Source organism: Erwinia sp. AnSW2-5 (assembly GCF_045107195.1).
Taxonomy (GTDB): domain Bacteria; phylum Pseudomonadota; class Gammaproteobacteria; order Enterobacterales; family Enterobacteriaceae; genus Erwinia.
In genome coordinates this window covers 1-57,671 of record NZ_JBJGXA010000039.1, presented here as the reverse complement: position 1 = coordinate 57,671, position 57,671 = coordinate 1, and the positions used below count along the sequence as shown (strand labels likewise).

Below are 57,671 nucleotides of genomic sequence, written 5' to 3'. Positions count from 1 at the left end.
GGCGTGGGGAAAACCACGCTGCTGAAATGCCTGATGGGGCTGATCCCGGCGAAATCCGGCAGCATCAGCTGGCAGGGGCAAGCGATCAACCACCGCAAACCGCACCAGCGGGTGCAGGCCGGGATCGCCTATGTGCCGCAGGGCCGGGAGATCTTCCCGCGTCTGACGGTAGAGGAAAACTTGCTGATGGGGCTGGCGCGCTTTTCGGGCAGCCAGGCCACGCAGGTACCGGAGGAGATCTGGCAGCTCTTTCCGGTGCTGTGGCAGATGAAACAACGGCGCGGCGGCGATCTGTCCGGGGGCCAGCAGCAGCAGCTGGCCATCGGCCGTGCGCTGGCCTGTAAACCGCAGCTGCTGATCCTCGATGAACCGACGGAAGGGATCCAGCCCTCGGTGATCAAAGAGATTGGGGCAGTGATCCGCCAGCTGGCCGCACGCGGGGATATGGCGATCCTGCTGGTTGAACAGTTTTACGATTTCGCTGCCGGGCTGGCCGATCATTATCTGGTGATGTCGCGGGGAGAAATTATCCAGCGTGGGCGCGGTGACGTGATGGAAGCGGAAGGGGTGCGCGGACTGGTGACGATCTGATCCTGCGGCAGGCCAGGCATGCCTGCGCCGGGGTTTGCAGCACTATCCTATTGAAGGTAAACTGCAAATCAGGTAAAAAGCAGCAGGCAATCGTTTTCGTTCACCCTCACTTCTCTCCGCGATAATGGAAAAAAACTCATGGAAACCCGGCGCGATGAGCGTATCAATAAGCTGGCCCAGGCGCTGAAACGCACCGATAAAATCCATCTGAAAGAAGCGGCTCACCTGCTTGGGGTGTCTGAGATGACCATTCGTCGCGATCTGAGCAACGGGCCGGGCGTGGTGGTTCTGCTGGGGGGATATATTGTCAGCGATCCGATGCGTCATCAGAACCACTATTTTGTTTCCGATCAGCAGGAGCAGAATGTGGATCGCAAACGCCTGCTGGGGCAGCGTGCCGCTGCATTGATCCAGCCGGAAGAGACGGTCTATTTCGATTGTGGCACCACGGTGCCGTGGATCATTGATGCCATCGACGAAGATCTGCCGTTTACCGCCGTCTGCTGCGCCATGAACACCTTTCTCGCCCTGAAAGAAAAAACCGCCTGCCGGGTGATCCTGTGCGGCGGCGAATTCCACCCGGATAACGCCATCTTCACCCCCCTCGGCCCGCAGTCAGTGATGGACAGCCTGTGCCCGGATAAAGCCTTTATTTCTGCCGCAGGCATCGATATCCGCCAGGGTGCCAGCTGTTACAACCTGAGTGAATTACCGATGAAGCATCTGGCATTACAGCGTGCGCGTGCGCGGCTGCTGGTGGCAGACAGCAGCAAATTTGGCAAAGTGCTGCCTGCACGCATCGCCGACCTCAGCGCCTTCGACGGCCTGATCAGCGATGCTGCACCCGCGCAGGATATGGGTATTGAGGTGATTGTTCCGTAACCGATGGGCCTGGTGCAAATCATCGGCACGGGGCGACCGGAAAAAATGGTCGCCCCCTACAGTAGGGGCGGACCTTCTTTTTCGGTCCGCCCGCAGACGATCACCAGCGGTTCAAAATCGCTTCACCATCACGCAAACGCCGCAGGTTCTCACACACGCCCGCCACATTGCCCTCCAGTGAAATATCCGTCACGCCGCCAATATGCGGTGTGGCAATCACATTGTGGCGGAACAGCACATCCTGCGGGTCGGGCGGCTCCTGCCAGAACACATCCAGCCCGGCACCGGCCAGTGGCCCATTTTCCAGCGCCGCCAGCAGCGCCGGTTTCTCAATCAGACCGCCGCGCCCAAGGTTAATCAGGAAGCTGCCCGGCTTCATCTTCGCCAGCGCGGGTTCATCGATAATATGATGCGTTTCCGCGTTGTCCGGTAAACTCAGCACCACAAAATCGGCCTCGCGCAGCAGGTGCGGCAAACGCTCCATGCCGCCCACCCAGTCCAGACGATGCTGGCGGGCAAAGTCATCCGAGGCCTGGCGTTTCACGCCAATCATACGCATATCAAACGCGGCCAGCCGCTGTGCCAGCGCTTTACCGATACCGCCCAGCCCCACCAGCCCGACCGTCTTACCCTTCAGCCCCATACCGACGGGCAGGCCCAGTTGACGGGTCGCCAGCATCTGCGGCACGTCACTGACCTTACGCGCCAGGCCGATCATCATCCAGATCCCCAGCTCCGCCACGGAGTCGGCATTGCCGGAGCGGTCTGATGGCACATTGGCCACGGTGATACCGCGCGCACGCGCCGTCTCAATATCCACGCCCTCCAGCCCGGCACCCGCCTGTTGGATCAGCTTCAGGCGGTCGGCCGTCTGTAACAGGCTTTGACTGACCTTCGCCATACCGGGGATCAGCGCATCAAAGCCCGCCAGGCTCTCTGCCGCATGCCCGGCAGAGGCAACAAATTCGACATCGGGGAGTCTCTGACGGAACTGCTGGATCATCCCACCCCAGGCATTTTCTTCCGCCGCTATCAGAACTTTCATCGATATCTCCATCATTTATAAGGCAAAAAATGAGCTTAGACGGCTACGGTTATAAATCAAACAGAAATCAGGCCGATCCGCTGATATCGGGATAATCCTCTGCGTTCTGGCTGTGAATAAGGGGGGAAACCAGCTAAACTCCGCTATCTGAGTGGGCACCCTTATGCCCCTGCTAATTAAGAGGCTCAAACTAACGTGGCTCAATTCGTTTATAGCATGCATCGCGTCGGCAAAGTCGTTCCGCCGAAGCGCCATATTTTGAAAAATATCTCCCTCAGCTTCTTCCCTGGCGCCAAAATCGGCGTACTGGGTCTGAACGGGGCAGGTAAATCTACGCTGCTGCGCATCATGGCGGGCATCGATAAAGATATCGAAGGGGAAGCGCGTCCGCAGCCAGGCCTGAAAATTGGCTATCTGGAGCAGGAACCGAAGCTGAACCTGGAACACACCGTCCGTGAGTCGGTAGAAGAAGCCGTTTCCGAAGTCGTCAACGCGCTGAAAGGCCTTGACGAGGTGTACGCCAAGTACGCAGAGCCGGATGCCGACTTCGACAAACTGGCCGCGCAACAAGGCCGGTTTGAAGAAATTATCCAGGCGCACGATGGCCACAACCTGAACACCCAGCTGGAACGTGCCGCTGATGCGCTGCGTCTGCCGGACTGGGATGCGAAGATTGGCAATCTGTCCGGGGGTGAACGCCGCCGCGTCGCGCTGTGCCGCCTGCTGCTGGAAAAACCAGACATGCTGCTGCTCGACGAACCAACCAACCACCTGGATGCAGAATCCGTGGCCTGGCTGGAACGCTTCCTGCACGACTTCGAAGGGACCGTTGTGGCGATTACGCACGACCGTTACTTCCTTGATAACGTGGCCGGTTGGATCCTGGAGCTGGACCGTGGTGAAGGTATTCCGTGGGAAGGTAACTACTCTTCCTGGCTGGAGCAGAAAGATGCGCGTCTGGCGCAGGAGGCCTCTTCTGAAGCCGCTCGTCGTAAATCGATTGAGAAAGAGCTGGAGTGGGTACGCAAAGGCGCTAAAGGCCAGCAGTCTAAAGGTAAGGCACGTCTGAACCGCTTTGAAGAGCTGAACAACGCCGAATACCAGAAGCGTAACGAGACCAACGAACTGTTTATTCCACCTGGCGCACGCCTGGGCGATAAAGTGGTTGAGGTCAACAACCTGAGCAAGTCTTACGGTGACCGTCTGCTGATTGACGATCTCTCCTTCTCCGTTCCGAAGGGTGCGATTGTCGGCATCATCGGTCCAAACGGCGCGGGTAAATCGACCCTGTTCCGTATGATGTCCGGTCAGGAACAGCCTGATTCCGGCAGCATCGTACTGGGTGAAACCGTCAAGCTGGCGTCTGTGGATCAGTTCCGTGACAGCATGGATGGTTCTAAAACCGTGTGGGAAGAAGTCTCTGGCGGTCAGGACATCATGCGTATCGGCAACACCGAGATGCCAAGCCGTGCTTACGTTGGCCGCTTTAACTTTAAAGGGGTTGATCAGGGCAAACGCGTTGGTGAGCTGTCCGGTGGTGAACGCGGTCGTCTGCATCTGGCGAAACTGTTACAGGTTGGCGGCAACATGCTGCTGCTGGATGAACCAACCAACGACCTGGACATCGAAACCCTGCGCGCACTGGAGAACGCCCTGCTGGAGTTCCCTGGCTGTGCGATGGTGATCTCGCATGACCGCTGGTTCCTGGACCGTATTGCCACCCACATTCTGGACTACCAGGATGAAGGCAAGATCGCGTTCTTTGAAGGTAACTTTACCGAATACGAAGAGTACAAGAAACGTACGCTGGGTGCGGAAGCACTTGAGCCAAAACGTATTAAGTACAAGCGTATGATCAAGTAAGCGACCTGACTTACGGGGCGACCGGAAAAGAAGGTCGCCCCCTACAGAATGCGAACACCTGACGCGTAGGGGCTGACCCTCTGTTTCGGTCAGCCCGTCGGGTGCAAATCTGTGACACGGGACGACCGGAAAAAAGGGTCGCCCCCTACGTATAGAATTCCCTAAACACCGGTGACTGCATCGCGAAATCAATAAACCGTGACAGCGCAGGCGAGTTCAGCTTCCGGCTTGGGTACACCAGCCACAGCTCATTCCCCTCCACTTCCCAGTCCGGTAACACCTGCACCAGATCGCCCTGCGACAACACCTCTTCGGTCAAAAAACGTGGCAATAGCGTAATCCCTGCCCTGCCCAGCGCACACTCACGCGCATACACCAGATTATCGGTCATATGCGTCGGCGGCAGCAGCCAGCGGTAATACTCTTCATCGCGTTTCAGTACCCACTCCGTCCAGGCGCGGTGCGCAATACAACGGTGAGCGGAGAGCTGGCCGGGATGGGTCAGCGGCGGCAACGAGGCCAGATAGTCCGGGGAGGCCACCAGCAGGCGCTGGCAGTAGCCAATGCGGCGACCAATCAGCGATGAATCCTGCGGCCTGCCGGTACGCAGCGCCACATCGAAACCGTCCTGCACCAGATCGCGGATTTCATCGGACACCGACACATCCAGCGTCACATCCGGGTATTGCTGCTGAAACGCCGTATTGAAACGCGCAAGCAGCGTAGCGCCAATACCGGCAGGTGAAGTGATGCGCAGCCGCCCGCTGGGATTATCGCGCAGTCGCTCAATCGCTATGCCAGCACGTTCACTGGCCTGCAGCATTTCCTGGCAGTGCACCAGATAACGCTCGCCCGCAAAGGTCAGGTTAAGCTGACGCGTGGTACGGTTAATCAGCCGCAGCCCCAGCGCCTGCTCCAGCTGGCTGACGCGCTGACTGACGCTGGATTTCGGTAAGCCCGCACGCTTCGCCGCCGCAGTAAAGCTGCCGCACTCGGCCACCAGCGCAAACAGCGCCATATCCTGCAACTGCTTAAACATGATTGTTCACCTCAAACGAACACTGCGTGCGCCATTGTCCATCTTATCATTCGTTTGCTGATTACCTACACTGAGAGACAATTATTCAGGAGAAAAGCGATGACCCTCAAAGCAATTGCCATCAACCCGGAACACCCGCAGCAGTTTATTGAAATCCAGCAACCGCAGCCGACGCCAGGTGAATATGATCTGCTGGTCGAGGTCAAAGCCGCATCGGTCAACCCGGTGGATACCAAAGTCCATAAAGGCGCACAGAAAAATGGCCTGCAACACCCTCGCGTGCTCGGCTGGGATGCCAGCGGTATCGTGCTGGCCACAGGCAGCAAGGTCAGTGGTTTTCAAGCGGGCGATGAAGTCTATTACGCGGGTGACATTACCCGCCCCGGCAGCAACGCCAGCCAGCAGCTGGTTGATGCGCGTATCACCGGGCACAAGCCGCGCTCGCTCGATTGGGCGCAGGCTGCAGCGATTCCACTGACCGCGCTTACCGCATGGGAAGGCTTGTTCGACCGCCTGCAGCTTGACCGCGCCGCAGAAGGTAAAACGCTGCTGATCGTCGGCGGTGCCGGTGGCGTCGGTTCGCTCGCCATTCCCTTTGCCAGGCTGCACAGCAAGGTGAAAGTGATCGCCACCGCCTCGCGCCCGGACTCGGTGCAGTGGTGCAAGGATCGCGGTGCCGACCTGGTGATCGACTACCGTGATATGGCAGGCGAACTGGCGAAGCACGACATCAAGCAGGTGGACTATATCTTCTGCCTGAACGATACCGATGGCCACTGGGAAGCGATGAGCCAGCTGATTGCGCCGCAGGGACATATCTGTACCATCGTGGAAAACGAGAAGCCGTTAAGCATGGATCAGCTGAAGCTGAAAAGCGCCGCGCTGCACTTTGAGTTTATGTACACGCGCAGCATGTTCACCACCCCGGATATCGCCCGTCAGGGGGAGATCCTCGACGCCACTGCAAAACTGCTGGATGAGGGGAAAGTCACCACCTCGCTGAGCCAGACCCTGCAAGGCTTAAGCGTCGACACGCTGACCGCGGCCCATAAGCTGGTGCTGGAAGGGCATATGCGCGGCAAGGTTGTGATGGTCTATTAATCCTCACGGGCGGACCTTATTTGGTTCGCCCATGAAACATCCCGCGCTAATATCTTTTTTTATTTTACCCTCCTGGCATTTCCTTTTCTTTAATCTTGACATGGTTGCTGGTTATTCTATGGTTCAACGGTAATTCAGCCCCGTAAGTTTCATATTTAATACTTCATGCATTTTTTCTGTAATTAAAAAAAGACGAGGGATCGTTATGCGGAAAATAAAGCACCTGTTACTGACATTTTTCCTCAGCAGCGGCGTTCAGGGCGCCAACGCCCCACCCCATCTGCACTGGCAGAGTGCGGATGGCCAACAAGGTATTGATATTGGCGGGGCGCTGCGTGCCAATTATCGCTATGAAGACTGGAACACCAGCCGCAACCGCCGCCAGCCCCATTTGCGCTTTGATACTTTTCGCATCGATACCAGCGGCCATGCAGATAATTTCTTTTTCGATTCTGGGTTCTGGTTTCAGGACCAGCGCAAATATGCTATTGACCGCGCTTATATTGGCTACCATTTTAATCCCGACCAGCAGATTCAGATCGGCGCGCCGGAGAAACCTTTTGGTCTGGCCCCCTATCCGCAGTTTGGCTGGTCATACGATATTCCTTTTTATCTCGGCTTTGCGGTGAACAGCGGGCTCGGTGCTAAATATCGCTACCGGGCGAATAACTGGACGTTTGAGGCGGCTTACTTTCCTAAAATGCTTCCTGAGGGGGTACGCTATGCGCCGGACGTGGGCTATTACGGCGAGCTGAAAGGCACGACGTATGGCCCGCACCACCTGCAGCTGAATGAGAAGCGCGACCAGCTGAACCTGCGGCTGGCGCGCGAGTTTGACAGCGGCAGCTGGCACAGCGAAGTGGGCGGCTCGCTGGCGGCCTCGCGCCTGTATAACCACCGCAGCGGCGATAACGGCTCATTCTGGTCGAGCGGGCTGCACGCCAGGCTGAACAACGGTCCGTGGCAGCTCAGCACCCAGGCGATACGCTATGCTTACGCGGCGAAGAACCCCGCTGGCGCTGATAAAGATACCATCCTGATGGGAACCAACGGGCTGTCGCCTGCCTATCTTATTCCGGCTAAAGCCACCACTGCGGCGCTGAATATCGCGCGCGATGTTGACGTCGACCTTGGCCCAATCAGCAAACTGCGCTTTTATGATGATTACAGCGTGCTGTGGAAAGACAAAGGCAGCTGGGATGACTCGCAGATGAACACGCTGGGGATGCAGCTGTTTGCGCTGCCGGTGATGTTCTGGCTGGATTTAACCTGGGCAAAAAACGCCAACCCCTGGGGCGGGGCGCTTAACGCCACCGGCTGGAACAGCACCCAGTCCCCCGGCAGCGGTAAGTGGTATTTCCGCAGCAACGTCAATATTGGCTACTATTTCTGATCGCCCAGCATCTCTTTCACCAGCTCGACGCAGCGCAGGAAGCGCTCGTCGTAGTTGTCCTGCTCAACGTGAACATAGTTGATGTTATTCTCGCCGAGCATGGCGATCAGCAGTGACTGGAACTCTTTGCGATCTACCGAGCTGCCCAGACTGCGCAGCCCATCGGCGACCCACGGCACATTGTTTTCCACCAGGATCACCAGGTCGAAGCGATACTCGTCGATCAGCGCCTGAACAAACGGGTGCTCACGCCCTTCATACTTTTTACAGAACGCCTGCGTTGTGACGAAATCGGTGTCGATAAACGCCACTTTATTGGCATATTTCACCGCAAAATCGATGTACTGCGCCTGACCGAGGGCAATCTTATCGTAGTCCGAATACTGCAACGCCATCTCATCACCGCCCAGATGCGAGAAAACGTAATCGCGACCAAACTCCCAGGCACTGGTGGTATTGAAGATATTCGCCAGCTTATTGACCAGCGTGGATTTCCCACTCGACTCACCGCCGAGGATCGCCACGGTGCGCACGAAGAAGGGCTTCACTTCGGTGGGAATATATTCCCAGTAGCGGAACGGATCCTGGCGGATCTGCCCACCGCTAATGTTCATAAAGGAGCGTTTCGGATCGATAACAATGGTTTCAACGCCCAGATGGGTGCTGAACTGCTCGGCATCCCCCTCTTCGCTGGTGTAGATACAGTTCGGCACAATGCCGTGATCGTCCATAAACGACTGTACGCCGTGGCTCCAGACGTCCCAGCCGTGCGGATAAGGCTCCATTCCCTCTTCGTTAAAAGAGTGAATGCGGATGTTTTTCTGGTATTTAAAGGTCTGAAGCAGCCAGCGCAGACGGTCGCTGACCGTTGGCTGCTGTGACATGGCGCTGGCTTCAAACAGCTGGCGATCGCGCGGCTCATCGTAACCCATGATGATATGCAACTCATCCACCTGGCTACAGGCGCGCTGGATCAGATAAATATGGCCGGTATGCAACGGGTAGAATTTACCAAACACCACGCCAATGGTTTTCTCACGACGCGGAAACTCCAGCCCGAGAAAGCGGTGCAGCGCCTCCAGCTTCTGTGCGCTGGGGCTTTTGATTTTCGCATTCAACAGCTGACTGAGGTAACCCTTGGTCATACCGCTGGCATCAGACACCTGCTGTAAGGTGCAACCCTGCTGGCGAATGGCGGTTTTAAGGTAGTCAAATGATGACATGGGCTAACTCCATTTATAGTTCGTCAAGTATAGACAACGCGTCAGCCAGCTTTTTCACACCGTACACTTTCATATTTTCCGGTGGTTTCTTTGGCACATTGGCCATCGGCACAATGGCGCGGCGGAAACCGTGTTTCGCCGCCTCCGAAATGCGCTCCTGACCGCTTGGCACCGGGCGGATTTCGCCTGCCAGCCCGACTTCACCAAACACCACCAGATCGTGCGGCAACGGGCGGTCACGCAGGCTGGAAACCATCGACAGCATCAGCGCCAGGTCGGCACTGGTTTCGGTGACTTTCACCCCGCCCACCACGTTGACGAACACATCCTGATCGGCCATTTGCAGGCCGCCGTGGCGATGCAGTACCGCCAACAGGATCGCCAGACGGTTCTGCTCCAGCCCCACCGCGACGCGCCGTGGATTGCCCATCATTGAGTGATCCACCAGCGCCTGAATCTCCACCAACAGTGGACGCGTTCCTTCCCACAGCACCATCACCGAACTGCCGGAGGTGACCTCGTCGCCACGGCTTAAGAAAATGGCCGACGGGTTGCTGACTTCGCGCAGCCCCTGCTCGGTCATGGCAAACACGCCCAGCTCATTCACCGCACCAAAGCGGTTTTTATGGCTGCGCAGCGTACGAAAACGGGAATCCGCATCGCCGTCCAGCAGCACCGAACAGTCAATACAGTGTTCCAGCACCTTCGGGCCTGCCAGCGAGCCGTCTTTCGTGACGTGGCCCACCATCACGATGGCGACACCTTTCGTTTTGGCGAAACGGGTCAGATAGGCAGCGGTCTCACGCACCTGTGCGACGCTGCCGGGAGATGACTGGATATCAGCCATATGCATCACCTGAATCGAGTCGATCACCATCAGTTTCGGCTGTTCCTGCTCGGCAATCAGGCAGATCTGCTCGATGCTGGTTTCCGACAACATATTCAGATTTTCGGTGGGTAATCCCAGACGATGGGCGCGCATAGCCACCTGTTGCAGCGACTCTTCCCCGGTGACATACAGGGTTTTCATCCCTTCTGACAGCTTGCACAGGGTTTGCAGCAACAGGGTACTTTTCCCCGCGCCGGGGCTGCCCCCGATCAGGATCGCACTGCCCGGCACCACGCCGCCGCCGAGCACCCGGTCAAACTCTTTAAACCCGGTGGAAAAGCGTGGCAGTTCGTCGAGGCTGATCTCCGACAGCTTCTGCACGCGGCTTGGCCCGGCGCTACCGGCGTAACCCGTCAGGCGCTCATTGCGCGCAACAACAGGCGACGCCGCCAGGCGCACCTCGGTAATCGTATTCCAGGCATGGCAGGCGCTACATTGGCCCTGCCAGCGAGGATAATCTGCGCCGCACTCGTTACAGACAAAGGCGCGCTTTACCGCTTTGGCCAAATCTACCCCTTAACGCTCTTCGTGGATCAGGCTGCCGCTGAGAATGCAGAACACGCCCATCAGGTCAGCATGACGAATAATCACTTCGGTCTGCTCGTTCACTTTCGGTTTGGCATGATAAGCGATGCCCAGCGCCGAGGCTTTGATCATCGGCAGATCGTTGGCACCATCGCCGACTGCGACCGTCTGCTCCGGGGCAATCTCAAACCGGGTAGCCAGCTTGCGCAGTGTATCTGCTTTATATTGTGCATCGACGATATCGCCCAGCACTTCGCCGGTCAGTTTGCCGTCGCGGATTTCCAGCACGTTGGCAGCAATCGCTGACAGGTGCAGCGTATCGCGCAGGTATTCAGCAAAATAGGTGAAACCACCGGAGGCAATCGCCACGTGCCAGCCCAACGCCTGCAGCTTAGCGACCAGCGAGGTCAGGCCCGGCATCAGCGGCAACTGGTCACGCACGGTTTTCAGAATGTTGGCATCGGCATCTTTCAGCGTGGCTACGCGCTGGCGCAGGCTGGCAGCGAAGTCCAGTTCGCCGCGCATGGCACGCTCGGTGACTTCCGCCACCAGCTCACCGCTGCCCGCCAGTTTGGCGATCTCGTCGATGCATTCGATTTCAATCGCCGTGGAGTCCATATCCATCACCAGCAGGCCTGGCGTTTTCAGATGGGGAATGCGCCCTAGCGGAGCCACATCCATGCCCGCATCGTGGGCCAGCTTCATCGCGCGCGGCGTCAGAGAACCGGCCAGGCGAACCACCTGATAATCCTCCACCACCCAGGCGCTGACGATCACCATCGCTGCGCCTAACTGGCGCTGATATTCCGTCAGTTGGGCCTTGTCGAGCTTACGCCCATACAGCAACCAGCCGGTACGGCCAGCACGGTAATCCAACGGCATCACTTCATCACCGCTCAAAGATAGAGGTAACCCCGGCCAGAGAGAGACTTCGGCAGGCAGGTCGCACCAGGTGAGGCTATTTGGCATCACAGCTCCTGTAAGGACTTATTGATCACTAGTTGCTCAACATAGTTCGTGTTGCAGGAAGGCGGCAAGCCCGCGAGTCCCCGGGAGCAGAGATAACTCTGTGACCGGGGCGAACGGGTGCAGCCAACGCACCTGCGGCGCGAAATAGGCAGAGCATTAAAACCACGCAAGAGGCTACCCTGTAAGCCCGCCTTCTGGCAACATAAAGCTAATGACCGGAAAGCGGTTCTTTCACCAGAATTGAAGGGTTGAGATGGCAAAAGCCAAACTGAAGTTTCGTCTTCACCGCACGGTGATCGTTCTGATTTGCCTGACACTGCTGGTGGTGCTGATGCAGGGCGCCTCGTGGTTCAGTCTTGGGCACCAGATGGCGCGCTCTGAACAGGTTGAAGAGCTGGCCCACACGCTGACGCGTCAGGTCGCCTGGACGCTGACGCCGCTGATGGACAATCCTGATGATAATCATCAAAAAATTATCGATTCGCTTGACCAGATGACCCATGAAAGCCGCATTCTTGACGCTTCGCTGTATGACAGCGAGGGAAGTTTGATTGCGCACAGCGGTGAAAGCATTAACGTACGGGACCGCCTGGCACTGGATGGTCAGCGGGCCGGTAGCTACTTTAACCATCAGATTGTCCAGCCGCTGACGAGCAAAGACAGCCCGCGCGGGTTCCTGCGCGTCACGCTGGATACCCATGTGCTGGTCACCGAAGCCAAGCAGGTGGATAACACCACCAATATTCTGCGCTTAATGATGATCCTGGCGCTGGCCATCGGCATTATTCTCTCCCGTACCTTACTGCGCGATCGCCGTACCCGCTGGCAACAGTCGCCATTCCTGCTCACCGCGAATAACCCGGTGAAAGAGGATGATGACGAGAGTGAGGCAGACGCTGAAACGGACGGTAGCCCTTCTGCTGCCGACACAGGAAATAACGCAACGGCGCCCTTACCCAACAGCAAATAAAGCGATTACGCTGAAATAGCTTTTCGTGTTCTGTACTCCTTTTCGCCTCAGTTGCATCGTAAGCACTCCCGAGCGCTTATGCGCTCTTGATGCCTGAAAACTAAGGAGTACAACGATGAAACGGAACTTTATTATCGTCGCGATCGCCACTGTGGGCCTGTGTTTTTCTGCTGCTACTTTTGCCGCAGATCAATCCGGGATCGCCGTTTATTCCACTCAAGGAGAGTTGAAATCCCGATCGTCAGATGGCCTGAATAATTACGGAAAAACATTTGAAGTGACGCTGAAAAATACCACAGCGAAAAATATCGACTTGCAGATGTTTTGCCTGAAAGGGTATTCGCATGATGGCCGGGAATTCCCGGTTGACCGTATTGACGATCGTCTGGCGCACGGGAAATTAAAACCTCAGGGCAAAGTCACAGGGCCGGTGATTTTCTCTGCCGCTGACGACAGTGTGTTTGATATCAACCAGGTAAAGATTACGGACAAATGTCATTAATGAAAGTCCGCTGCGTGGGGCATTTCGCGTGATGGTTTGACAGAAACGCGGATAAACGGGGGCGGGCTGAACGCCCGCCCCCGGAAGGACATTACTCTTTGTCGCCCAGCAACACAGACTCCAGCGCGATTTCAATCATCTCGCTAAACGTGGTCTGACGCTCTGCTGCGGTGGTCTGCTCATGGGTACGGATATGGTCAGACACGGTGCAGATGGTCAGCGCTTTGGCGCCAAACTCTGCTGCTACGCCATAAATACCGGCGGCTTCCATTTCCACACCCAGAATGCCGTACTTTTCCATCACGTCGAACATCTGTGGGTCCGGCGTATAGAACAGGTCGGCAGAGAAGATGTTGCCCACGCGCGCTTTCACACCCAGCGCTTTCGCTGCATCAACCGCGTTACGCACCATGTCAAAATCAGCAATAGCTGAGAAATCGTGATCTTTAAAACGCATGCGGTTCACTTTGGAATCGGTACAGGCACCCATACCAATCACCACGTCACGCAGTTTCACATCGGCACGCACGGCACCGCAGGATCCCACACGGATGATTTTCTTCACGCCGAATTCGGTGATCAGCTCTTTCGCATAGATAGAGCAAGACGGGATGCCCATACCGTGACCCATCACGGAGATCTTACGGCCTTTGTAAGTCCCGGTGTAGCCCAGCATACCGCGCACGTTGTTCACTTCCACAGCATCCTGCAGGAAGGTCTCAGCAATGTGTTTTGCACGCAGCGGATCGCCCGGCATCAGCACGACGTCAGCGAAATCACCCATCTCAGCGTTAATATGTGGCGTTGCCATGTTTCATCCTTATCTCAAAAAAGAGTGTTACTTCAACCTTCAGAATAACGACTTACCGTATTCCATCGGTGAAAGACCAAAATAGTGAGCGACCGTCTGACCGATATCGGCGAAGGTATCGCGATAACCGTAATCACCCGGTTTCACGCCCGGCCCGTAAATCAGCACAGGAATATGCTCGCGGGTATGTTCGGTACCCGGCCAGCTTGGATCGCAGCCGTGGTCAGCCGTGAGGATCAGGATATCACCCTCTTTCACCTGCGCCATCAGCTCCGGCAAGCGGCGGTCGAACAGCTCCAGCCCACCGGCATAGCCAGGGATGTCGCGGCGGTGCCCCCAGCTGGAGTCGAAATCAACAAAGTTAGTGAACACAATACTGTTGTCCGGCGCGGTTTTCATCTCCGCGACAGAGGCATCAAACAGGGCATCCAGGCCGGTCGCCTTCACCTTTTTGGTGATGCCAACATGCGCGTAGATATCCGCAATTTTACCCACGGAAATCACTTCACCGCCCTGTTCGTCCACCAGCTTTTTCAGCACCGTTGGCGCAGGCGGCTCTACCGCCAGGTCGTGACGGTTCCCGGTGCGCTCGAAGTTGCCAGCTTTGTCGCCAATAAACGGACGCGCAATCACGCGGCCAATATTGTAGCCACCTTCGGTGAGCGCTTCACGGGCAATCTCACAAAGTTCGTAAAGGCGATCAAGGCCGAAGGTCTCTTCGTGGCAGGCAATCTGGAACACAGAGTCAGCAGAGGTATAGAAAATCGGCTTGCCGGTTTTCATATGCTCTTCGCCCAACTGGTCGAGGATCACCGTGCCGGAAGAGTGACAGTTGCCGAGGTAGCCTGGCAGATTGGCTTTTTCCACCAGCAGATCAAGCAGCTCCTGCGGGAAACTATTTTCCAGATCGCTGAAGTAACCCCAGTCAAACAGCACCGGCACACCGGCGATTTCCCAGTGACCTGACGGCGTGTCTTTCCCGGAAGAGAGTTCGCTGGCGTAAGCGTAAGCGCCAATAATTTCGGCGTCTTTATCCAGCCCCGGCGGGAATTTACCGCTGGAAGCTTCCGCCGCCTTACCTAAACCCAGTGCCGTGAGGTTGGGCAGATGGAGTGGGCCTTTACGCCCTTTGTCTGCTTCACCCTTGAAGCACGCCTCGGCAATATGTCCGAGTGTATTCGAGCCTTTATCGCCAAACGTGTCGGCGTCTTTGCTGTACCCGATCCCAAAGGAATCAAGCACCATGATAAATGCACGTTTCATCCTGATCTCCTGCGCGATAGTCGCGATGAGCGTTAAAAAAATGCGATCAGAACAGAATACTCCTTCTCAGGATATTCTGCGATAAATAACTGGCGTTGGAGCCGGTGCGGCATCCCCGACGGCAACGGCGCGTTTTACCGCGCTGGCCGCTTCCTGCCAGCTGGCTTCATCAGACGCATGGATCACTGCCAGCGGACGCTGACCGTCCACCGCATCACCCAGTTGCGCCACATCGCTGAAACCGACACTGTAGTCAATGCTGTCGCTGGCACGACGCCGGCCACCGCCCATGGAGACGACCGCCATACCAAGTGCACGCGTGTCCATTGCGCTGACGATGCCAGGCCGGTCGGCATACACCGCTTTGCTCAGCATCGGCGCGGGCAGGTAGCTGTCCATCCGTTCAATAAAGTCTGTCGGCCCTTTCTGTGCGGCCACCATGCGGGCAAATATCTCCGCCGCACGGCCATTGTCCAGCACGGCCTGAAGCTTGCTGCGCGCGTCATCCGCTGAGGTTGCCAGGCCGCCGGAGAGCAGCATCTCGCTGCACAGCGCCATCGTCACTTCCAGCAGGCGCGGATTACGGTACACGCCGGTCAGGAACTGCACCGCTTCGCGCACTTCCAGCGCATTGCCCGCGCTGGACGCCAGCACCTGATTCATGTCCGTCAGCAGCGCGGTGGTCTTGCATCCTGCGCCATTCGCCACGCCAACAATCGCCTGCGCCAGTGCTTCGGATTTTTCAAAGGTCGGCATAAACGCACCGGAACCCACTTTCACATCCATCACCAGCGCATCCAGGCCTTCTGCCAGCTTTTTGGCGAGGATCGATGCTGTAATCAGCGGGATCGAATCCACCGTCGCGGTAATATCGCGTGTGGCATAGAAACGTTTGTCTGCCGGTGCCAGCGAGTTGGTCTGGCCGATGATCGCCACACCGACATCTTTAATGATCTGACGGAAACGATCGTCCTGCGGGAATATATCAAACCCAGGGATCGCCTCAAGCTTATCCAGCGTACCGCCCGTATGGCCGAGGCCACGACCCGAGATCATCGGCACATAGCCGCCGCAGGCCGCGACCATCGGTCCGAGCATCAGGGAGGTCACGTCGCCAACGCCCCCGGTGGAGTGCTTATCCACTACCGGGCCATTGAGATTCAGCGCTTTCCAGTTCAGCACCGAACCGGAGTCACGCATGGCCATCGTCAGCGCCACGCGTTCAGGCAACGACATATCATGGAAATAGATCGTCATTGCCAGCGCAGCAATTTGCCCTTCAGAGACCGTGTTATCACGCACACCATTGATAAAAAAGCGGATCTCTTCTTCGCTTAATGCCTGCCCATCACGTTTTTTTCGAATAATTTCTTGTGGCAGAAACACGGTCACCCCCAAAATAAAAGTTCACATTCCAAACAGGCGTTATTGGTGCAGCCAGTTTGGATTCGGCCAGCGCAGAGCAACCGCAGCGTACTTGAGTACGTGAGGAATGCGAGCACTGCCCGGATTCAAAATGGCAAACAAAATAGCCTGTTAGTATTTGCTGTCACTGGTTGCGCCAGAAAAACCTGCGGCATTCAGCAGACTGGCCAGCAGGCTGGATGCGCCAAAACGGAAATGGCGGGCATCGGCCCAGTCGCTGCCAAGAATGTCATCCGCCAGTTTCAGATACAGTGCCGCGTCATCGGCGGTGCGCACGCCACCGGCAGGTTTGAAGCCAACCTGCTGCTTCACGTCTTTTTCGGCGATAACACGCATCATGATTTCCGCAACGTCCGGGGTGGCGTTAACCGGCACTTTCCCCGTCGAGGTTTTAATAAAGTCAGCGCCCGCATCAATCGCAATTTCGGAGGCTTTACGGATCAGCGCTTCTTCTTTCAGCTCACCCGTTTCAATAATCACTTTTAACAACACGTTGGCGTCTGAACACGCCTTTTTACAGGCTTTTACCAGCTCAAAGCCGACCGTTTCATTACCCGCAATCAGTGCGCGGTACGGGAAGACCACGTCCACTTCATCCGCACCGTAGGCAATCGCCGCACGGGTTTCCGCCAGCGCAATATCAATATCATCGTTGCCGTGCGGGAAGTTGGTTACCGTGGCGATGCGAATATCCGGGGTCCCCTGCTCACGCAGCGTCTTGCGGGCAATCGGAATAAAACGCGGATAGATGCAGATGGCTGCCGTGTTACCGCCAGGGGATTTTGCCTGATGACATAACACGATCACTTTCGCGTCAGTATCGTCCTCATTCAGCGTGGTTAAATCCATCAGTTGCAGCGCACGCAGCGCCTGAGTTTTTACATCGGACATCATTCTCTCCAGACAGGTTTTGTGAGGGCGGGGTCGACATATTCACAACCCGCGACGCCCTGTAATGTTAAAATTATAACAGTCAGCATTAGACTATTTTGCGGGTGATTTCACAATAAAAGGATTCTTGTTTCATCATTATCGCAAGAAATTTGACATTGATCACACCGAACAAGGCGATGAAGGCCAGTAACGCCGATCACCGCGCCATAAAGAAATGTTATAATTATAACATTCCGTTTTTCGTCATGATTGGAAGATAGAAGATAAAAGTATAGTCAGCTCACACGCCAAACAGCGTGCGGGTGTTTTCTCGCAGAGTATCAGCAATATGTTGCGGGGATTCGGGTCTGAGTGCGCACAGCGTTTCCCAGACTTCCCTGACCCGCTCCGGGCGGTTGGGTTGCCCCTGAAATCCCTGTAATGGCATGTCAGGTGAGTCAGTTTCCAGCAGCAGCGAGGTCAGCGGCAGCCGGGAAAGCGTCTGGCGGGTTTTACTGGCGCGCTCATAGGTGATGGTGCCGCCCACGCCAATCGCATAACCCGCGCGGATAAACGCCAGCGCCTGCTGTTCGCTGCCCGCAAAACCATGAACCACACCGCAGCGCGGCAGCCTGGCACGGCGCAGGTGCATTGCCAGCTTGTCATGGGTGCGGCGTGAATGCAGGATCACCGGCAGGTCGTAATCACGCGCCAGGCGCAGCTGCGCCTCCAGCAGCGCCTGCTGTCGGTCGAACTGCGGATTGTCGATGTAGAGATCGAGACCCATTTCCCCAATCGCCACCAGCTTCGGGTGCCGCCGTTGCAGATGCTGCTCAAGCGCGTGCAGATCCTCAGGCTGATGTTCGGCAATGGCCATCGGATGCACGCCGAGCGCGGCGTAAACCGCATCATGTTGTTCAGCCAGCGCGATCACGCCGTCAAAGCGCGCAGCAGAAACGCCAACAGCAATAATGCGCTCCACGCCTGCGGCAGCGGCTTGTTGCAGGCTGGCCAGTTCATCACCGACAAACGGCGGAAAATCAAAATGGCAGTGGGTGTCTACAAAGCGCAGCGTCATGCCAGCGATCCTTTATCAAAATCTTCATCATTGCCCGGCAACGGTGCGGGCGTAATCCCCTGGCGATGCGGTGCATTGGCAACGCGCACCGTCGGCACTACCGGACGCCGGGTCAGACGGTTGCCATCGTTGAGCCACTGACCGAGCGTGGCAAGAAAATAACGCCCGCAACGACGGCCAAGGTGGTAATCCTGATTCAGCGACGTAATCCGGCTGCCGAGCGCGTTGCTGGCCAGCGGGCGCGGTGGGTAGATTTCAATAATGCGCAGCCGATCCGGCGGGTTGTCGATAAAGCGCTGGATCTCGCGATAGCTCTCTTCATGCACCTGCAAAATGTTGATCAGCGGTTGCAGCGCCCCCTCACTCAGCCAGCGTTCTACGCGTTTCAGCCACTGAGGAGTATAGGTCATCTGCGAAGGCACCGTGCGGATCACCACAATGGTTTCCGCGCCGCGCCGTGCGGCTTCGCGCACCGGAATGGCATCGCGGATGCCGCCATCAAGATAGCTGACGCCGGAGAGATCAACACCCGGCCGGTAAAAACCCGGAATGGCGCTGGAGGCTTTAATAATGTCATGCCAGGTATCAGCGGTTGGTGAAAAGTAATCCGGCGTGTAGTCGTCGCTGCGGCAGGCGCACATATAGAATTCCCGCCCGCTGGAGAATAGCTTCTCCCCGGCATCCACGGCCAGTGGAAATTCCTGACGGGTAATATCGATCAACCAGTCGAGATCGATCAAGTGCCCCCCACGGACAAAACGCAGCGGATCGAAGAACTGTTTACGGGTGGTGTAACGGGTGATGACGCGGCGAGCGTAGCCCGGCTGGGCGCAGACGAAGGCCGACAGATTTTGCGCACCGGCAGAGGTGCCGAGCATCAGATCAAAGGGATTAAAGCGAGCCTGCTGGAAGGCATCCAGCACACCGGCGGTAAAGATACCGCGCTGCCCACCGCCTTCACATACCAGGGCAAGTTTACCCGGCCGGAAGGGTGTTAACGCCAGTGGCTCAATATTGCCAAGGGTTATCGGAATGCGAGTGCCCAAGCCAGGTATCCTCTCATGTTAAAGAAAGCGAGGATACCTGTTCTCGGTCAGGTGCGTGAGGCGCTTATTGCTTAATCAGCGACTCAGGCAAAGGACTAAAATTTTTTACGTCCGGTAAAGAGGCTGACAAGGAAAATCACAATACCGACGAAAAACACAATCTTAGCCGCACCAGTAGCCGCACCAACTAAATTACCAAAGCCCAGGACTGCGGCAATCAGCGCAATGATCAGAAAAATAATACCCCATCGAAACATATGTCTCTCCTTACCAGTAGTGAAATCGAACTCATTTTTATCATTCACGTCTCCTGCCAGGCAGGATGGAATGTTTGTTCTTTGCAGGTGAATCTACTAACGGCCCCGGAAAACCAGGGCCGCTGGTTCATTACGATTTAACAGTCAAATCGTTTTTAACGCTCTTAACACCTTCAATCGCTTTGGCAATGCGTTCAGCCCGTTCAGACTGAGCCTGGGTTTTCACCACACCGGAAAGCTGTACGACACCATTGGTGGTTTCCACTTTCACATTGCGCGACGGAACGATGTCATCTGCTAATAGTTTAGCTTTAATTTCGCTGGTCGTTGCTGCGTCACCGGCATAACCGCTAACTGTCTGTTTTGTGCTGTCTTTTACGTGCAGTTTGTCGCTAACGGATTTCACGCCTTCCACTTTCTTCGCAGCGGCAACGGCCAGTTCAGCCTGCTCCTGCGAGGTCACGAAACCGTTTAACGTCACCACACCACTGTGCGTTTCAACGGAGATATCGGTACTTTTAATCGCATCGTTATCCACCAGCGCGGCTTTTACCTTGGCGGTAACGCCGCTGTCATCCATGTACCCACCGACTTTTTTCATAGAACTATCGATTTTCGAACCCGCGCTATCCGCAGTAGCCTCTGTTTTATTCATCAAAGTACCTTCTGCCAGAGCAGAACCACTTACCAGAGCAGAACCTACCACTAACGCCATCAGGGTTTTTGTCATCTTAGTCTTCATCATCGATTCGATCCTTTTGTCTTTTAGCACTCACAACGGTGAGCTTTTCAGTCACAAACGGCGTGACTGTAGTTGTCGGCAATTCGTGCTTTTGCCATTGAACGTTGCAGCCATCGCGCCGCGTATTTTTTCGTCCTGTAGACATGAATGTAGTCGGTAATGAGGACTTCACCGGGGATGATGGTTGATTTGATGGATAAAGCAGCAAAAAAGAGAGGTTTTAGGAGGAGTCTGTAACTTGTTATGCTGGGCGGACCGGGAAAAAGGTCCGCCCAGGCGGGATTAATGCTCGCGGGTTTTGCGGAACACCACGTCAGGATAACGTTCCTGGGTAATATTCAGGTTCACCATGGTCGGTGCGATATAAGTGAGGTTGTCACCGCCATCAAGCGCCAGGTTGACCTCATTCTTACGCTGGAATTCATCGAACTTCTTCGCATCACTGCACTCCACCCAGCGGGCGGTAGAGACGTTGATCGCTTCGTAGATCGCTTCCACGTTGTATTCGCTTTTCAGACGCGAAACCACCACATCGAACTGCAGCACACCCACCGCACCCACGATCAGATCGTTGTTGTGTACCGGGCGGAACACCTGCACGGCGCCCTCTTCTGACAGCTGTACCAGCCCTTTCAGCAGCTGTTTCTGCTTCAGCGGGTCGCGCAGACGAATACGGCGGAACAGTTCCGGGGCGAAGTTCGGAATACCGGTGAACTTCATGTTCTCACCCTGGGTAAAGGTGTCACCAATCTGGATGGTGCCGTGGTTATGCAGACCGATAATATCGCCCGGATACGCTTCTTCAACGTGCGAACGGTCACCGGCCATAAAGGTCAGCGCATCGGCAATCACCACATCTTTCCCGGTACGAACCTGACGCAGTTTCATGCCTTTTTCATATTTACCGGACACCACGCGCATAAAGGCCACGCGGTCACGGTGTTTCGGGTCCATGTTGGCCTGGATCTTAAACACAAAGCCGGTAAATTTCTCGTCGGTGGCGGTTACAGTGCGCACATCGGTGTTGCGCGGCATCGGTGATGGCGCCCACTCCACCAGCCCATCCAGCATATGGTCAACGCCGAAGTTACCCAGCGCCGTACCAAAGAATACCGGGCTGAGTTTACCCGCAAGGAAAGCATCGCGGTCGAACTCATGGGAAGCGCCCTGCACCAGCTCCAGCTCATCGCGCAGCTGCGCCGCCAGGTCTTCACCAATCGCCGCGTCAAGTTCCGGGTTATCCAGCCCTTTGACGATGCGCACTTCCTGAATGGTATGACCCTTACCGCTCTGATAGAGGTAGACTTCATTTTTGTACAGGTGGTAAACGCCCTTGAACAGTTTGCCGCAGCCGATGGGCCAGGTGATCGGCGCACAGGCGATTTTCAGCTCGCTCTCAACTTCGTCCATCACTTCCATCGGGTCGCGGATGTCACGGTCAAGTTTGTTCATAAACGTCAGGATTGGCGTATCGCGCAGACGCGTGACTTCCATCAGCTTACGGGTACGATCTTCAACGCCTTTCGCGGTGTCAATCACCATCAGACAGCAGTCAACCGCCGTCAGCGTACGATAGGTATCTTCGGAGAAGTCTTCGTGCCCTGGGGTATCCAGCAGGTTGACCAGGCTACCACGGTAAGGGAACTGCATCACCGAGGTGGTGATCGAGATCCCACGCTGTTTTTCCATCTCCATCCAGTCAGATTTTGCATGCTGGTTAGAGCCACGGCCTTTTACCGTACCGGCGGTCTGAATAGCCTGTCCGAACAGCAGCACTTTTTCAGTGATGGTGGTTTTACCCGCATCCGGGTGAGAAATGATGGCAAAAGTGCGGCGACGAGCCACCTCTTGCATAAACGGTGCATTTGACATGAAGCTTCTTCTGGTTTGGCGCTGTGCCAGTGCACGGCAGAGCGCGTGCGACGGTTTTCACAGCCGATTAATCAATAATGGTCGGCATTTTCGCCTATCCCGGCGTCATACACAATGACTGACCGGCGCTTATTCAACCGAAAGCGTGCCCGCTGGCTCAGCGTCCTTCAGCGTGGCCGATGCAATGCCGCCCGTTCGGCTTCGCACGCGGCCCGGCAGCAGCAGCCCTCAAGGTGATCGTTCACCAGCCCCAGCGCCTGCATCAGCGAGTATGTGGTCACCGGTCCCACCCACGTCCAGCCACGTTTTTTCAGGGCTTTCGACATCGCGATCGCTTCAGGTGAGGTGTTTTGCGTTTGCCAGTAATGCAGGTCAATGCGCTGTGGGCGATCGGCGGCTGTCGGTTCAAACTGCCAGAACCAGGCTGCCAGTGACCCGGCTTCGGTCACCAGTTTCTCTGCACAGCGGGCGTTGTTAATCGCGGAGAGGATCTTGGCGCGGTTGCGAACAATACTTTTATCGGCCATCAGTCGCGTCACATCCTGCTCGTCATACTGCGCCACGCGAGAGAAATCGAAGCCATCGAACGCACGGCGAAAGTTTTCGCGCTTGTGATAAATCATCTGCCACGACATGCCGGAGTGAAAACTCTCCAGACAGACTTTTTCAAACAGCAGGCGGTCGCTCACCACTGGCCTGCCCCACTCGTTGTCGTGATAGTCAGGCATTGCCGCCTGCCAGGCACAACAGCGCCGTCCATCCGGGGTGGTGATCAGCCCATCCAGCTCAGAATGCACGTTGTCGGATGTCGCCATTCTCCCTCACCTTTTGATAAAAAGTGCTCGTTGAGGATAAACCTGCGGTGACAGAGAATGCTATATGTGAGTCGCATTAACCTGCATGGTCCATACTTTCAGACCATCGCGATCCCGTTACCATGAGAAAGGACCATTACGGCTATGAGTAATAACGACTATCAGCCAGCAAAAGTCTGGAGCGAAAATAAAGGTCTGGGTGGCACCTGGGGCAGCATCAACCGTCCGACCGCTGGCGCACGTTCTGAAGCCAGCCTGCCCGTCGGGAAACACCCGTTGCAGCTCTACTCTATGGGCACGCCGAACGGCCAGAAAGTGACGATCCTGCTGGAAGAGTTGCTGGCGCTGAACGTGCAGGGCGCGGAGTATGACGCGCATCTGATCCGCATCGGTGAGAGTGAGCAGTTCACCTCGGGTTTTGTTGCGGTTAACCCGAATTCGAAAATCCCAGCGCTGCTCGATACCACCACGGTTCCGGGCACCCGCGTGTTTGAATCCGGTGCGATCCTGCTGTATCTGGCGGAGAAATTCGGGCATTTCCTGCCGAAGGAGGTAGCGGGACGTACCGAAGTGCTGAACTGGTTATTCTGGCTACAGGGCGCGGCGCCTTATCTGGGTGGCGGCTTCGGGCATTTCTACCACTATGCCCCGGTCAAAATTGAATACGCCATTGACCGCTTCACCATGGAGGCCAAGCGTCAGCTCGATCTGCTGGATAAGCAACTGGCGCAGCATCGCTACATTGCCGGAGACGAATACAGCATTGCTGATATCGCCATCTGGCCGTGGTATGGCGCGCTGGTGCAGGGTTTGATGTATGAAGCCGCCGAGTTTATTGATGCGGCCTCCTACAAAAACCTGGTGCGCTGGACCACCGAAGTAGCACAGCGCCCGGCCGTCAAACGCGGCCGCATCGTTAACCGCACCTGGGGCGCGCCGGAAGAGCAGTTGCCTGAACGTCACGACGCGTCAGATTTCGAGAAGCTGGGGCTGTAAAATAAACGGGCCGATCGAAAAAAATGATCGGCACCTACGTGTAGGCGCGGACCTTCTTTTCCGGTCCGCCCGTTAAACTAATTTATCCTGAAGTTCCTTCAGCGACGTCACCTGCCAGGTCGGGTTGATCCCTTCTGGTTGGGCGCGGCCGTCGGCATTCAGCCAGCAGGTCGCCAGGCCTGCATTAATCCCGCCCAGAATATCTGAATCCGGGTTATCCCCCACCATCAGCACCCGCTCACGCGGCGGATTGCCCATCTGGGTGAGCGCATAGTCAAAAATCGCCGGATGCGGTTTGGCATATCCCACCTGCTCAGAAATCACCAGCAGATCGAACACGCCCAGGAAGCCGGTACGTTCCAGACGCGCCTGTTGTAACGCGGTAAAACCATTGGTGATAATGCCCATTTTCACCCGGCCCTTCAGCGCATTCAGCAGGTCGACAGCACCGGCCAGCGGCGTACAAATCTCGGCCATTGCGCTCAAAAAGCCACTGTTCAGCTCCTGAGCGTTAACATCCAGCTTTGCGGCCCAGCTCTCGAAACGCTGATGCTGTAACTGCAAGGCGCTGATCGCCCCATTCTGGTAATCCACCCACAGCGGCTTATTAATCGCCTGATAATCATCGTAATCGGCACGGTTAAACTGCACATCGTACTGCTGAAACAGACGCTGCAAACCGGCAAACGCATCGAAGTGAAATAACGTCTCGTCTGCGTCGAATAAAATCCAGTCCCAGTCTTTTAGCATCGGTCAGGTTCCCAGTTAAATAGTTAAAGCCATCATGATGGCGTCTTCTTTACCGTCTACCGTCGGATAATAGTTGCGGCGTATCGAGACTTCATTGAAATCCAGCTGCTCGTAAAGCGCAATAGCCGCCGTGTTAGACGCGCGCACTTCCAGCCACAGCGTCAGCACGCCGCGCTGTTCCAGCTCACTAATCAGATGCTGTAACAGCTGGCGGCCAAGGCCACGGCGCTGAAACGCCGGATCAACCGCCAGGTTAAACAGCGTGGCTTCATCCAGCACCACCTGCGTGATGGCAAACGCGGCCAGCACGCCGTCCACCGCCAGCCGGAAGTTCAGGTAACGCTCGCCCTGATTGCTGGAGAAGGTTTTTTCAGACCAGGGAAAAGCGTGGCTGCGCTGCTCAATGGCAAACGCCTGTTCAAGATCGTTCGTGGTGAGTAAAGAAATCTGATTCATGTTGGCAAATCTGCAGCCAGAGCGCCCGTTTGGCGTCGGCATTGTGATAAAGCTCCGCCAGCAAGGGCGAAGCCAGTTGAGTTCCGGCAAGGGGCACCGGGGCATCGAGTCCTAAACGCCAGCTGTTACAGCGGGCGTTATCGGGCAGCATCATCAGCTGGTCAGGGGTGAATATCTGCACCTGCGGCTCGTGCAGGTTCAGTGCGCGCAGCACGTCCATCACTAACGGATCGTTCAGCGCTGGGGGCGTTTCTGCCACAATCACCAGGCGGGTCTCTGCGGGCAAGGTCACCGCAATTTCCCCCTGCAAGGCACGCGGACGCCGCAGCGTATACTGCGTTATGCCCATTTGCTGTAATAACCAGTCACGTCTGGAAGACATCTTTTTTTCCTGTCTGGTCGCCTGATTGCGTCGCCATGCTAGCAAATTCGTCGAAACTGCGCCAACAAACGACTATAATCGCCGCTCTGATTTATAAGGAGCCATCGATGTCCGCATTTACCCCGGCCAGTGAAGTGATACTGCGCCATAGTGATGAGTTTACTGAACGCCGCGTGCTGTTTGCTGGTGACCTGCAGGATGACCTGCCCGCCCAGCTGGAAACGGCGCTGAGCCGGGTGCATACCCAGCAATACCATCACTGGCAGATCCTCAGCCGTGCCCTGGGGGAAAACGCCCATTATGGCCTGGTTGCCACCGGTGAGGTGACCGCCGACTGCGATACCCTGGTCTATTACTGGCCGAAGAACAAACCTGAAGCACAGTTCCAGTTGCAGAACCTGCTGTCGCTACTGCCTGTGGGCTGCGATATTTTCGTCATCGGTGAAAACCGCAGCGGCGTGCGCAGTGCAGAACAGATGCTGGAAGGCTGGGCAACAGTGACGAAGATCGACAGCGCCCGCCGCTGTGGTCTCTATCATGGCCGCCTGAATAAGCAACCCACCTTCGACGTTGACAGCTTCTGGGATGAATACCCGCTCGGCGATCTCACCATTAAAACGCTACCGGGCGTGTTCAGCCGCGATGCGCTGGATATTGGCAGCCAGCTGCTGCTCTCCACGCTTAAGCCGCACACCAAAGGCAAAGTGCTGGATATGGGCTGCGGCGCGGGCGTGATTGCTGCCCTGCTCGCCAGCCACTCGCCGAAAGTGCGCCTGACGCTGACCGACGTAAATGCGGCGGCGATTGAAGCCAGTAAAGCCACGCTGGCGGCGAACCAGCTGGAAGGTGAAGTGTTCGCCAGTAATGTCTACTCCGACATCCCGGGCCGCTTTGACATGATCCTCTCCAACCCACCGTTCCATGACGGCGTGCAGACCAGTCTGGATGCTGCACAGACGCTGATCCGCGGGGCGATCACTCACCTCAACACCGGTGGTGAGCTTAGGATCGTGGCAAACGCCTTCCTGCCTTACCCGCAGGTGCTGGACGAAACCTTCGGCAGCCACGAAGTGCTGTTGCAGAACGGGCGCTTCAAGGTTTACCGCGCCGTGAAAAGCCGTCCTCCGAAGAAATAACCCTCCGTGGCGTGCCGGATGATAGCAACGGGCGAGGCGTGCCTCGCCCCTACGATATCAGCCAGGGATCCGTAGGGGTCAGGCATGCCTGACCCACTTTCGTTGGTTTTCCAGGCTATTGTTTCAACAATAAGAAATAACTGTTGACGTACCTCGTAAAATCTCTAGAATGCGCCTCCGTGGTTGCGATATAACGTTGTTATGTTGCGGGTATGCGAAGGTGGCGGAATTGGTAGACGCGCTAGCTTCAGGTGTTAGTGTCTTAACGGACGTGAGGGTTCAAGTCCCTCTCTTCGCACCAAAAACCACGTTGTTCATATTACGCAGCATCTGCGCGAAGGTGGCGGAATTGGTAGACGCGCTAGCTTCAGGTGTTAGTGTCTTAACGGACGTGAGGGTTCAAGTCCCTCTCTTCGCACCAAATGCGGTGATATGAATAGATAGTTCAACAGGACGCGAAGGTGGCGGAATTGGTAGACGCGCTAGCTTCAGGTGTTAGTGTCTTAACGGACGTGAGGGTTCAAGTCCCTCTCTTCGCACCATGTTGAATCCCTCTGCAGTGACTCCCATGATATCGCCTTCATTCCCAACACAATAGAACACCTTCTGACGCCAAAAACACTCCCAGCTATTCGTTTATCAGCCCGAATTATCCTCATTTTCAGATCGTCGTAAAATTCACCGAAATCGCCGCCAGACCGCCAGCCAGTGCGATGCAGGAAGGCAGCAGCATATAGTGACGCAGACGCTTGTGAAACAGCATCACCACGGTTGCCAGAAACGCCACCACCATCAGCATACGCCACTCACTGAATGACAGCTCCATCAGCGCCACCAGCGGCATCATTGCGCAGGGAATCAGTACCCCCCACCCACTGTCCAGTCTTTTACCGATCATCGCGCTAACCCCACATAATGTTAAATGATAATGATTACCAATAGCATATGATAGTTTTTATCACTTTGCAGCAACATTGTTGAAACTTTGCCCCTGCGGATGACAGCCCCAGGATTAAGTGGTAAATTGGCAGCGATCACTATTCAGAAAAATCTAATAATAACGGCTCCAAACTATTCCAATTACGAGATATCATTCACGTCCGCGTGCCAGCACTTTGATATTTCAGGGCAGTCACGAGTAACTACAATGAAATTACAAAGCTACGATGAATTGCTTCACAGCAAGCATCGGCTATCGCTGATGCTATTTCTTTTTTTAAACACAGCTACCGCCATCTTTTGTCTGTTTAATGTTAATAGCCTTGCCGCTCCAATGGCCACGGTGCCATCTGCAGCCATCATAATATTGAGCATTACGTTACTCATATGGATGGTTTTAAAACCTTTAGGTCAATTTCCACTATTAAATATTGCCGCACTGCTGACAGGATTACTTTGGGCGTGGCAAATTGTATCGAAGTTTCACCAGAGCTTTTATTTTGATGGCAGCTATCTGCTGGTCGCTCTGGTCAGCGTATTCTTTATCAGTGCGATTGCGCTGGGCGATCACCTGTTCGCCTTCTGCCTGCATACCCTTCCGGCGTCGGTGACGGTGCTGGTGCTGGATCACGGCCAAAATACATTGGTTATCCTTTTTACCATCTTCCTGCCGTTGTTTGGTTTCACCCTGCACCACCTGATGCAGCGGCGGCGCGATATCTTTACCCGGCGCCTTGTCAGCCAGCTGTATCAAGAGAAAGAGACCTACAGTGACCTGAGCATGCTGGACCCGCTCACCGGACTGTATAACCGACGCGGACTGAAGAATCGTCTGGAGAATATTCTCGATAATCATGCCGGTAGCCACTTCGTCCTGCTGCTGGATATTGATCATTTCAAAGCTTATAACGACAACTATGGCCATGCGATGGGCGACCAGGCACTGGCACGCGTTTCGGTGGCTATCCGCGATGCCGTTCGGTCGCGCGATATCGTCACGCGCTACGGCGGTGAGGAGTTCCTGGTATTATTGACGAATGTTAATGAGTCGATTGCCATGAAGCTGGCAGAGCGTATTCGCCAGTATGTACTGGACCTGGAAATTCCTCATCGTTTTAATGATCGTGTGGCGACGCATGTCACCATTAGCGCCGGGATCGCCCCTCTGGTTGAAGATGACTTTGACAATGCTCTGGCCAATGCTGACCGCGCGTTATATCTGGCAAAAAACCAGGGCCGTAATACCATTCTCTCTCATATGGATATGGTAAAAAAACCGCTTAACCAGCCCGCCGATGTTGTTTAAAAAATGAAAACGGCCTTTTTTCGGGCCAATTCATTTTAAAAACTTAACCTTTTTTTTAATACAAACGCCCGCAAACCAGCCTTGAATTAAGGTATTGTCGCGAATTAAGTTTTTTAATGATTAATATCTTAGTTTATTCTCTCAGGGCGAATAGCTGATTTTCCGTTTTACAGACCGCTGACAATATGGCAATTTTATCTGCTTAAAAAGCAGGAGATAAGCATGAGTCTGGAGTCAGTACGGCAGTTTTTTGCCGATCGCGCACCCGAAATTGACATCATTGAACTGTCAGAAAGCACCGCCACCGTCGCCCTCGCCGCTGCCGCCCATCGGGTTGAACCGGGGCAGATTGCGAAAACCCTGTCACTCAAAGTGAAAGACCGCGTGGTATTGATTGTGACCCGTGGCGACGCCCGGCTGGATAACCGCAAACTCAAAGAAGCGCTGGGTGCCAAAGCCCGGATGCTGAACACCGATGAAGTGGTGAGCTGGACCGGACACCCGGTGGGCGGCGTCTGCCCGTTTGGTCTGGAAAATCCGCTGACGGTGTATTGCGATATCTCGCTCAGGGAATATCAGGAAGTCCTGCCCGCCGCAGGCGCTATCCACAGTGCAGTGCGTATCGCACCGGAATATATGGCACAGCTGACCGATGCCAAATGGGTGGATGTCTGCCAGCCCCCCGCTCTGTAAGTGCCAGGGGCAGGGATTGCCTTGCCCCTAAGCGCTGTCGGAAATCTTAACCCCGCGCGTTTCGCGGCCAAACGCCACAATCAGGCAGATCAACACCGCCACCGTTCCGGCAACAATGGCCATTGCCATCCCATAGTGATTACCGTTAGCCACGGCAATCTTCGATTGCAGCGTGGCATTGACCGACGCCACCAGATTACCCAATTGATAAACAAATCCTGGCAACACCGCGCGTGCGCTGGCTGGCACCAGTTCGGTTAACCAACCCGGCACCACACCCCACGCGCCCTGCACCATAAACTGCATCAGAAATGCGCCGATACCCACCATCCAGGAACCGCTGGAGAATGCCCACAATGGCAGCACAGGCAGCGCAAGGAAGGCCGCGATCATAATCGCTTTCTTACGGCCAATTTTCTCCGACAGTGAACCAAAGAAGATGCCACCGAGGATCGCCGCAATATTGTAGAAGATGGCAATAATGCTGACCGTGTGGGGATCAAAACCGTGCTGCACTTTCAGGTAGGTCGGGTAGAGATCCTGCGTGCCGTGGCTGAAAAAATTAAAGCAGGCCATCAGCAACACCAGATAAATGCACAGCTTCCAGTGACTTTTCAGCACCGGCAGCAACGCCACCGTCTCTTTACGCTCACGGGCAGCCAGCCACACCGGCGACTCCGGCACCTTAAAATAGATAAACGGCAGCAGCAGAATCGGCAGTGCGCCAATCAAAAACATGCCGCGCCAGCCCACCAGGCCGTAGCACAATCCAAAGACGATCGATGCCAGCAAGTACCCGCAGGGATAACCCGCCTGAAACACGCCGGACATCAGCCCACGAGAACGATCGGGAATGGTTTCCATCGCCAGCGATGATGCCACACCCCATACGCCGCCCATCGCCACGCCATAAACCACGCGGAATACCAGAAACCACGTCAGCGAGGGTGACCAGGCGGAGAGCAGTTCAAAGACCGTGAACGCAATGATATTGAGCATCAGGATCGGCCGGCGACCATACTTTTCCGCCAGACGGCCGAACAGTAGCGCCCCCACAGGCCGCACGGCCAGCGTCAGCATAATCGCCAGTGACACTTCGGTAATACTGACATGAAAGTTCGCCGCAATATCGCTGAGCACAAAGACCAGAATAAAGAAGTCAAATGCATCCAGCGTCCAGCTGCTAAAACTGGCGAACGCCACGTTGCGCTGGGTGGAAGTCCAGTTAAACATAGGAGGGAGTCCTGTCTTAAAGGTAAACAAGTTATGTTAATAATTTGTTTATAACATGTAAGCAGGACGTAGATTATGGCGCTTTTGTCAGGCTTCTCTTCAGACTGTAAAGGGCGATGTCATTGTGTTAACAGGCTAATAATTAGCCTGTTAATTAACATTTATCCACTATATGTCGCGGGCTATCATCGCCTGAAGCCCGACCTGCTGGCCGTATGACAGCTCCAGCGTATTGCCATCCGGATCCGCAAAGAACGCCCAGTATCCCACAGGAGAGGGGGAGGCAACCGGGGCTTTACGCAGGACCCCTTCTTCCTGAGCCATCACCACTTTAAGGTCAATCTCTTCGTGCGTAGCGCAGGCCACACCCAGATGGCCAAAGGGACCAAGTGGCGTATCTCTTCTGACAGCCGTCTGCACCAGCACCAGCGCAAATGGCCGGGAGAGGTCCGAAAGCCAGGCAACCGCTTGTGCTTCTGGCACCCCCGGCTGACGCTGATGTACCACCTGCATACCGGCATAACGCTGGTAGAAATCGATACTCTTTTGTAAGTCCTGCACTTCAAACGCTACATGGGTGAATCCCACATCATTAACGGCCATCGCCCGCTCCTTAGTCAGTCGTCAGAGCGAGTATCATGACGTGTCCGGCGGGCAGCAGGTGATCGTCAGTGCGGGCGGAAAGAGCGAAAGCACGGAAAGTGCTATAGACGGACATTAACCCGTCGTGGACGACCCTCTGTTCCGGTCGTCCTGTGCCGCAGATCTGAACCGGGGTGCAAACCATCAGCACGGGGCGATCGGAAAAGATGATCGCCCCCTACATCGCTCATACAGACAACAGGCTTACTGTTCAGAGACCAGCCGCACCATCTTCTGCCAGCCGCCATCCTGTGGCAGATATTTATTGCCATAAGTGGCGTTAGCAATGGGCTTCAGCACCCAATGGCCGTCCGCGTCTTTGACCAGCTCATTCGGCCAGGCACGGCAGCGATACATCTTCAGATCAACCGCCTGACTCAGCTGATAGTAGTGACCCTTTTCCGGTGTAAAACTGACGATGTTCACGCAACGATTCTTACCGCGATCGTAGCTGTGATACACCGTCGTTTTGCGCCCCGCATACACCGGCGTTTCGAAATAATCACTGGTGTAGGTGGCTTCTTTACCGCTGACCTTCGGCATGCCCTGGTCCTGCGTATTGCGCAGAACCCAGTTACTTTTACGGATCAGCCCGCCGCGCAGTTTGCCGTCCTCCATCTGATACAGGGCACTGCTCTCCGTACTGCCCATAATGCGCAGCCCGGCCACCTCCGCCTCTGCCGGCGGTGGCGTAAAAAACTCCTGCTGTGGCAGCAGGCTACAGCCACTGAGTAACAACACGCTCAGAGGGAATAGTTGTTGATAGTTCATTCACTGACTCCAGGATATCAGGTCCAGACTTCCTGCCCTTCCGGGGTGATCCACACCAGCCCGGCTGGCGCGTTGACCAGAAACCAGAACCCCGTTTCGTCGAGGTCATCCAGCTCATCGTCAGAATCGGGTTGCGGCCATGCATTCTCTAACTGCTGAAGCTGTTCCTGCAGTGTTCCAGACAGAAAGACGCCATCACTGGCTAGCCGGACCTGCCCGGCATTCAGCAACTGCTGCAACAGCCCAAAGAACAGCTCTTTTCTCAGTGCGCTATTGTCGGGAATAGTGCGGCACTCAACCTCAAGATGCTGCCAGAGTGCGCCGAGTGACAATCCTCGCGCACTGGCGATCACAGACTGGTAAAGACTTTCTCTGTTCACTGGAATTTCATCTCCACTTTTTTCCCTTTATTGATCGATGGCGTAATCACATCAATGGTCCATTTCGCCCCGGTCTGTCCGGTGGAATTGGAGAAATCCCTCAGGGTCATGGTACTGCCCGCATTTGCGCCACTGTTGACCTTAACGGAGTACAGAGTGCCTTTACCGGGGATGGTTTTCGCCGCTGGCAACACTTCCGCCCCGGATATCTGCTGGAAATAGGTCTTCACCTCAGCCTCAGAAGCCCCTTTAAAGACCGGTGCGCCGATACTGGTGGTTGGATCAGCCATGAATGTTTTCCCGTTCATCGACAGTGTGAAGTCTTTTGGCATAAGCGAGGCGTCATTATACATCGCCGCGAGATCGCTGATCTTATTTTGCGCCTGCTGCTGGAACACCATTCCGGTGGTTTTGGTGCTGAGATCGGTCGCCGTCTTATTGTTGTCGGCAATACGCTTCAGCGCCGCTGCCTCTTCCATGATATTCGCGTTAGTGGATGTTTTGGTCGATACGGCAGGTGTTTTCATGCTACCCGGCATATATACGCTGGCCAGCGATACCGTAATGGCGTGCAACTGCATTACCGTATCGTAGCGCTCCGCAATCTCGTCCCAGCTTTTCCCCGAATCCCTGGCGATAGCCGTAATGGCCCGGTCACGCGTGACGCTACCGGCATCCACGCCGGACATAATCGCGCTGGCATTAGCCGCATCCTGAGGGTACAGCTCGCTGTAAAGCAGACGTACGCTGACGCTTTCTCCGTAGCTGTCCAGCGCCTGCTGGGCTTTGCTTACCAGTGCAGTACAGGCTGCGCCCCCTTTATTTCCGTTGGTACAGACGTCTTTAATCGCCTGATCGCGGGCTTTATCTACCTTACGGGTGGCACTCAGTTCGTTTGCTTCTGCGGCATTTAACGTCCCCAGACGCTCTTTACGCTCCAGCACGGCCTTGCGTTCTGCTTCTCCGGCGCTGAGATAGTTATGCTCCATCGCATTCTTACCTGCATCATAGCCTTCTGAAGCCCCCTGACTATCACCGCTGCCCAACGCTCCCGCGAGGCCGGAGGCGATCAGGGCGAGGTTTTTAATCGTGCCTTTCTGCTGATCGCTCAGATCGCTGGTTGCCACGTCTGGATAAAGCGCTTTGTGGATCGTCCTGATCGCCAGCTCACCGCCGCCAGCACCCAGCGCCCCGGCCGCTGCATTCTGTCCGCTCATTTCGGCAACCACACCGCCGAGGATCGCATGCGCAAAGGCATTGGTGGCGATCTCTTCAGCCGTGGGGTTTTTCGGATCGGACAGCGTAAGATCTTTAATCACTCCGGCCATATAAGGCGCTGAAGCCTGTGCCAGCGCTTTACTCGCATCACCGCCAGCCAGCGCAGTAATCGCCGTCGCCGCTGCATTGGCTGCCATTTTGATTTTGCCGTCATCCTTGTAGTCGGCCATCATCTCTTTATAGCTGTCGCTGCCTTTTACCCGATCCCAGTAAACCTTCCGATCCTCTTTTGTGGCATCGGCCCCCGGTGATTCACCCGCGTCTTTAATACCGGCTTCCAGCGCCCAGTATTCGCGTTCAGCAATCGCCGTGCTGACAGTCTGGCTGGCCACCTGGCCAATCAGCTGCACTTTTTGCAAACGCTTCTGCTCTGCGGCCTTGTCAAAGATTGGGCTAAGCGTCTGGTTCGCATGCTCCACGTCACGGCTCAGCGTACTAACGTCCTGCTGCTGCGCATCGCCATTACGCACAATCAGCGTGCCATCCGACACCGCAGAGTAAGTGGTGCTCTCGCCGCTGCCGCTGGAGCGGGAGGCTGACATCGACTTCGGCGCCAGATTATCGCCAAGCTGCTCCGTCACCGTGCGCTTCACCGGCTGCTTATCGGCCGGGAGCGAGTCATCTTTTTTATCTTTGGTGGTGAACTCGGTGGTCAGACCGAGGCTGGCACCCGAGGTGGCATAATCGGCCTGGTTTTGAATATCACTAAAGCCCAGCGTGCCAGTATCCAGACGATTTTTCGCCGCCTCAGCCGTACTGCCGATCACCGCACCGTTGAGCTGGGTGTGATTACCGACCGTGACATCGTAGCCACCGTCTCCGGCGAAGATCCCGCTCTGCTCCTGCACGCTGTCGTAGTTGCTGTTGATCTTCTCATTGCTGATCGACAGGCTACCGCTGGCGGTCATGGAACCGAAGGTGAAGCTCAGACCTCCGCTGATATTCTGATCTTTCGACTTATAGTTATTGCTGTCCTGTTCGCTGGTGATGGTCAGATCGCGCCCGACATCAGCCACAATCCGATCGGCACTGACCTGTGCCCCGGTCAGGGTGGTATCACGCCCACTCAGCAAGGTCACCTTGTTGCCAGCATCCAGGGTGGTTTCGTTATGGGTCAGACCATCGCCATTTTCACTGCCTTTGCCTTTATTACCGTTGGCAAAGATACTGATCCCCCAGCCGCCGGAGCCTACCCCAATACTCGCGCCAACGGCACCGCCGCCGCTGCTTTTGCTGCTGCTGGAAATCTGCGTATTTTCTGCCGACAGCAGGCTGATATCGCGTGATGCTGACAGCAGCATCTCATTGCCTGCCTGCAACTGGCTCCCCTGCACGAGGATATCGCCATCCTGTGTCGTACCCTCGTTTCCGGTGGCGAAGATGTTCAGATCGCGCGATGCCTGGATGGCGCTGCCCGCTGAAGTCATCTGGTCACTCTGGCTTTCACTTTGTGCCTTTTGCATACCCAGAGACAGGCTGATACCGACAAAACTCTGATTGGTCGGATCCTGCAACGCACCGCGTACCGCCTGTGCCGCCTGATAACCGTCCAGCCCCGCTTTCACCTGTTGCAGGCGTGCCACACGGTCATCCGTCTTATCGGTTTCCATCTCAGAGATGGTTTTCGCGGTACTGAGCGCCGAGCCAACCGCACCGGACAGTGCCAGGGTCAGACCGCTGGAACGCGACTCGGTGGTGCTGTGTTTACTGGCGCTGTTCTCGACGGAGGCGATCTCCACATTTTTGCCGATCAGATTGATATCGTTACCAGAGATCACCTCCGATCCTTTGATTTTCAGATCGTTACCGGCAATCAGCGTGGTATCGCCGCTAACCGATCCCAGCTGGCTGCCCTGTGCCGTCAGGCCCGTGGTTTCATCGGTCGACTTGTTAAAGGTTGAACCAACGGTAAAACCAATGCCGCCGCTGCTCATCAGGCCGGATTTGGTTTTCTGCGTCATCGCCCAACCGTCACGGCTCTCCTCTGCGGTATCCACCGTCAGATTGTTGCCCGCTTTAGCGGTCAGGGTGTTTTCAGCCGCCACGTTACTGCCGCTGATGCCGAGGTCGTGCCCGGCCAACAGGGTAATCGCGCTCCCGCCCAGATTACTGGCGGTGGCATTATCTTGCGTAAACCCGGCACGCGTAGTGGTGGTATTGCTGGAGAGGAAGCCCGACCCTTTCACTTTCGAGGCCATATCCAGCGCCGACTGCTCACCGGCGGTGCCAATGGTTATATCGTTGCCTGCGGAGAGGCTCAGACTGTTCGCCGCATTGAGTGTGGCCGCAGCGGCCGCGAGGTTGTTCGCCGCCTGCACCGCTACATCGCCAGCCCCGGTGATCTCACTGCCCACCGCTTTACTGCTGCTCTGGCTCAGGTGGTTGTCTTTATCCCACACCACATTGTCGCTGCCGCCGGAGTTGACCGTCGTCAGATTGACATCGCGCCCGGCAACCACGGTGGTCTGGCTGTTTTCGCCCGCATTCACCACCTTCGCCCCCTGCACATTGACGTCGCGTACTGCCTGTAAGGCCAGCTTGCCGTCATCCTGCTGCACGTACATACCTGCCACGCGCGACACCGTATCGCGGCTGAAGCTGTTGCTGCCGTTGGTGCTTTCCGTATGGGTGGTTTGTGATACCAGGTTGAGATCGCGCCCGGCGCTGGCGACCAGCGAGGTCTGCGCCTGGATCGTACCGCCGTTGTTGGTCAGATCATTGTTCGCCAGCAGCTGAACGTTACCGCCGCTGATGATCCCGCCCACGTTAGTGATGTTCTCGCCGCTGATGCTCAGCAGCTGGGTAGCATTGACGCGGCCGGTATTCAGCATATTGCCGCTGACGCCCACCGCGATATTGCGCCCGGACAGCAGCGCACCGCTGCCATCGATATCGCCCTGCTTCACCTGTGCATAGACCTGCGGCACCAGCACGCTCTGACGGCTGCCGTCGGCCAGCGTGACGTCACGCGCCACCAGCCACACCATATCGCTGGTGATGTTCGCCATCTGGCTGGAGGTCAGCGCCACGCCCGGCACCAGATTAAAGGTTTGCCCGAAAGCGACCCCGGCTTCCATCAGCGCCTTGTACTGATCTTCATCGCTTTGATAGCCCGCCAGATAGCGCTCGCCGGTTAACGTCACCAGCTGTTCGCGCACCAGACGCTGCTCGTAGAAGCCATCGCCCAGACGTTTCTGGGTGATATCAGGATCGGAACGCAGCTGTGACAGCATAAAGTCAGAGCTGAGCCAGTTTTTCTGGTTGGTATAACGCGGATCGGTTTCGATCAGGTAGTTGCTGGAAGAGGACGGCAGCTGATTAAACAGGCTGTTCTCCGGCAGCGTGGTGTCCGGCACCTGAGAGCGGATCACCGTGGAATCGGTGCTGCCCGCAATCTCAATACGCTGACCGCCAGGCAGTGAAGCCAGATCGCCGCTGTTCAGTAACCCCAGGCTGAAACCGCTGAGGGCAGGCGAGCTGCTGTCCACCTGGGTGTTGCCTTTGGCTACGCTCGGCGACAGGGAAATGGACTGGATCTCATCCGGTGGCGTATACGGTGACGCATCGCTTTTCTGTTTATCGTGGCCTTTCTTGTGGATGCGATCCCACTCGATCACCTGCCCCACTTTCTGCACCAGCAGCGTCCCGGCCAGCTCCACGTTGTTCAGATTGGCATTGCTGACCAGCAGATCGCCCCCGGCAATAATGCGGCTCTTATCGTTGAGGGTGCTGTCGGCGTTGATCGCCAGCGTGCCGCCCGCGAGGATCTGCGCCGGATCGCTTTCGGTGATCTGCTCCTGCCAGGTGCTCTGGGTGTAAGCATACTGGTAGTAGTGATCCTGATTACACACCACGCCGCTAATGCAAATATGCTGCACTTCGTCATGATAGAAGCTGATGTCATAATCGCTGGTGCCGTAATGCACGCCGTTATTCAGCCCCACCACCATATATTCTTCTTTTTGCTCGTCCGAGAGATGCACCATCTCAGTGGCAAAGTGATCGTTAATATTGTTCAGGGTGGCGGTATTGATCAGCATATTGCCGTTGGATTCAATCGTCGCGCTGTGGTTGTTGATCGTCGTCGCCCGGCCGCTGGCGGCAGCGTTCTCATCCAGCTGACCGCCAATCGACATATCTCCATCGCTGTAGATCAGGCTGTGGGCGCTGTTGTTCAGCGTACCGACGCCAAGATCCAGGCGCTGACGGGCCGCAATCGTGGCTGCGCTCTCGCCTTCCGCCAGGTTATTCAGCTCACCGGTCTGGATCGCCAGATGATCGCCATAAATACGTCCGCTGCCGATATTGTTCAGCGTTCCGGCACGCAGCACCGTTTCCACACCGTCGATAATGCCACGGTTAGTCAGGCTGCTGCCGACATCCACGTGAGTGATCTGCCCGCTGATATCGCCGCTCTGCTGGTTGTTCAGGCTGGCGGCCGTTACCGCTAACTGCTGACCGGCATTGAGCTGCCCGGCGTTATCCAGCGCGCCCTGCACGTTGAGGTCGAGATTACCGTTCGCCAGCGTGCTGCCTGTATGACTGAAGTCACCGTTAACCGCCAGCTGCATATCCCCGAGGGAGAGCAACTGCCCGTTTCCGTTCACCGACTGGACGCCCGCGTTAAGGTTTTTCCCGGCAATCACCTTGCCGCCCTCATTATTCAGCGATCCTGCCTTCAGCGTTACGCCATCCATTGCGGCAATGCCGCCATTCTGGTTGTTCAGCGCCAGGCCCGCGCTGTCCAGATCCAACTGCTGGCCGACCATCGTTCCGCCAACGTTGTTAATGCCCTCGCTGCGCACCTGCACCTTGCCCGCCGACTCCAGGCGCCCGCCGTTATTGTCGAGCTGTGCGCTGGTCAGGGAGAGATCGCCGCTCAATGCGGAGATCATCCCGCGCTCGTTATTCAGCGCCCCACTTGATGCCAGCGTGACGTCCGATCCCGCGCTGCGGCTGTCGCTCAGGTCGATTTCTGCGGCCTGTACCTTGAGTTTTCCGGCGGCCAGATTCTGCCCGTTGCTCGCCAGTTTTCCGCTGCTGGTAAGCGTCAGATTGCCACTTTTCCCGACGCTGCCATCCACGTTCACACCGCCGCCAAACACCGCGTTTTTGCTGCTTTTCAGCTCTCCGGCGCTGGCATGCGTGTCGCGACTGGCAACAATCAGCCCGTCATTGTTCAACTCACCGCTTACGCTGGCCCGCGTATCGCGCCCGGCATACAGCGTGCCGCTGTTGTTCAGCGCACGGCCGCTGACCTGAATATCGTCGCTGGCGTTGACGGTGCCGCTGTTTTCAATATGCCCGTCAGCGCTGATGGTCACGCTACCGGCCTGCGCACCCAATGTTCCGGCGTTACGCACGCCGACGCCTTTCTCGGTGCCGATCAGCTGAATTTTCCCGGCATACATACCGCCAAGGTTTGCCACATCCAGCGCCAGCGTAGGCTTCACATCACTATCACTGTCCGCATTTTTACTGATGCTGGCACCGTCGGCGCTGACGCGGTTTTTCCCGGTGGTGACTTTCAGATCGTTGGCCCAGATGCCGCTGTTCACTTTCACCGACTGTGCAATCAGGTCGGTGTAGTCCTGGCGGCTGCTGTCCATCCCCGCGCCCTGCACCACAATTTCTCCGCCATTGACCTGATAGCCGGTCAGCTGGCCGTTCTGCATCATCGCTTTACCGGTGGTCAGCGTGGAGCGGTTCGCATTGATAAAACCGCAGCCGTCACAGGTGATCCCGGCGGGGTTCGCGATCACCACCTGGGCTTTTTTACCCGCCACTTCGATGTAGCCATTCAGCTTGCTGGGGTCGCGCGAATTCACCTCGTTGAGGATCACTTTGGCTTCACCGCGTGCCAGATACGGGTTAGCCGATACCCAGCCGCCCTGCTGCGTCTGCGTATTACGGTGGGAGTTATTGAGGATCACGCCCTTTTTATCGACGTCGAACTGGCTGTAAGTATTGCGTGATACGCCACCCGCGCTGGGCGCCTGAATATTCACCTGCGGCGTGCCGTTGGCCGTCTTGCCGATCATCGGTTGCTGGCCGGATGGCGCGCTGCCATCGGCGGCAATCCCTGCCGCCTGCGCCTGTGGTATTAATGCCACCATGCCCAGCGCGCCGAGGGTAAAGAACGCCAGCGGGGTGAGCTGACCAATCAGCTGACTGAGCGTATGCCCTCCGCCGCTGACCGCCGGACCTTTACCCTGACCACGGCCGTTTTCAGCCACCACCATCAACAGGCCACGCGCCTTGTTGAAAATTACGCGATACAGATTCTTATTCACCTGGGTTCATCCCTTCCAGTTAATGGCTTGCCAGCGGGGTGTCGCGCTGCCAGCGTGCAAAATCCTGATGCGTGACCGCATCACCACGGAAATTCATGACGCGCAGACCGCGTTGCTCACCTTTGTGATACAGCGAGCGCATGCAGTGATGCGGAAACAACGTGCCGCCGACCAGGCGACGCAGTGCCTGCTGCTCGCCAAACGGCGCAATCCAGTCGCGGAGCCACAAACGGTCACCGCTGTTCCAGTCCCGCTCCTGAACGTGGATGCCGGGCTGCATGAGATAACGCTGCTCCGCTTCATCGTCCAGCCAGGCCCAGCTGAGGAAAAACACCGGCTTATCGTCACGCATCGCCAGCGCAAACTGCTGATGCTTGATTGCAGGCAGCAGCAGCGTAGGGAGCGCACTGAGGGGAATGTCGCGATGCTGCGCCGAATGCATCCATAACCAGACGCTGGCACCGAGCACTTCAGACTCGCTGAACCCGCTGCTCAGCAGCGGGGAAATCACCTGAAAACCATTAACGGGGATCGTCATATCAGTATTCCCAGCTCAGATTGAAACCGAGGGAGACCGGGCTGGTGCTGAAACCGTCCGGTTTGGAGAACGGCACGCCCGCAAACAGGTCGTACCCGGTCTTCAGCACATTACCGCGCAGGCCGATCACCCCGCCTGCCAGATGGTGGCCGGTCTGATAATCGATGCCGCCTTTCACTTCGCCATAGTCAGCGCCGAGGTAGAGCTCCTGGTTGGGTAACGGGGTTTGCCAGGCGATGTCGTTACGGACAAACCAGCCTTCATTGCCGTTCAGGGTGTATTCGCCGTCGAAGCCGCGCACCGTCCAGCGGTTACCGATGGACATCTGATCCTGCGGCGTGAGCGGAGAATGGGTCATCTGGCGCTGGAACTGCCCGTTATAGCGGAAGGACTGCCCCCACAGCTGGAACGGTGCATTTAGCTGTAAGGAGAGCTGAATAATCTTCGCCAGCCCGGTGCCTTCGCCATAGTTCTCTTCCGGTGCCGGTTGCGCGCCAAACCAGCGCGTACCGCGCTGATAGCTCACACCAGCATCCAGCGTGGCCTCGCCGATGTAGTGACGGTGCTGTAAACCGAGACGCCAGGCGGCGGTCTTACGACGCTGCTGATCAAGCTCGGTATCCTCGATATAGTTTCGCGACTCGCGCGTCATCACTTCATAAGTGAACGAGGTTTTCTGGCTGCCGCTGCGGTGCAGCACGCGCCCGAGCTGCAAATTCATGCTTTTGCTCTTACCTTTGTACTGGTAGTCAAAACCACTGCCCAGGCCCGACTGGTGGTAGTCGTAATCACTAAAAGTGACGCCCGTGGTCCAGTAGCCAAACGGCACGGAGTAGTGGATCAGGGTATTTTTGCTGCCTTTGTCGCCGCCCTGCTGTAAATCGTGACCGGCCGATACGTAAAACAGATCGCTGAGTGACAGAGGGTTATCGAGGTAGAGCGTCAGGCCGCCCTGATAGCGCCCGGTACTTTTGGTGCCGGAGTCATCCAGCGTGGCACCGAGCCGCCAGTGGCGCGACTGCTTCCAGCTGACGTTAATATCACTTTCGCCCGGCTGCTCACCGGGAACAATCTGCATATCCGCCTGCACGGTGGGCAGGCGCTGTAAGTTTTCCAGCCCCTGCTCAATATCACGCAGATCCAGCAGGTTCCCGGCGTGGGCTGGCATGGCGCTCCACAGCTGGACGTAGCGGTCGCTGTCTGGCGTCAGGCGGACATTGCGCACCTTGCCCGGCACCAGCACCAGCTTCAGGGTGCCGCTGTTAATATCCTGTGGCGGGGCCAGCACGCGGGCGGTCACGTAGCCGTGATCCACCAGACGGTTCTGCAAGGCACTCATCAGCAGGTTAATTCCCTTACCGCCGAGGCACTGTCCCTGCGCCTGATCGGCCAGCTTTTGCAGCGGCATCCAGTGCGGAAACGCTTCTCGCCCCTGTAACTCAATATGTTGCAGGGCAAAGCACGGCTGTTCGACGGGAAACTGAATGCGGCTGAAGAAGCTGCCCGGCGCCTGTAAACGGACGTCAGGCGCGGGTGGTGCCAGCTGACGTTCAGCGGCACGCTGACGTTCCTGCTGGCTAATGAATTGCTGATCGCCGATCGTGGCAGCGGCCACATTCGTGACATGAAACAGACTGATAATAACGGCCAAACTACTGAGACGAGCAGGAGTTATCCCGTCTTTTCCAGACGCAATCCGTAGCATAGTAATGCCCTGAGCAAGGTTTATTATTTAGACGATGTTGATGCCAGGTACTTTAACGATTTCTTATCCAGGATTGTTCCTAAACTTACATAATGCTTACAATTCGATGGTGATTAAAAACACGACAACATAAGGAAAATCTTAATAAAAAGCACAACAACAAAACAAAAAAATGATAAATACCAAACAGATAACCAGGTCATCGAGAAAAATACAAAAATGCACATAAGTCAAATTCACTACCGGGAATTAACTGGAAACAAGTAGAAATGGTTAAGATTATTCCTCAGTTATACAGCGCCAGCTGGACCTTAAATTGCCGCGATTAAAAACCGAAATAGAGATTACCTTTCCCCTGTTCCAATAAATTCAAGTACACTCCGAAACGTATTCCTGCTGAAAGAAAAGGCGTGTCACTGATCTCATTTTCTGCCTCCCGCAACCGCCTCGCCGCCTGGCTTGGCCTGCTGGCAATCCTGCTGCTGTTTATTGCTCCGGTGATCTCAAAATCACTGGCGCAGGCGCGTGGCAGTAACAGCATGATGATGATGCATCATGGGATGGCGATGGACATGTCTGAGATGCCGGAGATGCACCATGATATGGCCGCCACGCCCGATGGCGCTGTGCCACAGAAATACCATCCGATGTCGATGATGGATGACAGCGCCTGCGGTTACTGCGTGCTGCTGGTGCATCTGCCGCTGGACCTGATGACGCTGCCGCTGCTGTGGTCGACGTTACAGGCCGCCACTCAGCCGGACGTTCCGCTGTTTCAGCCGGTGGTGGCGCGTTTTGTTCCCCATTTCTTCCATCCCCGCGCCCCGCCTCTCGCCCTCACCGCACGCTTCAATTAACGATTGATCTGTGGGTTCCCCCGCAGCCCCTGCGAATGCCTGTAAAACAGGCTGATGGAAGAGACAATGTCAGAAAATATCCGACGTGCGACCACGCACGCCACCCGCACCCGCAGCACGCTGATCCCGCTGCTGCGTCGCCTGCATTTCTATATCGGGCTGTTTATCGCCCCGTTTATCTTTGTCGCAGCGCTGACCGGCACGCTGTATGTGCTGACGCCTCAGCTGGAAAATGTGCTGTATCAGTCACAGCTGTTTACCGCATCAACCGGAGCGGACCAGCCGATCTCCGCCCAAATCGCCACCGCCAATAACCTGATGGGACCCGAAGCGAAAATCGCCGCCGTGCGCCCCGCGCCTCATGCGGGTGAAACCACCCGTGTGATGTTTGCCAGCGCCGATCTCGGCCCGTCAGAAACCCGGGCCGTGTTTGTTGATCCCAGGACGCTGGAGATCCGTGGCGTGATGACGGTTTACGGCACCAGCGGCGTGCTGCCGTTCCGTACCTGGCTGGATTATCTGCACCGCAATCTGCTGCTGGGCGACGTTGGCCGCCATTACAGTGAACTGGCGGCGAGCTGGCTGTGGATTGCCGCGCTGGGCGGTGCCCTGTTGTGGGCCACCAGCCGCTCCCCGCGCCGTAAGCCCTTGCGCGCCAAGCCAACGCGCGCCCAGCGCCTGGCCGGGCAGCGCCACTGGCACACGACGCTGGGTCTGGCATTGCTGCTTGGGCTGGTGTTCTTCTCCGCCACCGGGCTGACCTGGTCGCGCTGGGCCGGGGATAATATCTCCCTGATGCGCAGCCATTTTGGCTGGATGACCCCCTCGGTGAATACCCTGCTGCATCCTGAACCCGAGATGATGGACATGCCGATGGATGAGCATGCGGAGCATAAGGGCCATACGATGATGATGCAGGATGCCGCTCCGGCCACGGTCACTGCGGCGCAGTTCGATGCCGTGCTGAGCGCCGCACGCGCGGCGGGGATTGATGCAGCCAAAGTGGAAATCCGTCCGTCATACCGGGCAGATAAAGCCTGGACGGTCAATGAGATTGACCGCAGCTGGCCGACGCAGGTCGACAGCGTGGCGATAGACCCGCAAAGCAACGCGGTGATTGATAAGGTGGAGTTCGCCAACTTTGGGCTGCTGGCCAAACTGACGCGCTGGGGCGTGGATGCCCATATGGGCGTGCTGTTCGGGGTGGTCAATCAGCTGGTGCTGGCGCTGTTCGGCGTTGGCCTGTGCGTGATGATTGTGATTGGCTATCGCATGTGGTGGCTGCGCCGTCCGCAGGGCGGGCAGATTTCCCCGCTGGATACGCTGCTGGGTTGCTGGCAGCCGTTATCGATTAGCGCGCGCTTTCTGCTGCTGGTGATCACATCAATTACGGCGGTCTGTTTACCCGTGATGGGGGTAAGTTTGCTGGCGCTGTTGGCCGTGGATATGTGGCGCTGGCGGCGCGCGGTGTACGCCTGACAGGCATAATCACGCGTCAGGGCTGACCATTTGTTCCGGTCAGCCCGTGCCGATGGCGAAATCCACGGGCTGGACTCTACGCCAACGGCTTCGCCAGATAACACTCAAGCATCGCCAGCAGCAGCTGGTTATCCACCGTCTGCAACACATGCACCGGGCTACCCTCCGGTTCACCGATAGCCACATCCACACGTAGCGGCCGACGGAAACGCCATGACTTACCGCGCGTGATCCCCGCGCGCAATTCCACATCGACAAAATAATCCGCCGCCGTGCTCACTCGCTGATTCAGCAACCAGGCCACCACCAGCGCATCGTGGATCCAGCAGCCCGGCAGATGACGGGTCTGAATCGAGTAATCAATCCACGGACGCAACGTCTCAGTGACAAAGCGTGCCAGCGGCGTATCAATCTGTGCAATACGGTTCAGATCCTGATGCGTCATCAGCGTCTGGCTGGTCACATCCATCGGCACCAGCGTGATATTGGCGCCGCTGGTCAGCACCTTGTGGGCCGCCTCAGGATCGATGCCGAAGTTGGTGTCTTTAATAAAATCATCCAGCGCAAACACACCGCCCATAATGGCGATTTCCTGCACCGCATCGGCCATTGCCGGGTAGCGCTCTAACGCCAGCGCCACGTTGGTCAGCGGACCAATCGCCACCAGGGTGATTTTTCCCGGATTCGCGCAAATCAGCTGGCCCATCGCATCCGCCGCTTCCCGTGCTGGCGCGGTAAAAGACTGCGGCTGACGTACGCCGCGCCACAGATGCGCCAGCTGGTTGCTGTGTACACGCTGATCTAACGCTTCGCGCCACGGCCCGGTCGGTTCGCATAACGCCGCATCCGCCCCTTTCACCACCGCCACCGACTGCCCGATGCGCTCCATCAGATCTTTCACCACGCTGTATCCCACCTGGCTTGGGGTGTTGCCCGCCACGGTGGTGATCAGCTCCAGCGAAATTTCCGGTGCGGCCAGCGCCAGTGCAATAGCCAGCCCGTCATCGACGTTGGCCCCCGTAATACCATTCCCCGGATCACAATCAATAATTAGTCGTTTCATATTGTTATCTTATTATCGGGCCAGCTTGCAGCCGCAGGACTCGCCAAGTTCAAGATGATGGGAGAACTCACTCAGCATGCTTTCTCCTTTCCACGCCGCCAGCATGTTGATAGCGGTCTTTGCCATCTCGTGCACTGGCTGACGAACGGTCGTCAGCGAAGGCACATGATAGGCAGATTGATCGGTGCCGTTAAAACAGACCAGCGCCAGCTGATCCGGCACGCGGATATGATGTTCAGACAAAGCACGAATGCAGCCAATGGCCTGCGCTTCGTTCGAGGCAAACAGTGCGCGCGGATATGTCGTGCCCTGCATCATGCGTTGGGCAGCCAGATAGCCACCCTCGCGGGTATAAGGAGTATGGAATATCCACTCCGGGCGTTCTTCTACGCCATAATCCGCCAGCGCATCACGCCAGCCTTGCAGACGATCCTGTGTATTGAGCATCTCTGCCGGGCCGCAGATAATACCGACATTCTGATAGCCGTGGCTCAACAGATGGGCCGTTACCTGACGCGATGCCTCACGTTCATCTACGCGGATCACATGCACCTGCAAACTGGGATCAACCCGATCGAGCATCACAAACGGGGTGCCGCTGGATTGCAGAAGATCAATGTAGGGATTGCGGTCGACGCTGATATAAAACAGGCCGTTCACCTGCTGACCCAACAGATTGTTGATCAGCTGTAGCTCGCGTTTACGGCTGTCACCGGCATCGCCCAGCAGCATCACCATATCGTTCGCCAGCGCCTGCTGTTGCAGCTCATGGGCCAGCGAGGCAATAAAAGCGTTGCCAATATTCGGCACCACCAGCCCGTAGGTTTTTGTGGTGCCGGAAGCCAGCGCACGCGCCACACTGTTCGGCCGGTAACCGGTACTTTTAATCGCCGCAAGGACGCGTTCGCGTGTTGTGGGCGCCACCGGTCGCGGGCCGTTATTGACGACGTAACTCACTACGGCAACGGATGTGCCGGCGGCTTTTGCCACATCAGCACGGGTAGCACGATGATGAATCTGTTTTGCCACAGGCACTCTTCCTTATAAACAAACAGTGTCTGACCGGATTAAATCCGGCCCGTGAGTCCCTGAGATATCGCCATCAAAACGGAAAACAGGCGGTAATGGAACCCGCCCTGTTTTCCACTATCGTCCGTGGTTAAATCGCATCTTCCGGTGCGTTAAGGTCGCGGCCACGCGTCTCCGGTGCCACAAACGTGGTGAGGAAACCAATGCTCGCCATCACCGCAAAATAGGTGGCAATCGGCCACCAGTGACCCGTCCAGGCCAGCAGTGCAGACGCCACCAGCGGTGCTGTACCACCGGAAAGAATCGACCCCAGCTCTTTGGCTGTCGCCATTTTGGTATAACGATGATGAACGCCAAACATCTCCACGCCCCAGGCCGCCTGCACGCCGAAGATCCCCAGCGATGCCAGCCCCATTCCTGTGACGATCGTGGCAATCACAATCGCCGGTTCACGCGAGTCCAGCAGCATAAAGGCCGGGAACGCATAGATGATCAGCAGCAGACAGAAGCAGCGATAGGTAATCCGGCGACCAAAACGGTCCGACAACCAGCCCGCCAGCGGGATAATCAGGAAGCCAAGCAGCGAGGCAATAAACACCGCCGTAGTCGCCACCGATTTATCCACTGCCAGCACTTTCACCACATAACCAATAATAAAACCTTGTGCTAAATAGGATGGGCCATTCTCACCGATACGCAAACCGACCATCGTCAGAAAGGCACGGCTACGACGCCAGAATCCACGGGTATCTTCCACCACGGGTGCGGCTGCCAGCACCTGCTCACGCTCGGCTTCCAGCTCGGCTTTTTTACGTTCAAATACCGGGGTTTCACGTAAGTGACGACGGATCCACAACGCCACCAGCGCAATCAGCGAACTGCACAGGAACGGAATACGCCAGCCCCACTCTTGCAGTGACTGTTGATCCATCTGCACCACCGCCAGCCAGACCAGCGATGCCAGCAGCGTGCCGCTGTTAGAACCCAAAGCAATAATGGAGGAGACCAGACCGCGACGCTGTGCCGGGGCATATTCGCCCAGCATCACCGTCCCGCCGGACAACTCGGCCCCCGCACCAAAGCCCTGACTAAAGCGTAGCAGCACCAGACACGCCGGTGCCCAAAGGCCAATAGAGGCATAGCTGGGGATAAGACCAATAAGAGTGGTGGAGGCGCCCATCAGGATGATGGTGGAGACCATGACGACTTTTCGGCCTTTACGGTCACCGAGCCAGCCAAAGAACAGTGCGCCAATCGGGCGGGCAATAAAGCCAACCGACCAGGTCGCGAAGGTAGAGAGGAGTGCCATTTCTGGCGTTGCTTCGGGGAAGAAGACATCACCGAAGATAATCCCGGCGGCCAGACCATATAATGCGAAGTCGGCATATTCCATTGCTGTGCCAAGCCAGCACGAGAAGGTTGCTCGCCAAAAATCCTTACGCCCTTCCGGGGTGGCTAAACGTTCATCTGCCGCCGAGTTGGCCGACATTGCAGTATCCTGTGCAACGCTTTGAGGTGTAGACATGAAAAATTCCCTGATGTGAGGAGTTTTATTCGGCGCCGTCCCTGGCACGCACTCCTCCGTCGGAGGAAAATTCGCCAGTGAACAGGCCGTGTTATAAAGCCATGACGAAAAGATCATTTACCCGCCAGTGACGAGTAAGTAAGGTTCCCTGGTGTTGGAACGCTATATTCGCTTTGCGCCGACGGTCTAAAATTGACCAATCGTATAAGTAACGCGAAACAAATTTGACCTTCACGTAGCTGCTAACCATCAAGCACCGTGAATTTTCACTACGCAGCTATTGTATCTACGCGTGTAGATAAATCAAGGCAACGAAACGGCAATAGTTAGATTTTCTTGACATTCAACACAACCAACCGCTCAGAAAATCAATAAAATCAATGAAATAAATCGTCCAAAAAACATGCGATTATTTTTCATTGTTGAAACAACGCACAAACTTAAGGCAAACGACGCAGAACACGGTTTCAACACCGACGTTTTAGCCCCTGAGTATTGCGAAGAGATGACAATCCGCCCATCAGCGTCAGGTTTGTGTTTGTCGGGGGGGATGGTTAAGCTGAAAAACACACTTAGAGCCTGGCCCGGTAGGCGTGCATTAATGGCAAATAAAATAGCCTGATGGGACAGGCTCTTATCAGGCGGGAAATCATGACCATTACCCTAATGCGCCACGGCAAACCCGATCACTCTCTGCCAGGCCGCCGCTCCTCACTGGCGATGGTGGAATGGTGCGAGGCTTACGATCTGGCCGAGATCTGCGACCTGCCACCAGAGCGCAGCCTGCGGCTGGCCGCAGAGGCGGATATTATTGTCACCAGCACGTTACCGCGAGCCATCTCGTCGCTGGCAAAACTTGGCAAGCAGGCAAACCGGAACGATGCAATCTATCGTGAAGTGGCGCTGCCGGTGATGCCGCTGGCCTTCCCTGCATTGTCGCCGCTGCTGTGGCTGCCGCTGCTGCGAGCGATGTGGCTGTTAGGTTACGCCGGAGAGGTGGAGTCTTACGCCGAGGCTAAACAGCGCGCCATTCTGGCTGCCGATCGGCTGATCGCCCTGGCCGCCGAAGGCAATGTGCTGCTGGTGGGTCACGGCATTATGAACAAGCTGATTGCGCGCCGTTTGCGCCATCTTGGCTGGCTGGGAGAGAAACACGCCAGCAGCCGTTACTGGAGCAGCGCGATTTATCATCCACCGGTGATTTAGCGGCGAAGGCGCATCAGAGCGGGTCTGGAGAGATAAGGGTTATGATTCAACCAGTTCAAAATATATCCATTTTACCTGGAAATGCATCATACACATGTTAAGCGCTGGATCGTGCCGCTGAGTTACATTATAATCCTGCGCCTCAGGCCCCATAGCTCAGTTGGTTAGAGCACGCGACTCATAATCGCTTGGTCGCTGGTTCAAGTCCAGCTGGGGCCACCAGATTTTACCTGTTAAATCAGGACATTAAGCCACTTCGAAAGGAGTGGCTTTTTTGTTTTCTAGTGGTCGGGTACATAACATATTAAAAAGCCCGCCATTACTGGCGGGCCGGAGACAAAATGAAACTCTCAGGGTTGTGCAAGTTCATGCGACAGCATCATGCACTGGCTGAATCACCAACTTTTTTCGGCTCAGGCGTCGAAAACTCATCAAATGATTTATAGGTTTCAGTATCGAAAAGTGATACGGCTTCAATCTGCTCCATAGGTATAACGTGCCGGAAATGATTAAAATTCAGCGGTTCAGAATCACCCGTAATATCTTTTTTTAGATAAAGATCATAGTACCGATGCTGCTCATGGTAGCGAAGCGTATCTTTATTTCGATACCCACTAATATAGGGGATGATCGCAAGATGCTGCGTTTCATGATGCTCCATTCTCGGCGCGGTAACATACCCTATGTAGACCTTTCTTGACTTTAGAGTAACAAAAATCAGTTTACCCTCATCAATCGCCTGAACGAGAAGCGCTTCAATACCATCCTGGGCAGCCATTTCTCTGTATGCTTTCTGGCGAACATCTTCGTCTTCCAGCGAACGCCTGGCGCTATTGCCCTGGCCAAGCGCGAGCAGCACCGCCATCATCAGTGAAAGTATGAAGAAAATCGGGTACGACATTATCTTAATGTCGGTCATCCATGAATAAAGATTGGCGTGAATATTAGGCCATATGAACCCCAGTAAATTGATAATCGCACTGAGGATTAGAAGGATAAGAAACAAGATAAAAATGACAGCAAAACCCTGAATGGCAAATTTACATCCATGCATCGCAACATAAAAGTAGGCATTCCAGCCATCGCTTCTGGCTAACTTGATACGGGATTGATAGTGATTTTGTGTGTACCAAAACCCGCATACAAGGACAACCATAATGATCAGAGGCCCCATCGATTATCCTTATCGTTTAGCAGCCAGTTCTTCCATTCGGGCACGCATTGAGTCGCGAACTTGCTGATTATTCATGTTCACCGTTGCCAATCCGTTAAGATCGGTAATGATTTTTCCGTTCCCTGAATTCCTGACATCATGATTGATAGCTTCCTGCATAATCTTACCCGGAACGGATAACATCTTTCTGAGAAGTTCAGTCATAAAAATCTCCTGATGATACAAGTGCCGCTGAGAGCGACATTTACAATGTATCTGCTACCTGATTATAGGACAGCAGGAATAGTATAAAACTCGATGAGGGTGACTTCTTAACCACTCTGCCAGTAATGATCAACCATTTCTAGCTTTCTTGATAGCTATCAGTCCCTTTTTAAGCTCAACATCAAGGGTCTCTTTGCAGAACCATGCCCATTATCAAACATGGTGTCAAAATGCGCAATTTAACGTTGCTCGAGCTAAGCAACTCCAAAAGATAATTGTGCATCCTTCCTCGTCCTTTAGTCCAAAGTAACTGGTTATACATACAGTATACAGTCATCATCCTCATGTGAAATCTTTTTTATCTTTCAAATGAATTGTTCGTAAAACCCCCAATAAACGTTGAGGGGATATTGGTATAGCAAAGGGGCGTGGACATACTGAATCGTTCTTCGATCCTCCTTCCCATTTTCTCTACCACCATTCGCTATCCCTCTCCTGGGTGGTGACGAATCACACAGTAATTGATAGGATACCTATTCACTTATCTATTCATCTATCTATTCATTGAGTGATTCAACATCATGCCTGATCGCTTCGATACGATACGTCAGTTGCTCAGTCAGGGACCAATGAAAGCACAGCAACTGATTGAAATAATGAACATTAGCCAGCCAACACTGTCTCGCGCATTGAAGGGGCTTGGCGACGATATTGTTCGATTCGGGGCGGGTCCCTCTATTCAATATGCCCTGCGCGACACCTGGCGAAGATTCAGATCTGCGCCTGTTTACCGCATCACCGATGAAGGCCGCGTTCAGCCTCTTGGCGAGCTGATTCCGGTTCGCCCGGACGGATTTGTGATGGTGCAGACCAACAACGTGAGCCTTTATAGCGACGGGCTGCCGTGGTGGCTGTTTGATATGCGGCCACAAGGGTATCTCGCGCGAGCCTGGGCATCGACGCATGCGGCCGGGCTGGGTCTGGCGGCGGATCCTGAGCAATGGTCAGATGCAGATGTGGTCAGGGCGTTGCTTGCACAGGGCCATGATGCAATTGGCAACCTGCTGATAGGGGAGCAGGCACGAGATCGTTTCCTGGAGATGCCAGCAACCCGCCCCGTTGATCGCGCCACAACGTATCCCGCGCTGGCCGTGGCGGCGGCTGCGGGTGAAGCACCGGGGTCATCTGCTGGCGGTGAACAGCCGAAATTCTGTACCTATACCGAACGTGGTCATGTATTAGTGAAATTCTCAGCACCGGACGATAACCCGGTGAGTGAACGCTGGCGCGACCTGCTACTGGCCGAACACCTGACGCTGAAAGTGCTGGGTGTGGAAACAGAGATCTTTGATTTTGCTGGTCAGCGCTTCCTTGAGATCCCGCGATTCGACCGCGTGGGCGAAATGGGCCGTATCGGCGTCTTCTCGCTGCGGGCACTTGATGCAGAGTTTGTCGGTAATGCCAGAGCCTCCTGGCCTGTTCTGGTCAACAGCCTTATTAAGGAGGGGCACGTCCATGCTGAGGCCGCCGTCGAGACAGCCCGGTTTTGGGCGTTCGGAGTACTGATTGGCAATACCGATATGCATCACGGAAATCTGTCATTTATCAGTCACCACGGCCGCCCGTATCAGCTCGCCCCCGCTTACGACGTTCTGCCGATGGCGTTCGCTCCCAAAGCGAGTGGCGCCATCGCAAACGCGCTTCGACCGGCGTCACTGCCGCAAGTGGTTAGCGGGGATATCTGGCAGGAAGCACTGGTCCTGGCGGAGAACTTCTTTGCTATAGCCATCAACTGCGACCGCTTCTCCGTCAGGTTCGCCCCCTGCCTTGAATCATTGCGCCATCACCTGGACGAGGCGAGATCGCGTATCGCCCGCCTGGGATAAAAACGATTCCAACGCCATTCATTTTTCGGACCAATATAGATCCAGGTATGCGGGATCAGATTGGATATGGGAATGTCTTGTACGTTTAGACTGTTTTATAAACAGAAAATGCTATGGTAATTGATGCACCCTCATGCCATCACCAAAACGTGACGGCACACAATTAATGACACAACCTAAATACGATAACATGGTGGAAATAGTATTCATCAGGACCTTTTAAAGGTATCAGCGGTAATATCATCCTGCCACTACGGCATAAAATAACCCGTGTGACCATATGGAGAACATCAACAATGATGATATTTTACTGGTCGAGAAGACAGCCCCTCCAGCCCGGCTGAACGACAGCGGCGGGATGATACTGAATAAGAAGATCGAACACTTACCCCAGGCTCCGAACTGAAATAAGCCATTGAAAAAAATAAAAAACCCTTAATAATGGGTTTTCTGCAACAGGCGAGGCATTTGATGAAAACTTACTTTGGTGGTGATTTTTTAACAAGGTTTTCACGGAATTCAATTAATGTTTTCTCTATTTTTTGCGTGGTTAACTATATTAGTGAATCAATGCATAATTATAGCCATTTTGTTTTTTTTATTATTTTTGGTTGCATTGGTGTGGGCTTTATCTTCTCATTGTTTAATATCAATATACAGGGTCGTAAAAATGAAAAAACTTAGTTTGAGAGAGGTTGAACATATTTCTGGCGCGGGTGGCGAGCAGATTGCTCTACTCGCTGACACTAAAGCTGAATGCATTCCAGCTTAAATTCGGGGGAGGAGGAACGCGTCGTTTTGTTCGTCATGACGTCACCTGTTTTATACCGAGGCAAGAATCGCACCTCAGTTCAGGTGACCTGATTGACGGTGCCCCTACTCCACCCGCACCACCACCTTCCCTTTCACCCGCCCGGTCTCAACATAAGCCAGCGCCTCGTTGATCTCCTCGAAGGGAAATACCCGGTCCACCAGCGGCTTAATCACCCCGGATGACACCAGCGCGCTAATCTCACTGAGTTGTTCCCCGCTCGCGCGCATAAAGACAAACGAATAGCGAATGCCGCGCCGTTTCGCCTGCCTGTTGATGCGGAAACTCAGCAGGCGCATCAACTGCTTCAGCCCCCAGGAGAGGCCCAGCTCCGTAGCAAACGCCGGGGTCGGCGGGCCGGAGATGGAAATCAGTTGGCCGCCGGGTTTCAGCACCTGTAGCGACTTCGTCAGTACATCACTGCCCAGGCTGTTCAGCACCACATCGTAGTCATGCAGGAGGGTGGCAAAATCCTGCTTTTTATAGTCAATCACCACATCGGCCCCCAGCGCCTTCACCCACGCCACATTGGCCGTGCTGGTGGTGGTGGCGACGAACGCGCCAAGATGTTTGGCAAGCTGGATGGCTATGGTGCCAACGCCGCCGGAACCCGCATGGATCAGCACCTTCTGGCCTTTTTTCAGCTTTGCTGCCTCCACCAGCACCTGCCAGGCCGTCAGGCTGACCAGCGGGAGGGAAGCCGCTTCTTCCATGCTGAGATTACCGGGGATTAACGCCAGATCGTGCTCGTTAACCGCAATATACTGCGCAAAGGTGCCAATTCGCTGCGCGTCGGGCCGCGCATAAACCGGGTCACCTGGGCGAAATCGGGTCACCTCAGGCCCGACGCTGACGACAACTCCCGCCACGTCGTTACCCAGAATCAAAGGCAGTTTATACGGCAGAACCAGCTTGAACTCGCCCTTACGGATTTTGGCATCCAGCAGATTCACGCCCGTTGCCTGCACCCGGATCAGGACGTCATCAGCCCGCAGTTCAGGTTCAGGTCTTTCAGCGATGTGCCCGCCGTTTTTGCTGCTGTAACCCTCAATAATAAAAGCTTTCATCACTGTTCAGACCTCGATGTTGGATGTGGCAAACGCGATCAGAACGGCAGGGATGGTGTTCATCGTTTGCTCTCTTTTGTGGTTTTTATAGATGACGATTATCATCATTGCGTTTTTAGATGATGTATGACATTTATAATAAATGTCAAACAACATTTAAAAACCACGAGGGCAATAGCATGAACTACACCACTTTTGGTCGTAACAGCGGTTTACGCGTTTCTACACTGGCACTGGGCACCGGAAACTTTGGCACTGGCTGGGGTTACGGTTCGGAAAGAGAAGAAGCAAAACAGGTCTTTGACCGCTACGTCGAGGCCGGTGGGAACTTTATTGATACCGCAGATGCTTACCAGTTTGGGCAGTCTGAGCAGTTAGTCGGGGAGTTTATCGCCGCCGAGCGCGATCGCTTCGTCGTCGCCACAAAATACACCTTAAGCGCCTCGCCAGAGCCAGGGGTTTCGCGCACCGGCAACAGCCGTAAAAATATGATCCAGTCGGTCGAAAACAGCCTGAAGCGACTGAAAACGGACCGTATTGATCTGCTGTGGGCGCATTTTGACGACCAGCTAACCCCACTGGAGGAGATTGTGCGTGCGTTCGACGATCTGGTGCGTGCAGGCAAGATCCAGTACGCCGGATTGTCCAATTTCCCCGCCTGGCGCATCGCCAGGGCAGACACCATCGCTGAACTGCGCGGCTGGTCGCGCATTGCCGGCATTCAGGTGGAATACAGCCTGGTGCAGCGCACCGCCGAACGGGAACTGCTGCCGATGGCTGAAGCACTCGGGCTGGCCGCAACACTCTGGTCACCGCTGGGGGGCGGTCTGCTCACGGGAAAATACCGTCAAAGCAAAGAAGGACGCCTAACCGGATTCGGCGGGCGCCTGGTGCATACCGAGCATGACACCACGCTGCTGGATACCGTTTTTGCCGTCGCCGGGGAGCTGAATGTCCTGCCGCTTCAGGTGGCCATCGCCTGGCTGCAAGACAAAGCCGCACGTTCCACAACCAGCCTGATACCTATCCTCGGTTCCCGTAATCTGGCGCAGTTAAACGATACGTTGCAGGCGCTGGATGTGAGGTTAGAGAAAGAGCAGATCGCCCGGCTGGATGCCATCAGCGCCATTTCTGCAGGCACGCCACACGATCAGATTGCCAGCACCCTGCCGGGAGCACAGGGCGGCGGTGAGTTTGTCACAGCCTGGCCGCGTGCCTGAGTGAATTATTGATGAAGGGCATCATCCATTGATGGTGTGAGACGCATCCCCTAAGATGATGCCCTCAAACAGCAGGAGAAGACGATGGCCCGGGTATCTAAACAGCAGATGGAACGCAACCGCGAGGAGATTATCAAGGTCTCTTCGCAGCTCTTCCGTGAGCGGGGAATAAACGGCGTCAGCGTCAATGATTTGATGGCCGCAGCCGGGTTAACGCACGGCGGTTTTTACGGACACTTTGATTCCAAAGATGAGCTGGCCGCCATCGCCAGCCGCAAGGCGTTTGACGATTCCGCTGCGCGCTGGCAGGCGATCGGTCAGCAATCCCGTCAACAGACGCTGCACACGCTGGCCGAACATTATCTCTCTCCCGCTCATCGGGATGGCGTACAGAATGGCTGTGCGATTACGGCGTTAGCCAGCGATATCGCCAGGGAAAGTGCGGATAAACCGGTGCGTGAAGTGTATCTCGACGGCGTGAAAGGCATGCTGGAAATTCTGGAGTCAGTTGCGGATAGTGAGGATGATGCGCAGCGCCGTCAGCATGCTCTGGTGCAGTTTTCCCTGCTGATCGGCGCGCTGACGCTGGCTCGTGCCACCTCCGGTGACAGCCTGTCAGATGAATTCCTGGCGGCCGCGAAGGAAGCGCTGCTGAACGCCGCCTCAACGTCAAAATCCAGGTCAACACCCAAACCGAAAACAACTCAGGATGCGTAGGGGCGGACCTTCTTTTTCGGTCCGCCCGTGATGTTGAGCAGGGCGCCGACCCGGCGTTACGGGGCGATCGGAAAAGATGATCGCCCCCTACGCAAGATCGCAATGGCGTCGGGGTTTTAAAATGCACAGCGAGCAACGGTTCTGCGGGGATGGGGCCAGACTGCCAGCCATTCATTTTTGTGGGGATCCCTCAGGAATAGCCCCCCTCCTTGTGGTATTGCCATCATTATGGCGAGCACAGCAGGCGTTAAAAAGCGGGAGTGAATCCCTCTCCCGGTCAGTGATCGGCCCTCATTTTGATGTTAAAATCCCGCCGCACAGCGAATAATTTAATGACATGGAAGATTTAAATGAAAAAGACCCTGGGCCTTGCCTTGCTTGCGGCCAGCTTTACCACTCACGCCGCATTCGTTCATCCTCTGGATTTCGATGGTTCCGCCGCACAGCAAAAAACCGTTATCGAATACATTCAGGCTAAAGTGAAGAAAGAGTACTGTGACGGTCCTCTTGATATGTGTCAGCCAACCACGTTACGCATGATGGAAAAACAGAACCTGAGTGCCTTTAAAACACTGACTAAGGCAGAGAATCGCCCGGTGCTGGATAAGGTGATTAAGGATTACTGTGAAGGGCCGATTTATATGTGTAATTACGGCACCCTCAAAATGATGTACCAGCAAAACCTGAAAGCCAGCGGTGAAAAGCTGACCTGGTAAACGATTAAAGAACGGGCCACCTTTGAACTGCACCCAAAAAGTTGG

The 57,671-nt window shown here is 55.6% G+C and carries 50 protein-coding genes and 4 tRNA genes (1 of these 54 running past the window's edge); 22 read left to right on the top strand and 32 right to left on the bottom strand.

The genetic code is table 11. The features are described 5' to 3' along the window. Positions 1-591: the 3' portion of an urea ABC transporter ATP-binding subunit UrtE gene (gene urtE, locus ACFL9S_RS21685; protein ID WP_405263935.1), read on the top strand. Its footprint begins 108 nt before the window's first position; 591 of the gene's 699 nt are visible here — the last part of the coding sequence; the start codon falls outside the window, past its left edge; the stop codon is at positions 589-591. 138 nt (positions 592-729) lie between these two features. Next, a complete protein-coding gene (deoR, locus tag ACFL9S_RS21680; protein WP_405263934.1) occupies positions 730-1,473 on the top strand; it encodes a DNA-binding transcriptional repressor DeoR in 744 nt (247 codons plus the stop codon). 100 nt (positions 1,474-1,573) lie between these two features. Here deoR and ACFL9S_RS21675 read toward each other — a convergent pair whose 3' ends face one another. Then, positions 1,574-2,518 carry a 2-hydroxyacid dehydrogenase gene (locus tag ACFL9S_RS21675; RefSeq protein WP_405263933.1) on the bottom strand — a complete coding sequence of 315 codons (945 nt, stop codon included), beginning with the start codon at positions 2,516-2,518 and terminating at the stop codon, positions 1,574-1,576. A 195-nt stretch (positions 2,519-2,713) separates the two neighbouring features. On the opposite strand from ACFL9S_RS21675, the gene ettA reads away from it, so the two are divergent. Then, complete coding sequence (gene ettA, locus ACFL9S_RS21670; RefSeq protein WP_405263931.1) at positions 2,714-4,381, top strand: energy-dependent translational throttle protein EttA; 1,668 nt, start codon at positions 2,714-2,716, stop codon at positions 4,379-4,381. Between the two features lie 145 nt (positions 4,382-4,526). Here the strand turns inward: ettA and ACFL9S_RS21665 are convergent, their stop codons facing one another. Next, positions 4,527-5,423 carry a LysR family transcriptional regulator gene (locus ACFL9S_RS21665; protein WP_405263973.1) on the bottom strand — a complete coding sequence of 299 codons (897 nt, stop codon included), beginning with the start codon at positions 5,421-5,423 and terminating at the stop codon, positions 4,527-4,529. Between the two features lie 96 nt (positions 5,424-5,519). Here ACFL9S_RS21665 and ACFL9S_RS21660 point away from each other — a divergent pair, with 96 nt between their 5' ends. Together ACFL9S_RS21660 and ACFL9S_RS21655 are read left to right on the top strand one after the other, a co-directional pair. Next, complete coding sequence (locus ACFL9S_RS21660; RefSeq protein ID WP_405263930.1) at positions 5,520-6,521, top strand: zinc-binding alcohol dehydrogenase family protein; 1,002 nt, start codon at positions 5,520-5,522, stop codon at positions 6,519-6,521. Between the two features lie 205 nt (positions 6,522-6,726). Then, a complete protein-coding gene (locus ACFL9S_RS21655; RefSeq protein WP_405263929.1) occupies positions 6,727-7,914 on the top strand; it encodes a hypothetical protein in 1,188 nt (395 codons plus the stop codon). On the opposite strand, the gene nadR is transcribed toward ACFL9S_RS21655, so the two are convergent. The 3 genes from nadR to serB are packed head-to-tail and all read right to left on the bottom strand — an operon-like array spanning position 7,905 to position 11,520. After that, positions 7,905-9,137, bottom strand: a complete 1,233-nt coding sequence (gene nadR, locus ACFL9S_RS21650) for a multifunctional transcriptional regulator/nicotinamide-nucleotide adenylyltransferase/ribosylnicotinamide kinase NadR (RefSeq protein WP_405263928.1) — start codon at positions 9,135-9,137, stop codon at positions 7,905-7,907. The two genes, ACFL9S_RS21655 and nadR, sit on opposite strands and share 10 nt — an antisense overlap. Positions 9,138-9,150: 13 nt before the next feature. After that, the gene (gene radA, locus ACFL9S_RS21645) at positions 9,151-10,533 is read right to left on the bottom strand and encodes a DNA repair protein RadA (RefSeq protein WP_405263927.1); all 1,383 of its coding nucleotides are present in this window, start codon (positions 10,531-10,533) and stop codon (positions 9,151-9,153) included. Between the two features lie 9 nt (positions 10,534-10,542). Continuing rightward, a complete protein-coding gene (gene serB / locus ACFL9S_RS21640) occupies positions 10,543-11,520 on the bottom strand; it encodes a phosphoserine phosphatase (RefSeq protein ID WP_405263926.1) in 978 nt (325 codons plus the stop codon). Positions 11,521-11,773: 253 nt separating this feature from the next. On the opposite strand from serB, the gene ACFL9S_RS21635 reads away from it, so the two are divergent. Both ACFL9S_RS21635 and ACFL9S_RS21630 read left to right on the top strand, forming a co-directional pair. Then, a complete protein-coding gene (locus ACFL9S_RS21635) occupies positions 11,774-12,490 on the top strand; it encodes a YtjB family periplasmic protein (protein ID WP_405263925.1) in 717 nt (238 codons plus the stop codon). 115 nt (positions 12,491-12,605) lie between these two features. Continuing rightward, positions 12,606-12,992 (top strand): DUF4354 family protein, encoded by a 387-nt coding sequence (locus ACFL9S_RS21630; RefSeq protein ID WP_405263924.1) that lies wholly within the window; start codon positions 12,606-12,608, stop codon positions 12,990-12,992. A 91-nt stretch (positions 12,993-13,083) separates the two neighbouring features. Here the strand turns inward: ACFL9S_RS21630 and deoD are convergent, their stop codons facing one another. From deoD to ACFL9S_RS21580, 10 genes are all read right to left on the bottom strand, one after another. Further along, complete coding sequence (gene deoD / locus ACFL9S_RS21625; RefSeq protein WP_133842398.1) at positions 13,084-13,803, bottom strand: purine-nucleoside phosphorylase; 720 nt, start codon at positions 13,801-13,803, stop codon at positions 13,084-13,086. A gap of 39 nt (positions 13,804-13,842) precedes the next feature. Further along, positions 13,843-15,066, bottom strand: a complete 1,224-nt coding sequence (gene deoB, locus ACFL9S_RS21620) for a phosphopentomutase (protein WP_405263923.1) — start codon at positions 15,064-15,066, stop codon at positions 13,843-13,845. Positions 15,067-15,132: 66 nt separating this feature from the next. Beyond that, positions 15,133-16,452 (bottom strand): thymidine phosphorylase, encoded by a 1,320-nt coding sequence (gene deoA / locus ACFL9S_RS21615; RefSeq protein ID WP_405263922.1) that lies wholly within the window; start codon positions 16,450-16,452, stop codon positions 15,133-15,135. Positions 16,453-16,602: 150 nt separating this feature from the next. Continuing rightward, entirely contained in the window at positions 16,603-17,382 is a 780-nt protein-coding gene (deoC, locus tag ACFL9S_RS21610) for a deoxyribose-phosphate aldolase (protein WP_405263921.1), read from the bottom strand. Between the two features lie 283 nt (positions 17,383-17,665). Next, positions 17,666-18,442: a TatD family hydrolase gene (locus ACFL9S_RS21605; RefSeq protein WP_405263920.1), complete on the bottom strand. Its 777-nt coding sequence runs from the start codon at positions 18,440-18,442 to the stop codon at positions 17,666-17,668. Next, complete coding sequence (locus tag ACFL9S_RS21600; RefSeq protein WP_405263919.1) at positions 18,439-19,488, bottom strand: patatin family protein; 1,050 nt, start codon at positions 19,486-19,488, stop codon at positions 18,439-18,441. Before ACFL9S_RS21600 ends, ACFL9S_RS21605 begins: the two co-directional genes overlap by 4 nt. 95 nt (positions 19,489-19,583) lie before the next feature. Beyond that, on the bottom strand, positions 19,584-19,745 hold the full coding sequence (locus tag ACFL9S_RS21595) for a DUF1328 domain-containing protein (RefSeq protein WP_405263972.1): 162 nt from the start codon (positions 19,743-19,745) through the stop codon (positions 19,584-19,586). 130 nt (positions 19,746-19,875) lie between these two features. Next, the gene (gene osmY / locus ACFL9S_RS21590) at positions 19,876-20,490 is read right to left on the bottom strand and encodes a molecular chaperone OsmY (protein ID WP_405263918.1); all 615 of its coding nucleotides are present in this window, start codon (positions 20,488-20,490) and stop codon (positions 19,876-19,878) included. 279 nt (positions 20,491-20,769) lie between these two features. Then, a complete protein-coding gene (gene prfC, locus ACFL9S_RS21585) occupies positions 20,770-22,359 on the bottom strand; it encodes a peptide chain release factor 3 (protein ID WP_405263917.1) in 1,590 nt (529 codons plus the stop codon). 167 nt (positions 22,360-22,526) lie between these two features. Further along, on the bottom strand, positions 22,527-23,174 hold the full coding sequence (locus ACFL9S_RS21580) for a DNA-3-methyladenine glycosylase I (RefSeq protein WP_405263916.1): 648 nt from the start codon (positions 23,172-23,174) through the stop codon (positions 22,527-22,529). 144 nt (positions 23,175-23,318) lie between these two features. Here ACFL9S_RS21580 and yghU point away from each other — a divergent pair, with 144 nt between their 5' ends. Beyond that, complete coding sequence (yghU, locus tag ACFL9S_RS21575) at positions 23,319-24,170, top strand: glutathione-dependent disulfide-bond oxidoreductase (RefSeq protein WP_405263915.1); 852 nt, start codon at positions 23,319-23,321, stop codon at positions 24,168-24,170. A 72-nt stretch (positions 24,171-24,242) separates the two neighbouring features. Here yghU and yjjG read toward each other — a convergent pair whose 3' ends face one another. The 3 genes from yjjG to ACFL9S_RS21560 are packed head-to-tail and all read right to left on the bottom strand — an operon-like array spanning position 24,243 to position 25,758. Beyond that, complete coding sequence (gene yjjG, locus ACFL9S_RS21570; protein WP_405263914.1) at positions 24,243-24,920, bottom strand: pyrimidine 5'-nucleotidase; 678 nt, start codon at positions 24,918-24,920, stop codon at positions 24,243-24,245. Between the two features lie 15 nt (positions 24,921-24,935). Then, positions 24,936-25,376 (bottom strand): ribosomal protein S18-alanine N-acetyltransferase, encoded by a 441-nt coding sequence (gene rimI / locus ACFL9S_RS21565; protein WP_405263913.1) that lies wholly within the window; start codon positions 25,374-25,376, stop codon positions 24,936-24,938. Beyond that, positions 25,339-25,758 (bottom strand): DNA polymerase III subunit psi, encoded by a 420-nt coding sequence (locus tag ACFL9S_RS21560; protein ID WP_405263912.1) that lies wholly within the window; start codon positions 25,756-25,758, stop codon positions 25,339-25,341. Before ACFL9S_RS21560 ends, rimI begins: the two co-directional genes overlap by 38 nt. A gap of 107 nt (positions 25,759-25,865) precedes the next feature. Between ACFL9S_RS21560 and rsmC the strand changes: the two genes are divergently transcribed. The 4 genes from rsmC (at position 25,866) to ACFL9S_RS21540 (ending at position 27,436) form a co-directional block, all read left to right on the top strand. Further along, on the top strand, positions 25,866-26,894 hold the full coding sequence (gene rsmC / locus ACFL9S_RS21555; protein ID WP_405263911.1) for a 16S rRNA (guanine(1207)-N(2))-methyltransferase RsmC: 1,029 nt from the start codon (positions 25,866-25,868) through the stop codon (positions 26,892-26,894). A gap of 214 nt (positions 26,895-27,108) precedes the next feature. Then, positions 27,109-27,195 (top strand) — tRNA-Leu (locus ACFL9S_RS21550). Between the two features lie 33 nt (positions 27,196-27,228). Next, positions 27,229-27,315 (top strand) — tRNA-Leu (locus ACFL9S_RS21545). Between the two features lie 34 nt (positions 27,316-27,349). Further along, positions 27,350-27,436 (top strand) — tRNA-Leu (locus ACFL9S_RS21540). A 119-nt stretch (positions 27,437-27,555) separates the two neighbouring features. On the opposite strand, the gene ACFL9S_RS21535 is transcribed toward ACFL9S_RS21540, so the two are convergent. Beyond that, a complete protein-coding gene (locus ACFL9S_RS21535) occupies positions 27,556-27,792 on the bottom strand; it encodes a DUF1435 domain-containing protein (RefSeq protein ID WP_405263910.1) in 237 nt (78 codons plus the stop codon). 249 nt (positions 27,793-28,041) lie between these two features. Between ACFL9S_RS21535 and ACFL9S_RS21530 the strand changes: the two genes are divergently transcribed. Both ACFL9S_RS21530 and ACFL9S_RS21525 read left to right on the top strand, forming a co-directional pair. Further along, positions 28,042-29,139 (top strand): GGDEF domain-containing protein, encoded by a 1,098-nt coding sequence (locus tag ACFL9S_RS21530; protein ID WP_405263971.1) that lies wholly within the window; start codon positions 28,042-28,044, stop codon positions 29,137-29,139. A 222-nt stretch (positions 29,140-29,361) separates the two neighbouring features. Next, positions 29,362-29,832 (top strand): YbaK/EbsC family protein, encoded by a 471-nt coding sequence (locus ACFL9S_RS21525; RefSeq protein ID WP_405263909.1) that lies wholly within the window; start codon positions 29,362-29,364, stop codon positions 29,830-29,832. A 27-nt stretch (positions 29,833-29,859) separates the two neighbouring features. Here ACFL9S_RS21525 and ACFL9S_RS21520 read toward each other — a convergent pair whose 3' ends face one another. The 7 genes from ACFL9S_RS21520 to ACFL9S_RS21490 all read right to left on the bottom strand — a co-directional run bounded on the left by ACFL9S_RS21520 (position 29,860) and on the right by ACFL9S_RS21490 (position 42,672). After that, positions 29,860-31,065 carry an MFS transporter gene (locus ACFL9S_RS21520; RefSeq protein ID WP_405263908.1) on the bottom strand — a complete coding sequence of 402 codons (1,206 nt, stop codon included), beginning with the start codon at positions 31,063-31,065 and terminating at the stop codon, positions 29,860-29,862. Positions 31,066-31,233: 168 nt separating this feature from the next. After that, entirely contained in the window at positions 31,234-31,668 is a 435-nt protein-coding gene (locus ACFL9S_RS21515; RefSeq protein WP_405263907.1) for a VOC family protein, read from the bottom strand. A 243-nt stretch (positions 31,669-31,911) separates the two neighbouring features. Further along, positions 31,912-32,478 carry a hypothetical protein gene (locus ACFL9S_RS21510; protein ID WP_405263906.1) on the bottom strand — a complete coding sequence of 189 codons (567 nt, stop codon included), beginning with the start codon at positions 32,476-32,478 and terminating at the stop codon, positions 31,912-31,914. 17 nt (positions 32,479-32,495) lie between these two features. Further along, positions 32,496-32,858: a DUF596 domain-containing protein gene (locus tag ACFL9S_RS21505; protein ID WP_405263905.1), complete on the bottom strand. Its 363-nt coding sequence runs from the start codon at positions 32,856-32,858 to the stop codon at positions 32,496-32,498. After that, positions 32,855-40,429 (bottom strand): hemagglutinin repeat-containing protein, encoded by a 7,575-nt coding sequence (locus tag ACFL9S_RS21500; protein WP_405263904.1) that lies wholly within the window; start codon positions 40,427-40,429, stop codon positions 32,855-32,857. Before ACFL9S_RS21500 ends, ACFL9S_RS21505 begins: the two co-directional genes overlap by 4 nt. A 19-nt stretch (positions 40,430-40,448) precedes the next feature. Beyond that, the gene (locus ACFL9S_RS21495; protein WP_405263903.1) at positions 40,449-40,967 is read right to left on the bottom strand and encodes a toxin-activating lysine-acyltransferase; all 519 of its coding nucleotides are present in this window, start codon (positions 40,965-40,967) and stop codon (positions 40,449-40,451) included. 1 nt (position 40,968) lies between these two features. Continuing rightward, a complete protein-coding gene (locus ACFL9S_RS21490) occupies positions 40,969-42,672 on the bottom strand; it encodes a ShlB/FhaC/HecB family hemolysin secretion/activation protein (protein WP_405263902.1) in 1,704 nt (567 codons plus the stop codon). A gap of 410 nt (positions 42,673-43,082) precedes the next feature. Here ACFL9S_RS21490 and ACFL9S_RS21485 point away from each other — a divergent pair, with 410 nt between their 5' ends. Continuing rightward, entirely contained in the window at positions 43,083-43,529 is a 447-nt protein-coding gene (locus ACFL9S_RS21485; RefSeq protein WP_405263901.1) for a DUF2946 domain-containing protein, read from the top strand. 54 nt (positions 43,530-43,583) lie between these two features. Beyond that, positions 43,584-45,008, top strand: a complete 1,425-nt coding sequence (locus tag ACFL9S_RS21480) for a PepSY-associated TM helix domain-containing protein (RefSeq protein WP_405263900.1) — start codon at positions 43,584-43,586, stop codon at positions 45,006-45,008. A 76-nt stretch (positions 45,009-45,084) separates the two neighbouring features. Here the strand turns inward: ACFL9S_RS21480 and ACFL9S_RS21475 are convergent, their stop codons facing one another. The 3 genes from ACFL9S_RS21475 to ACFL9S_RS21465 all read right to left on the bottom strand — a co-directional run bounded on the left by ACFL9S_RS21475 (position 45,085) and on the right by ACFL9S_RS21465 (position 48,625). Beyond that, positions 45,085-46,071 (bottom strand): nucleoside hydrolase, encoded by a 987-nt coding sequence (locus tag ACFL9S_RS21475; protein WP_405263898.1) that lies wholly within the window; start codon positions 46,069-46,071, stop codon positions 45,085-45,087. Positions 46,072-46,083: 12 nt separating this feature from the next. Beyond that, the gene (locus ACFL9S_RS21470) at positions 46,084-47,100 is read right to left on the bottom strand and encodes a LacI family DNA-binding transcriptional regulator (RefSeq protein WP_405263897.1); all 1,017 of its coding nucleotides are present in this window, start codon (positions 47,098-47,100) and stop codon (positions 46,084-46,086) included. A gap of 130 nt (positions 47,101-47,230) precedes the next feature. Beyond that, entirely contained in the window at positions 47,231-48,625 is a 1,395-nt protein-coding gene (locus ACFL9S_RS21465) for an MFS transporter (protein WP_405263896.1), read from the bottom strand. 651 nt (positions 48,626-49,276) lie between these two features. Between ACFL9S_RS21465 and ACFL9S_RS21460 the strand changes: the two genes are divergently transcribed. Together ACFL9S_RS21460 and ACFL9S_RS21455 are read left to right on the top strand one after the other, a co-directional pair. Beyond that, entirely contained in the window at positions 49,277-49,831 is a 555-nt protein-coding gene (locus ACFL9S_RS21460) for a histidine phosphatase family protein (protein WP_405263895.1), read from the top strand. A 145-nt stretch (positions 49,832-49,976) separates the two neighbouring features. Further along, positions 49,977-50,053 (top strand) — tRNA-Ile (locus tag ACFL9S_RS21455). Positions 50,054-50,210: 157 nt separating this feature from the next. On the opposite strand, the gene ACFL9S_RS21450 is transcribed toward ACFL9S_RS21455, so the two are convergent. Next, positions 50,211-51,005: a hypothetical protein gene (locus tag ACFL9S_RS21450; protein ID WP_405263894.1), complete on the bottom strand. Its 795-nt coding sequence runs from the start codon at positions 51,003-51,005 to the stop codon at positions 50,211-50,213. A gap of 9 nt (positions 51,006-51,014) precedes the next feature. Beyond that, positions 51,015-51,209, bottom strand: a complete 195-nt coding sequence (locus ACFL9S_RS21445) for a hypothetical protein (RefSeq protein ID WP_405263893.1) — start codon at positions 51,207-51,209, stop codon at positions 51,015-51,017. A gap of 581 nt (positions 51,210-51,790) precedes the next feature. Here ACFL9S_RS21445 and yjjJ point away from each other — a divergent pair. After that, a complete protein-coding gene (gene yjjJ / locus ACFL9S_RS21440; RefSeq protein WP_405263892.1) occupies positions 51,791-53,095 on the top strand; it encodes a type II toxin-antitoxin system HipA family toxin YjjJ in 1,305 nt (434 codons plus the stop codon). Between the two features lie 876 nt (positions 53,096-53,971). Here the strand turns inward: yjjJ and ACFL9S_RS21435 are convergent. Next, positions 53,972-54,973, bottom strand: coding sequence for an NADP-dependent oxidoreductase (locus ACFL9S_RS21435; RefSeq protein WP_405263891.1), 1,002 nt, complete (start codon positions 54,971-54,973; stop codon positions 53,972-53,974). Between the two features lie 179 nt (positions 54,974-55,152). On the opposite strand from ACFL9S_RS21435, the gene ACFL9S_RS21430 reads away from it, so the two are divergent. The 3 genes from ACFL9S_RS21430 to ACFL9S_RS21420 all read left to right on the top strand — a co-directional run bounded on the left by ACFL9S_RS21430 (position 55,153) and on the right by ACFL9S_RS21420 (position 57,626). Then, positions 55,153-56,193 (top strand): aldo/keto reductase, encoded by a 1,041-nt coding sequence (locus ACFL9S_RS21430; RefSeq protein WP_405263890.1) that lies wholly within the window; start codon positions 55,153-55,155, stop codon positions 56,191-56,193. A gap of 84 nt (positions 56,194-56,277) precedes the next feature. After that, on the top strand, positions 56,278-56,910 hold the full coding sequence (locus tag ACFL9S_RS21425) for a TetR/AcrR family transcriptional regulator (protein ID WP_405263889.1): 633 nt from the start codon (positions 56,278-56,280) through the stop codon (positions 56,908-56,910). 350 nt (positions 56,911-57,260) lie between these two features. After that, positions 57,261-57,626, top strand: a complete 366-nt coding sequence (locus ACFL9S_RS21420) for a hypothetical protein (RefSeq protein ID WP_405263887.1) — start codon at positions 57,261-57,263, stop codon at positions 57,624-57,626. The last annotated feature ends 45 nt before the right edge of the window (positions 57,627-57,671 follow it).

Bases quoted from the DNA above. Each gene is read 5' to 3' on its own strand.
- deoR (WP_405263934.1), top strand. From the start codon at position 730: ATGGAAACCCGGCGCGATGAGCGTATCAATAAGCTGGCCCAGGCGCTG.
- ACFL9S_RS21675 (WP_405263933.1), bottom strand. From the start codon at position 2,518: ATGAAAGTTCTGATAGCGGCGGAAGAAAATGCCTGGGGTGGGATGATC.
- ACFL9S_RS21660 (WP_405263930.1), top strand. From the start codon at position 5,520: ATGACCCTCAAAGCAATTGCCATCAACCCGGAACACCCGCAGCAGTTT.
- ACFL9S_RS21655 (WP_405263929.1), top strand. From the start codon at position 6,727: ATGCGGAAAATAAAGCACCTGTTACTGACATTTTTCCTCAGCAGCGGC.
- nadR (WP_405263928.1), bottom strand. From the start codon at position 9,137: ATGTCATCATTTGACTACCTTAAAACCGCCATTCGCCAGCAGGGTTGC.
- serB (WP_405263926.1), bottom strand. From the start codon at position 11,520: ATGCCAAATAGCCTCACCTGGTGCGACCTGCCTGCCGAAGTCTCTCTC.
- ACFL9S_RS21635 (WP_405263925.1), top strand. From the start codon at position 11,774: ATGGCAAAAGCCAAACTGAAGTTTCGTCTTCACCGCACGGTGATCGTT.
- ACFL9S_RS21630 (WP_405263924.1), top strand. From the start codon at position 12,606: ATGAAACGGAACTTTATTATCGTCGCGATCGCCACTGTGGGCCTGTGT.
- deoD (WP_133842398.1), bottom strand. From the start codon at position 13,803: ATGGCAACGCCACATATTAACGCTGAGATGGGTGATTTCGCTGACGTC.
- deoB (WP_405263923.1), bottom strand. From the start codon at position 15,066: ATGAAACGTGCATTTATCATGGTGCTTGATTCCTTTGGGATCGGGTAC.
- deoC (WP_405263921.1), bottom strand. From the start codon at position 17,382: ATGTCCGATGTAAAAACTCAGGCGCTGCGTGCGCTGCAACTGATGGAT.
- ACFL9S_RS21605 (WP_405263920.1), bottom strand. From the start codon at position 18,442: ATGACGCTGCGCTTTGTAGACACCCACTGCCATTTTGATTTTCCGCCG.
- ACFL9S_RS21595 (WP_405263972.1), bottom strand. From the start codon at position 19,745: ATGTTTCGATGGGGTATTATTTTTCTGATCATTGCGCTGATTGCCGCA.
- osmY (WP_405263918.1), bottom strand. From the start codon at position 20,490: ATGATGAAGACTAAGATGACAAAAACCCTGATGGCGTTAGTGGTAGGT.
- prfC (WP_405263917.1), bottom strand. From the start codon at position 22,359: ATGTCAAATGCACCGTTTATGCAAGAGGTGGCTCGTCGCCGCACTTTT.
- ACFL9S_RS21580 (WP_405263916.1), bottom strand. From the start codon at position 23,174: ATGGCGACATCCGACAACGTGCATTCTGAGCTGGATGGGCTGATCACC.
- yghU (WP_405263915.1), top strand. From the start codon at position 23,319: ATGAGTAATAACGACTATCAGCCAGCAAAAGTCTGGAGCGAAAATAAA.
- yjjG (WP_405263914.1), bottom strand. From the start codon at position 24,920: ATGCTAAAAGACTGGGACTGGATTTTATTCGACGCAGACGAGACGTTA.
- rimI (WP_405263913.1), bottom strand. From the start codon at position 25,376: ATGAATCAGATTTCTTTACTCACCACGAACGATCTTGAACAGGCGTTT.
- ACFL9S_RS21560 (WP_405263912.1), bottom strand. From the start codon at position 25,758: ATGTCTTCCAGACGTGACTGGTTATTACAGCAAATGGGCATAACGCAG.
- rsmC (WP_405263911.1), top strand. From the start codon at position 25,866: ATGTCCGCATTTACCCCGGCCAGTGAAGTGATACTGCGCCATAGTGAT.
- ACFL9S_RS21535 (WP_405263910.1), bottom strand. From the start codon at position 27,792: ATGATCGGTAAAAGACTGGACAGTGGGTGGGGGGTACTGATTCCCTGC.
- ACFL9S_RS21530 (WP_405263971.1), top strand. From the start codon at position 28,042: ATGAAATTACAAAGCTACGATGAATTGCTTCACAGCAAGCATCGGCTA.
- ACFL9S_RS21525 (WP_405263909.1), top strand. From the start codon at position 29,362: ATGAGTCTGGAGTCAGTACGGCAGTTTTTTGCCGATCGCGCACCCGAA.
- ACFL9S_RS21520 (WP_405263908.1), bottom strand. From the start codon at position 31,065: ATGTTTAACTGGACTTCCACCCAGCGCAACGTGGCGTTCGCCAGTTTT.
- ACFL9S_RS21515 (WP_405263907.1), bottom strand. From the start codon at position 31,668: ATGGCCGTTAATGATGTGGGATTCACCCATGTAGCGTTTGAAGTGCAG.
- ACFL9S_RS21510 (WP_405263906.1), bottom strand. From the start codon at position 32,478: ATGAACTATCAACAACTATTCCCTCTGAGCGTGTTGTTACTCAGTGGC.
- ACFL9S_RS21495 (WP_405263903.1), bottom strand. From the start codon at position 40,967: ATGACGATCCCCGTTAATGGTTTTCAGGTGATTTCCCCGCTGCTGAGC.
- ACFL9S_RS21490 (WP_405263902.1), bottom strand. From the start codon at position 42,672: ATGCTACGGATTGCGTCTGGAAAAGACGGGATAACTCCTGCTCGTCTC.
- ACFL9S_RS21480 (WP_405263900.1), top strand. From the start codon at position 43,584: ATGGAAGAGACAATGTCAGAAAATATCCGACGTGCGACCACGCACGCC.
- ACFL9S_RS21475 (WP_405263898.1), bottom strand. From the start codon at position 46,071: ATGAAACGACTAATTATTGATTGTGATCCGGGGAATGGTATTACGGGG.
- ACFL9S_RS21465 (WP_405263896.1), bottom strand. From the start codon at position 48,625: ATGTCTACACCTCAAAGCGTTGCACAGGATACTGCAATGTCGGCCAAC.
- ACFL9S_RS21460 (WP_405263895.1), top strand. From the start codon at position 49,277: ATGACCATTACCCTAATGCGCCACGGCAAACCCGATCACTCTCTGCCA.
- ACFL9S_RS21450 (WP_405263894.1), bottom strand. From the start codon at position 51,005: ATGGGGCCTCTGATCATTATGGTTGTCCTTGTATGCGGGTTTTGGTAC.
- ACFL9S_RS21445 (WP_405263893.1), bottom strand. From the start codon at position 51,209: ATGACTGAACTTCTCAGAAAGATGTTATCCGTTCCGGGTAAGATTATG.
- yjjJ (WP_405263892.1), top strand. From the start codon at position 51,791: ATGCCTGATCGCTTCGATACGATACGTCAGTTGCTCAGTCAGGGACCA.
- ACFL9S_RS21435 (WP_405263891.1), bottom strand. From the start codon at position 54,973: ATGAAAGCTTTTATTATTGAGGGTTACAGCAGCAAAAACGGCGGGCAC.
- ACFL9S_RS21430 (WP_405263890.1), top strand. From the start codon at position 55,153: ATGAACTACACCACTTTTGGTCGTAACAGCGGTTTACGCGTTTCTACA.
- ACFL9S_RS21425 (WP_405263889.1), top strand. From the start codon at position 56,278: ATGGCCCGGGTATCTAAACAGCAGATGGAACGCAACCGCGAGGAGATT.
- ACFL9S_RS21420 (WP_405263887.1), top strand. From the start codon at position 57,261: ATGAAAAAGACCCTGGGCCTTGCCTTGCTTGCGGCCAGCTTTACCACT.